Here is a 57671-nt window from a genome sequence, read left to right on the forward strand (position 1 = left end):
CATCCTAAATATAAAGTCTTGGTGGTAGATGGTACCGGTCTTGTACTGTGCACCAGCAGCACAAAATATTCAGTTGGCACCCGGGTATTTGTATCAAATCAGGAAATCAAGCGGACAGCACCTTCGGGTGCTGTTGTGCAAATAGAAGTTTAAGTAAAAACAAACCAATGGCACCCAATCAGGTGCTTTTTTATTGCCAAAAATTAGGGGAAACAGGTGGAACCAGTATCTAGCAGCTTGGCTGCATTTTTAAAATTTTATGGAATGGTGATTGTTACAACATTGGCAATTGCAATGGTTGCAACGGTTGTGCTGATGATGCGCATGCCAAGGTCAGGGCAAGAATGGGTAACTGGACTAATCTGCACTGTTGTTTCGAGCTTGGCTGGTGGTTCTTTCATCATCATTAAATGGGGCTTGCATGAGTGGGTGACAGATGTGTGGGGAATGATTGCCCTTGGGGGCTTTTTTTTCGTCTGTGGTTTACCGGGATGGGCTTTGGTTCGCTGGGTATTTAATTTCATTGAGCAGAGAGAAGGGAAGTCATTGCTCGATATCTTTCGTGAATTTAAAGAGGAATGGAAGAAATGAGTAAGAGACTTACTGAGGCACAAATAACAGCACAAGCTAAAGCATTGGGCATTGAAGTCGCAGCGCTCCGTGCGGTGATTGAAGTTGAATGCAAAGGCTCTGGCTTTAATGCAGACGGAACACCGGTCATTTTATTTGAGCGGCATGTCATGCGTCAGCGTTTGATAACAAACAAACGTGATATCGATCTGAGTCTAATCAGTGCTGAACGACCGGATCTATGTAGTAAATCTACCGGTGCTTATGGCCTGTATTCTGCTCAGCATGGGCGATTAAATGCCGCAGCTCAATATCATCGTGATTCTGCTTTAGAATCTGCATCATGGGGTATTGGCCAAGTCATGGGCTATCACTGGCATGCTTTAGGTTATCCATCATTGCAGGCCTTCATTAATGCCATGTACAAAGATGAGGCCTCACAGCTTGACGCAATGTGCCGGTACATCAAGGTAAATAACCTGGTTAATGCGCTAAAAAACAAAGACTGGAAATCCTTTGCACGTGGTTATAACGGTGCTGCTTATGCCAAAAACAGTTATGACGTGAAGCTTGGAAATGCTTATAAAAAGTGGAGTAAATAATGCCAATACTTTCAGTCTTATGGAAATTCAGGTACTGGATCGCAATTGCGGTCCTTTCTATTTTATGGCTGGGGCAAATTACTTATACCAATCATTTGGCTGGAAAGATTCAGGATGCTGAATCAAAGTGCCAAGCCAAAATTCAAGAGATTGAGCAAAAGCATCTCAAAGCTTTGGCTGAAAAACAAAACGCAATTAACCAGGTGAGCGCAGATTATGAAAAAGAAAAATCAGAACAGCGAGTACAAGTCGAAACCGTTACACGTGAAGTGCAAAAGATCATTGAGCGTCCTGTGTATCAGCAGCATTGTTTTGATGATGACGGGGTGTCAGCAATCAACTCACTTATCACCGGTGATTCCAGCGAACCTCCTTGAGCCATGTGCTGATTTGCAAAAACTTGAGTCAGGTCAGGGTAAAGTGGTGATGCTTTGGTCAGTTGACACAGTAGCGAAATATAATGATTGTAAGGCGCGTCATGGTGCAATTGTGAAGGCCCTCAAGTGAGGGCTGTTCAACCTATTTGATTTCAATAAAAGCTCATATCACTGTCTGTGCATGATATATGAGCCAAAAAATCTAAGTGGACTATACTGCATTGGTTAGGTGATTTGGTTTCAATAAGTCAATTAACTCATTAATTGACTTTAATGAATTCTCTTTCGCAGCCTCAATCATGTCTTCTGCATCAATATCTAAATCATCCCCTATGAAAAGTCCTTTTTTGTATTCCGTAGAAGGCTTACGCAGAACAAGAATTTCATTAATTAAATCTACAAATTGTAAATTCTTCTTATAAGTATCTAAGCTTATATCTGGATGGCTTTGAAATTTTTTCCTAAAAAATATAAAACTCTTATACAGAGTATCCATTCTCTCGATAATTAAATTAAGGTTTTGAATTTCATGCTTATAGGGTGAATAGTAGACCTTAAAACCAGACTCACCATTATTGTTAATGGTTTTTTGGTTGCCATACTTTTTTTCCTTAAAATATTCAATTTCTGTGCTTAAGGTGTGGTGAATATCAATAAGATTTTTTCTTAACTCAGATATTTGGGGTAGTAAGCTTAAGCTAGATTCTCTTCTGTGCAGCCAAAGCATTAAAAAAATAACCACTACAGCGTTGATAACTGTGGATATAGCACCTATAGCCGTGAATATGGCACCATATTTAGCATAAAAGTCCATCTCACCATCAGGCATTGCGGTGAAAAATACATACCCATATACCGTGATTGGCATAAGCAATAAGGCTAAAATAATAACTAAACTAACCTGCCTATTAGAATAAAAAAAATTAGAAATAACCCTTTTAAAGTAATTCATCATCACCACCCATCAACCATATCAGCCCAGTCCTGCATCATTTTTCTACGATCATTCAGCCATTTTGCATGATCATAGGTTGCTTTAACTTTATCGCCCTTCACATGTGCAAGCTGAAGCTCAATCCAGTTTGAATTATAGTTTGCTTCGTTTAGATCTGTTGAGGCAGTAGCCCTAAAGTCATGCATAGTGATATGACCCAAACCCATATTTCGAAATGCCTGATTCAAAGTTGTCGGCCCAATCATCGTGCCATTATTAACACCAGGGAAAATGTATGGGCTATCAGGGTAAGCAGCAAACTGCGCCTTTATGATTTCCATAACTTGATTTGAGAGTGGCACAATATGAATTCTATTTTTCTTCATGTTGCGCTTTCCAGCAAGGATGTCCGATTTAGATGCAATAGGAATTGTCCAGGTGCGAGCTTCAAAATCAATGTATTCTTTCAATCCTCTACGAATCTCAACCGTACGCAACATTGTATAAATAAGTGTTTTAAGCGCATTTTTGGTACTAATAGAGCCGGTATATTTCTCAATACTAGGCATAATTAGTTTTCGATCCTTGGAGTTGACTGGTTGGGCATTCTCGGTTTCCGGGCTATGAATATATCCACGTAATGCATATGTAGGGTCATTGATCAGTCTGTCAGAGATAATTGCGTACTGCATAACTTCAGCAATAATTTGACGGATTGATATAGCCTTATTTTCACCCGTACCTTTTCCTGATTTCAAAACCCGTTTAATGGAATTATCCATAATATTCTTAACATCTACGGAGCTAACATCTTTAATCGGCTTATCCCCAATCACTGGAAATATATCAACCTCGTATGCATGGTTCCTGACATATAGCCAGTTTGCTGACTTCGATTTCTTCTTATGGTCGCAATATTCCTGTGCAATAGCTCGAAAGGTTTCTGCCTGAGATTGAATAGCTTCTAAGCGTTCAGTTTTCTTAACAATCATTGGGTCAATATTTTTGGCAAGCTGCTCCCGGAACTCGTTTGTTTTTGTTCTGGCATATGACAGGCTTATTTCCGGGTACTGACCGATTGTCAACATCTGCGGTTTATTCAGAAAGCGATAGCGGTACCGCCAAAACTTTTTCCCGGTAGGGCGAACCTCAATGCATAATCCAGAATGATCAGCAACACGGTATACTTTTTCTTTAGGCTTTAGCTGCTTGATTTTTAAGTCATTTAACATGATGTGAGTAACGACCATTATGGTATAAAAAGAATTACTCACCATATTACTCACAAATAAAAGGCATGTCATGTAATGCTAGGTTATATGTGGTAATAACGCCAATATAATAAAATCAGCAAGTTATAGAATTAAGTAAGACAAGGTAAGTCAAAGTAAGATTAGTGTTTGATATGGACGCAATTGACCATCCCATGATGAAGGATTTTCACGAGCCAGGAAATATTAAACGCTCAGTGATTGTGATTCCTCACGAGCGTTTAGATGAATGGTTGAGTTGGAAATCTCCAGATATCCGTTCTTTTGTAAAAGGATTCCCTGTAGAAGAATTTGAGTGTTCGCATGTTGCAAAAATAAAAATCGAAAAAATCAGTCCCCAACTTAATTTTTTCGATTAAGCATAGGGGGTTATGACAAATTTTTAAAAATATGTTTAAGGCTTTCCATCATTTTTTCAATTTGTAAGGGGGTGAGACCCTCGTAAGACTGTTCCAGAACTAAATTGCTCAGATCTTTAATCTTTAGGGTCATTTGTTGTCCTTTATCGGTTAAGACAACTCGAGTAATACGGGCATCATCTTGACAAGAATAGGTTTCAACTAAACCTTCATCTTTTAAACGATAGACAACTTTGGTCGTGGTCGACATTTTACACACCACCATTTCTGATAGATCTGAGACACTGGCATGCGGCTTAGCACGTAAAGAGAGTAAAATACGGCGACGTGAATTGTCCAAACCATATTTTTTCAGAGCATGGTCTACATTTTTTACACACTGTGCATGCACTTGAGTAATCCAGTAGTAGGGAAAGTCTTCTAAATTAAAATCTTCACCGGATGGCAGTAAAAATTTACTATATTTCTTGGCCATAGTATTTTCCCCAATCAATTGTTTTACTTATAATTTATTGCACTAACATTTTTAGAAAATATAAAAAAATGCATGAATTGTGTATTATCTCAAAAGTCTAAAAGAAAAAAATCAGTATTAAACTGAAATTTTAAATTTAAACCTACATTACATTATCGTGATAAATTTTTAAAAATATGCTGAAGGCTTTCCATCATTTTTTCAATTTGTAAGGGAGTTAGCCCTTCGAATGATTGCTCTAGAACCACATTGCTCAAGTCGTTAATTTTTTGAGCCATTTGATTACCTTTCTCGGTTAAAACTACTCGGGTAATTCGTGCATCATCTTGACAAGAATAAGTTTCAACTAAACCTTCATCTTTTAAACGATAGACAATTTTAGTGGTCGTCGACATTTTGGATACCACCATTTCTGAAAGATCCGAAACACTGGCATGAGGCTTAGCTTTTAAAGCAAGTAGAATACGGCGACGCGAATTGTCTACGCCATATTTTTTCAATGCATGATCAACGTTTTGTACGTATTGAGCATGTACTTGAGTTACCCAGTAAAATGGAAAATTTTCCAAATTAAAATTTTCTGCTGAGGGCAAAAATTTACTATACTTTTTTGTCATCTCTGTTCTTTCCCCACTAATTTGTTGTAATTGTATTTTATTATTGTAACTTAATTTTAGTAGAATTAAAGTGAAAACGATATTTTTTATAATATTACAAAGTATAACTTAATAATAAGTTTGTTGTTTGCTTTACAATTCAGCCCAAATTAATGGGCTAAATTTTTAAAAATATATTTTAAACTGTCCATCATTTTTTCAATTTGTAGAGGGGTGAGACCTTCAAAAGATTGTTCCAAAACCACATTGGTCAAGTCATTAATCTTATTCGTCATTTGCTGCCCTTTATCGGTTAAGACAACTCGAGTAATACGGGCATCATCTTCACATGAATAGGTTTCAACCAATCCTTCATCTTTTAAACGATAGACGATTTTGGTCGTAGTCGACATTTTGGAAATGACCATTTCAGAGAGATCTGACACACTGGCATGCGGTTTGGATTTTAATGACATTAAAATACGGCGACGTGAATTGTCAAGTCCGTATTTTTTCAGAGCGTGATCTACATTTTGTACGTATTGGGCATGCACTTGGGTTACCCAATAATAAGGAAAGTTTTCTAAAGAGAAATTTTCTGCGATAGAAGGTAGAAATTTGCTGTACTTTTTAGTCATGGAGAAAAGCCTCCCTAAGTTTGTTGTAATTTTAATTTCTTGAAAAGTGTCTTATTTAGATCAAATTTTGCCAAACAAAACACATTTTTATTGTTATTAATATATATTAAGTTTTTTATAATGCAATAAGGAAACTGATATTAGTAAGTTTCCTTACAAAAAATCAAAATTAAACATGATCGTTGAGAAGGGACATTGTAGTAGGTGTAGTGGTTTTGAGTTGATGGAATCTCATAATACTTTGGGCAAAATTCAATACTTCTACTTGGACTTCAAGATTTTGAAAAGTTTCTGAAGATAATGTTGTCATAGGGATGCGATGTTATAAAACGGCAGGCAGGAGCATTTCAAACTTTTTATTATTTATGCGTGATCACGATCTTAACTTGATGCTGATTAAATGATGAATCTAAATGAAGATAGGTATCTTTATAACTTGTATGGCAATCGCTTTCGTCTTTTGCTGTTTTTTTTGAATAATCTATCAAGTGATCTAGTGACCGGTCGGACTTGTATTTTCTCCAGCTAAAATAGATGAGGAGATGAAGTAAAAGCGTAAAAAATAAGCTTAATTGCATACCAAACTCGGTTTAAAGCACTAAGAATACAAAAAATTAATTACAAATTTAATAGATTGTGCATAATTAATTTATCTATTGTTGAACAGGGCATATCTATGGATCCGTCGCCGTGCAGGTCTACGTTTATTTTTAACCAAATTCATGGAATCGGAGATATAAACTAATGGAGTTTTTATTAGATCCGGGAATTTGGGTTGGTTTACTTACTCTTATTGTTTTAGAAATTGTTTTAGGTATTGATAACCTAGTCTTTATTGCTATTTTGGCAGAAAAACTTCCACCAGAACAACGTGATAAAGCACGTGTAGTGGGGCTTTCCCTAGCTTTATTCATGCGCTTGGGCTTATTGTTTGCCATCTCTTGGTTAGTCACTTTGACCAAACCGCTTATTACAGTCTTTGATTTGATATTTTCAGGACGGGATCTCATTCTTTTATTCGGTGGTTTATTCTTGGTCTATAAAGCCGTGACTGAACTACATGAAAAGATTGAAGGTAAGCCTGAAGTTAAAGTTACCACCAACATTGTTTATGCAAGTTTTACTGCAGTTGTTGCACAAATTGTTGTGTTAGACGCTGTATTTTCCTTAGATTCGGTGATTACCGCAATTGGTATGGTTGACAACATCTATGTGATGATGGTGGCCATGATTGTTGCCATGGCTGTGATGTTGCTGGCATCTAAATCATTGACTGCTTTTGTAAACCGACATCCGACCGTTGTAATTCTGTGCTTAAGTTTCTTGTTGCTGATTGGTATCAGCCTGATTGCAGAAGGCTTTGGGTTCCATATTCCGAAAGGCTATATCTATTCAGGTATTGGTGTTGCCATTGTAATTGAAGCATTTAACCAGTTTGGTCAACGCAATGTAGCCAAACATGAATCTAAAATTCCATTACGTCACCGTACTGCGGATTCCATCTTGAAACTGATGGGTGGCAAAATGGAAACTGTTACTGACAGTGCTCAGCACTTTGAAGCTCAAGAAGCTTTTGCTGACGAAGAGCGTTACATGATTGGTGGGGTATTAACCCTCGCAGAAAGGTCAGTTGCTTCGATCATGACTCCTCGAAGCCAGATTTCATGGGTGAATCTGGATGATACTGCTGAACAGATTCGTGAACAGGTACTCGCTGTACCGCATAGCCTGTTTCCGGTTTGTCGTGGTAACCTGGATAAAGTGCTGAGTGTGGTTCGTGCCAAAGAACTCCTTGATGTATTGGAAGAGCCAGAACAGCTCAAGGCTTTAATCAAACGTCATCGTCCGATTTATATTTTTGAAAAAATGAAAGTGATTGATGCCATTAATACCTTGCGTAGCTCGAAAGGTTCATTGGTATTAGTCAGTGACGAGTTTGGCAATGTACAAGGCCTGATTTCTCCTTTGGATGTATTTGAGGCGATTGCTGGTGAGTTCCCGGATGCCGATGAGCAGCTCGATCTGGTGAAAATTGATGATCACACCTGGAAAGCCTCTGGCATGCTTGATGTGTATCAGCTTGAACTGGAACTGGGCATGCTGGACTTGGTTGAAGAAGAGGCGGGTTATATTAGTCTTGCGGGTCTGATTCTAGAGAAAACTCACGGCAAAGTCAGTCTGGGGGCTCAACTGGAATATCACGGTATTCACTTTGAAGTGACTGAAATGGATGATAACCGTATTAAGTCCGTGCTCATTAAACATTATTAAAGAGTATGATTAAGTTGACGTGTGATTGAGAGTATGAACTAGAGATTTATATCTTTTAATCCATTCATTTTTAATTATCGAAAAAGCCCAACAGACTCGATCTGTTGGGCTTTTTTATTGTGCTTTGCCGCATTTTTATACAAGAATTGTTCCCATAATACTGCAACAAGATGAAAAAAATGGATGAATTGAGTTTAAATCCCTATTTCTAGTGATATTTAAGTAGATTGGAATCAGGAATAATTGATATATCAAAAAATTGGATCAATTTGATGCGTATTACAGAAACGATTGTAGATTTTGCAAAACTTGCATCTGAAGAAAAACATCGTTTTTTTAAAATGATCTGTGAATTTGATCAGCAAATTTTTCCGTATTCTTGCGAAGAAGAAATTTATAATTTTGTCTATGATCAGGATGCTGTTTCTGTTCTAGTAGTTCATTATTACCATAAGGACACACTGGTTGGACAAAATATTATTCCTGTGCTTCAGCTTTCACTAGAGGGGCAGCCTATCTTTGTGGTGAGTTACCGGGCCAGTATTTTACCGGCTTATCGTAAAGGTAACAGGACACTTAAAACAGCAATCCGGGTTGCAATTAATTACCGGATTAAACATCCCGGCATTCCATTATGGTTTGTACCTACCGTTATACAGCCCAAAATTTATACTTACTTTGCATCTCGTGCACAAAATTTCTTTCCACGTAGAGACAAAGAAATTCCTCGGGAATATTTAAAAGTTCTACAGATGATTCAGCAGCGTAAATCTGAAGTGCATAAACGTCGCGAAGATATTTTTGTCTATCCCTATGTGATGCCCCATACTACACCTGAGCACATTCAACGTCTTAGAAATAAGGCAACACCACATATCAATTTTTTTATGCAGCATGTGCCGGACTATTTCGATGGCATGGGTTTGCTTTGTATCTGTAAACTGGATTTGCAAACAATTATGGAAGCGATCTTTAATTTATTTATAGACCGAAAAGTATATTGAATTTCAGTCCTAATTCGTCTTTGGATAGCGAAGCTGTCATGGATATAGCCCCAGACTGTGCTATTACAGCCTGGGTAAAGTAGACCTCAGTAACTTAAATGTAAAATAGACTTAGAGGGTAAGAATTTTAATATCCGCATATTGCTGGATTACTTCTGGATTTAAAATTTGAATTTGATCCATAAAGGCCACATTAAAACGTCCGACCGTTTGAGCTTGATCGAAGGCCAGTTTTCCTGCAATGGCAAAATGTGTATGGGCTGCAATCGTCGCGATAGCTGGTGTAGTGACAGCACAATAAGCTGCAATTAAGGCACCCAGTGCACAACCTGTCGCAGTGACTTTAGGTTGTAAATAAGAACCGCCATTCACCTGAATCACGGCATCTAGCTCTTTAGTCAGGATAAAATCAGACTCCCCTGAAATGGCGATACAATCAGCATGGGTTAACAGTACTTTTGCTTGGCTGTAGACATCGGCACTATCGAGAGTGCTATCCACACCTTTGGACTCTACCTGGTTGCCGGCAAGGGTACTGATTTCAGAAGCATTACCGCGAATGACCGTGGGATGATATTGCAGTAACTCATCCACCATGTCCGAGCGCCATTTGAGAATGGGACCGTAGCCGACAGGATCCAGCACCCATGGGGTATGGGTACGTTGCGCCGTTTGTGCAGAAATTTGCATGGCCTGCATCTGCTCATTGGTTGGGGTACCCAGATTAATACTCAGTGCAGCTGCAATCGTGGTAAAACTTTCCGCTTCAAATGGATTGTCAATCATGGCCGGAGAGGCACCGGCGGCCAGTAAAACATTGGCCGCATAATTTGCTGCAACACTGTTGGTAATACATTGCACCAAAGGCTGCCGGGTTTGCAGCTGTGTCCATGCTTCAACAATCTGTTCGACCAATGTTGAAGTTTGATCCATGGGATGATTCCTTAAATTGTACAGGGTAGAGTCGGAGAAGCTGGACATATCGATCACCATTGAGCGGGTGAAATGCTATTGGGTAAAATAGTGGTCTTGATGCTTACAGGTTCGACAGCAGAGCGTCACATAATTTTCAGCATCATAATCGACAGTAAGTTCATTAGAACCACAATACATACAGCGTTTTTGTGAATAAAAACTTAATCGCGGTTCAATTTTTTTCCATAACTTCCAGATGGGTTGGAAAAAAATACTTTCATCATAGCCAAGAAAGCGGAACAACAGGATTTCGCTCATCTTGCTGAAAGGAATGTTGTATGGACGAGGCAGGGTGGAGGTTTCCCATTTTTCAGTTACGGAACGCTCACGATATTGTTGTAAAGTTTTCTTTAACAGATTGGTATTAATGAAGTTTTCATTGCGCGGTTGTAGTGCTTTTTGCTGATGCAAATATTCTAAAGCAGTTTGTACCAGATAGTAGATTTGACCCACTGCCAGGGAGTCCATCAGCCGATAGCAGAAGGTCTGAAAGCTGTTATTACCGGCAATTTGAATGCCCCAAGTCCGGCAATAAAACTGGGCAAACTGAATAATTTCCTGATACAGCACCAGATAGAGTGTATTTTTGACTTCATCGGCATTTTTAAAGGGTACACCCAGAGTCAAATTTTCATAGAACCAGTTTCTCAGTTGCTGGGTAATACTAAACAAACTCGGTTCCGAATAGCCATCCAAACGGACATTGACATAGTACTGATTGGCTTCGGACGCAAAATCTTTGGCAATCAAAATCTGTTCTTTCACCAATTGTTTGATCAAATAATTCTGAAATAGATAATTTGGTGTAAGGGAATGATATTTAATATTTTCCCAGTCTATATATTCATGATGCGTGGTATGTTCCTGAACCAGGGTGTCCAGAATACTGAGTAAAAACAATTTATTTAAAAAGCTGAGTTGGTCCAGTCGATATTCAACAGCATCTTTCTCTTTGGACTTCAGTTGACGCTGTTCCTGAAGCCGTGTTTCAGCAAGCATTTTTTTACGCTTGGCCAGACAGGTATCACAGTGGCAGTTGCCGCGTCCATCTTGAAACAGGCGATGATGACAGTGACTGCATTCATGAAAATTCATCGCTTGATCATACTGTTCTGCTTCTATCCAGAACATGGATGCCTGACATAAAGGGCATGATGTACTTTCATCGAGCTGTTTTTGCAGAATTTGAAGAAGCATGGAATGAGTCGATCACAAGTCGGGTTAATCATTTTATCGATTATACACGTGTCTTTTGCCGGGACGTGATGGAATAGTGCTGAATGGAGAATAATTCGGTCAGTGTCGCTTACCAAAGATTCTGGCTTTGAAAAAATAGCCTAAGTATTCTAAAAGTGGGTTTAGATGGAGATGAAAATGAGGTCTTTCATCTCCATAGTAAAGGATAGATTAATAATAAAGTAAAATCGGGATGTATAAGTTTCCCCATTAATAAGAGGCAGGGCAAGGTAATGACTCATCCTCCTCGCCTAATTGCTTTGCATCAATTAAAGCCTGGACTTTTTTGGACGGAACTTTCTTGCTTCCTAGAGCATCGTAGTTGTTTAAAATTGCGCAAATATCCGCCGATTGCATCGGAATACCTTCACAGCTCAAAAACATGGCAATGACTTTGTGATCAATTCCGGCAGCATCAAGCGTTTGCATGGTTTTGATATTTTCGACACGAACAATATGGTCTTTTAAATACATCATACACCTCTTCTAGTTTTGCCTTAATTTTATAGTGCGCTTTACACAGATGAATACAAGCAAAAATCGTGCTCAAAATGTAGTCATCTTGAAAAAGAGTGTCAATTTGGGTTAAGTCATTTTATTTAATCTGAAAAAATTTAATTTTTTACAAGCATATATAAAAACAAAGCCATTTCCGCTTTACATGGTTATATGTCGGAAAGTGAAGTTCATATCAAGATTGACATAATTCATGCACTGCACTCATGCATCTTAAGTGGTCAATGAGGACATTAATTGTACCAATGTAAGCAACTTGAATTGAAAACTGGCAGCAACATGCCCATATATGACTTAAATCAATAGCACAGACAGATTGCGAAAGTTGTCGTATGATCGAAGCATTTCACAACAACAACGTCTTGGCTTAATAACGACAGGATTAGGACATTATATGAATATCGCGGCAAACCCGGTGGTTGAAGCAGACCAGACTGTTTATTTAAAAGACTATCAAAAACCTTCTTTTTTGGTGGATTCAATCAACTTGGATATTCAGGTATATAGCGATTATACCCAGGTCAATGCAGACCTGGTGATGAAACGCCAGACCGCCGGAGATTTGGTGCTGCTGGGGCGTGATCTGGAATTAAAATCCATTACTTTAAATGGTAAGCTGCTGACTGAGGCAGATTACACGCTTGATTCAGAACAACTGGTGATTGCCAATGCACCAGATCAGGTCATTCTGGAAACTGAAGTGGTCATCCATCCGGAAAGCAATACCCAGCTTGAAGGTTTGTATCAGGCCAGTGGTGATTTATTCGTAACGCAAAACGAGCCTGAAGGGTTCCGTAAAATCACCTTCTATCCAGACCGTCCGGATGTGCTGTCCGTCTTTACTACCCGTGTAGAAGCCGATAAAAAATTTCCGGTACTGTTAGCTAATGGTAACCTGATGGAAGCGGGTGAGGCTGGTGAAGGTCGCCACTATACCATCTGGCAAGATCCGACCAAAAAACCAAGCTATCTGTTTGCCTGTGTGATTGGTGATTTGGCGGTACTTAAAGATTCTTATGTGACCTCTGAAGGCCGTAATGTATCGCTTGAAATTTATGCCGAAGAAAAAGATATTCCAAAATGTCACATTGCCATGGAAGCATTGAAACATTCAATGCAATGGGATGAAGAACATTATGGTCGTCCGTATGACCTAGACAATTACATGATTGTGGCAACCAGTGCCTTTAATATGGGTGCCATGGAAAATAAAGGCCTCAATATCTTCAACACTTCTTGTGTGCTTGCCGATGAAGAATTCACCACTGATGCAGCGATCATGCGGGTACAGTCAGTGATTGCCCATGAATACTTCCATAACTGGACCGGTAACCGGATTACTTGCCGTGACTGGTTCCAGTTGTGCTTGAAAGAAGGCTTGACCGTTTTTCGTGATCAGTCTTTCTCGGAAGATTTACAATCCGCTGCGGTACAACGTATTGATGATGTGGCTGTACTCAAAGCCCATCAATTCCCTGAAGATTCAGGTCCATTATCGCATCCGCCACGTCCAGATCACTTTGTCGAAATTAATAACTTCTACACCGCAACTGTGTACGAAAAAGGTGCGGAAATTAACCGCATGATGTCGACCTTACTTGGTAAGGAAAAATTCCGTCAAGGTACAGACGAATATTTCCGCCGTCATGACGGTCAGGCAGTAACGGTTGAAGATTGGATTTCTGCATTGACTGCAGGTTCCGGTGTGGATTTATCGGCATTCCTGATTTGGTATAACCAGCCGGGTACACCAAAACTGGAAGCCAAAGGCGAATATGATGCGGCTAATCAAATTTATCGTCTAAGCTTTAAACAGTCGTTAAAAGATCATCATAAATATCCAAACTTAAAAGCCGTGCCTATTCCTGTGGCTTTGGCACTGTTTAATGCAGAAACAGGTGAGCAATATACGCTGCAATCTGGAGCACTGTTTGAAAATGCTGTAAAAGATGGCGTGTATTTATTTGATACAGATACTGCAACCATCGAATTTACAGGTGTAACCGCAAAACCAGTGGTTTCATTGCTGCGTAATTTCTCTGCACCGGTCAATCTTGAATTTAACTATTCAGATGAAGAACTGGCTTTCTTGATGCAATATGAAACCAACGGTTTCAACCAGTGGCAGGCCACTCAAACCTTGCTCGAACGTATTTTACTGGAAGGTCATGAAGCTGATATTTATATTCAAGCCATGAAAAATACCTTGCCTGAAGTGATTGAAAAAGATCCACTCTTGGCTTCACGCTTGTTTGATGTACCTACAGAAGGCTATTTGGGTAGTCGTATCGATACAGATTATCAACCTGCCAAAATCCAGGAACAGCGTAATGCCTTGCTAGATAGATTGGCACGTGAACTGGGTGCATTCTGCAAAGAGACTTACCTGGAGTTAGATCCGGATATGCAAAGTGAATTCTCTCAGGCGATGGGGGTTCGTGCACTCAGAAACATTATGCTTGGTATGATCGCGCGTCAGGGCGATGCCTATGCCTTCGACCTCGCTTATGAGCAGTATCACACCGGTAACATGTCTGAACGTTTGGGTGCGCTCAAAGTCCTGGTTTGGAATGATGCACCACAAGCCCAGGAAGTTTTGGCGGACTTCTATAGCCGCTTTGAAGATGAAGCCTTGTCTTTAGATCAATGGTTTATGGTTCAGGCAGCGCATCCAAAAGCAAATGCAGAAACCATCAAATACCTAACTTCACATCCTGACTATGATTTGGGTAACCCTAACCGTATTCGTTCGGTGAGTGGTGGTTTAAATGCCAATCCGGTCAATACCTGGAGTTTTGGTGTTCAGCACTATATTGATTTAGCGAAATATCTGGATGAGAAAAACCCGATTGTCGGTTCGCGCTTATTACAAGTGCTTTCTCGCTGGTATACCTTGGCAGAGCTACAACGTACAGAAGTAAAAACTGCACTGGAAGCCTTAAAGCCACAAGTGAAATCTAAAAATGTATCGGAAACTTTAAACAGTATGTTGAGCGTATAACTCGATCATCACTGAATAAGTGAAAAAACCTTTTCTTGGTGAAAGCTGAGAAAAGGTTTTTTTATTTACATTTCAAGCATTGTGCTGGCTGAAAATGCGGATTATGTTTAGCTTAACTTAATTACTTCTGCCATAGTAAGATAAAATATATGTTGAATAATCACATTAAAAGTGTCGAATTAATCACATTTTAAGGGTAGAATAAGTATAGTGAAGCTCATCTCAGGATGAGCTTTTATCATTTAACAGACTGTGATTGCATTAGCCTGTCATTTTGCTAAGTAGACTGGAGATTGGTTTTGTTAGTTAAAATTGAAGATGGTTTTTACCTAAATTCTCAGCATATCATTGCAATTCGGGTTTCAAAAAATGCCACTGATGGTAACTTTGTAGTGGTAATTGAATATACACCGAGTAATATTCAGGCAATGGGAAGTTATCAAAAAAACTTTAGCAGCAAACTTGAAGCAGAAATTTATCTGCAAACGTTACATCAGCATATTTCTAAAGCATAAATTTTGTTCTTGCTACCATTCAAGCTTGATTAAAGATAGCTTCTTTGGCAAATATGACTGGAAAAGTTCAGTTGCTTTGGATCAACTGTCTGGATGGTGCTACAAGCAGATGGTCAATATGTTGATAAAAAAAAGTCCCTATATTACAGGGACTTTTTTAATATTTAAACTTTCATAATCAATACTGGAATGGGTGATTGGGTCAATACTTCTTGAGCCACACTTCCCAATACTAATTTTTTAAATCCGGTACGACCATGTGAACCCATAATAATTAAATCGGCACCCACTTCATCGGCAACCTGCATAATACCTTCAGCAGGTGATACACCTCGAACAATTTTTGTATCGACTGCAATGCCATCACGAATGAAAGATTGCTTGATTTCTGCCAGATTCAACTGTGCATTTTTTTCAGCTTCGATAAAGTAATCGGTAATTGCTGGTGCGACTTTATAAAAATCGACACCAACAAAAGGATCAACGGCAATCACACTGGCAATGGTGACCTGGCAATTTAAAGGTTTGGCCAAAGTCAATGCTTGTTCAACAGCTGCATAAGAAATAGGGGATTCATCTACTGGAACCAAAATATGTTTATAAGTCATGAAATTTCCTTATGGAATATAGCTGAATAGATAAAAGTACGGATGATTTGTAGCCAGTTATGATGGCCATTTCATGAAAAGCAGGAATCGATAAAATGAGCCTTTTATTGATTAAAAGGCTCATTTTTGAAACTTATTCTTTGACTACTAAAACAGGAAGCTTGGTGGTTTTTAAAACATCCTGAGCAAAGCTGCCCATGAGGAATTTTTGGAAACCTTTACGCCCGTGAGAACCCATCACAATCAGGTCAGTTTTCAATTTTTCAGCAGTTTCAATAATACCTTCTTCTGAGATATTGCCTTTAATGATCTGAGGCGTTGCAATAACACCATTTTCAGCTGCAATCGCTTTGGCTTTTTCTAATGCTTTTTCAGCATTGGCATAAGCCTGAACAAAATATTCTTTCATGATTGGAGACGGATAATAGAAATCTGCTTCAGAAAATGGGTCTTCAGTCACCAGGCTGATCAGTGTTAATTGACTACCAAATGCTTTAGCAATTTGAGCTGCATTTTTAACCGCAGAGAAAGAAATATCAGAGCCGTCAACTGGGACTAAAATATTTTGATAAGACATAAGAATGATTCCTTGGAGTTTATTATGTAGCTATTATTTATACATAGCACATTGTGTCGAATTGATCAATTTAGACTGTGAAAATTGTTTTAAAATTCATTAAATTATATAAAAATCATAAATATAAGTGTGCTCTGATTTGCATAAAAAACTGAGTTATATACTCAACATTCGGGCAAGTATTTCTAAATGTTTAAACAGCCATTAAAATGTTCGAAAACATGATGATTCCTTTCAAATTTTGAGGGGACGTTGATAGGGCAAACTGTGTATTCCAAATCTTTTAGTCTAGGTTTATGTTTAATTGCTGCACTATCCAGTAGTGCTTGCCAGAATGTCCAAAGCAGTAGCAAGGTCATTGCCAGCGTATTTAATGCTTCGACCAATATTCAAAAAAAATTTATTGATCAGCATGCTCCCGAAGTATTAGCGCTGACAAATATTGGATATATGCAAAATCCGGCGCTGCACCTCGATCTTTACCAACCCAGCGATATTGCAGAATTGGGAAACCGCCCGACTGTGGTCTGGATTCATGGTGGTGGCTGGATTTCAGGCTCTAAAGAACATGCTCGAGGCTACTTTAAACGTCTGGCTGATCAAGGCTATAACGTAGTTTCAGTCGAATACCAATTTGCTCCGCAAACAATTTATCCTCAACAGCTGCTGCAAATTAATCAGGCATTAAAATTCATTAGCGATCATGCCGAGGCTTACCATATTAATGCCCAACACATGTATTTGGCGGGTGATTCGGCAGGTGCCAATTTAGCCAGTCATTATGCCGCTTTACTGAGTAATCCTGATTTTGCCCGGCAGTCTGATATTATGCCGTTAATTCTACCTGAACAGATTAAAGGTTTGATCCTGCATTGCGGGATTTATGACATGAATGCCTTTATCAATACTGCTCCGGATGAATTGAAACTCATCGAGTGGGGAGTATTTAATCTGGTTCAGGCTTATACGGGAAATAAAAAAGATGATGCAGATTTCTTAAAAAGCATTTCTCCCATTCAATATTTAACCGCGAATTATCCACCGGTATTCATTAGTGGGGGTAATAAAGACTTTTTGACCCAGACCCAGTCTGTACCTTTTGTAAATGCTTTGTTGAGTCAGAAGATACCGGTGACCGAAGTTTTTTACCCTGAATCTAAAGAGTTTTTAGTGCATGAATATCAATTCATGATGAGTAAAAAGGCCAGCCAGCAGACTTTTGCTAAAACTTTAGATTTTCTCAGCCGATACTCAGATTAAATTTAAAAAGGGCTAGAAACTAAAAATAGACTTGCAGAAAAAATGCTAAAAACATACCTACCGTTAGGTATGTTTATTGGTGTAAGAGATGAATTCGGTATTATTTGCTTATGGATTACTGGCATGTGCCATTATTTCAGAAGTGATTGGTTCAACGTTTCTGGTGAAGTCTGAAGGTTTTACCAAATTATTGCCTTCGTTAGTGGTGGTGGTTTTATTTTCATTGGCATTTTATTTATTGTCACAGGTGATTAAAGTCATTCCACTGGGTATTGCTTATGCAATCTGGGCCGGAGTGGGGATTGTGCTCACCGCTTTAATTGGCTACTTTATCTTTCGCCAAAGTTTAGATCTTCCAGCCATGCTTGGAATTGCCCTAATAGTTGCAGGTGTCGTGGTGATTAATCTTTTTTCAAATTCTACAGGACATTCGTGAATGCTTGACAATCCGCATCAGCGCAAGAAAGAACCCCAAGTCATCCTTCAGGCAATTCTGCAACATGCTATTGCTTTGGCAGCAGAAAAGGGCGTGAATGGGGTGTCATACAAGCTGTTGCAGATCTGGTTGGCGTGACCAAAGGAGGGGTATTTCATCATTTTCCAAGCAAGCAAAAATTACTAGAATCGATGGTGGTGTCGCTTTTGCAACAATTGGATGTGGTGATTGATCAGCGTATTGCTCAAGATGATCAACTCTATGGCAGTTTTACTCGTGCCTATATTGAAGTGACATTGGAAAAACAGGTCTTAGGTTTGGAGCATTCTTGGTCTGCCATTTCTATGACTATGCTCACAGATAAAACTTTCAATGAATACTGGATTCAATGGCTGAATGAACGTCTCATTAAGCATCATCAGACTGACTCGGATATTGAACTGAAAATTTTACGTTACGCGGCAGATGGCATTTGGCTGACGGCATTCACTGAAGTGGAAGATGAAGCTGAAACGGAGCGGTTTAAAGCAGAGTTAATCGCCCGAAGTTATCAGGCGAAGCAGGATTAAGATTTATTTTTAAACTTGAAAATAAAGTGAACAACAAGTCCAAATAATAGCCCCCAGAATGCTGAACCAATCCCTAGAAACTGAATCCCAGATGCACTGAATAAAAAGGTCAGCAAGGCTGCTTCTCGTTCAGCAATTGAATGGAAAGCGAGTGCAATGTTATGGCCAATGGTGCCTAATAGTGCAATACCGGCCAAGGCAGTAATAAATACGGCAGGGAAAGACATTAAAATACTGGTGAGTGTCGCTGCAAATAAGCCCATCAAGATATAAAAAAATCCACAGCTCATGCCGGCAATATAACGTTTTTTGCTATCAGGGTGAGCCTGATCATCCAGACTGATGGCCGCACTGATGGCTGCAATATTCACCGAAAAACATCCAAAAGGGGAGAAAATGGTTTGGGCTGTACCTGTCCAACCAATCAGTTGATTCACATGAGGTTCATAGCCATAGCTTTTGATCATAGCCAGACCGGGCAAATATTGCGATGCCATATTGATGACAAATAAGGGCAGGGCTAAACCAAAAATCGCCGACCAGCTAAACTCGGGTTTCATCCATACCGGTTGAGCCAAATTCAATTGTATATTGGTGGCATGAAACTGTAAAAACAGCGGACAAAGCGCGATCCCGGCGATCACCGTAATCACGATGCTATAACGTGGCGATAACCGTTTAGAAAGCACATACACTGCCAATAATGACAGAATAAAGCCCCAGTCATTTTGCATGCTGGCAAACAGAGCAATACCAAATTTAAGTAATACACCGGCGAGCATGGCACTGGTTAAACTTTGCGGGATATAAGTTAAAACTTTCTGAAAAATACCTAAAAAGCCTAAAATCGCCGTTAGCAAACCACAGACTAAAAATGCACCAATGGCTTCATAGAGGCTATAACCACTGGCTGTAGCCAGAATTAAAGCAAGCCCTGCGGTTGACCATGACGTAGCGACAGGATATTTAAACTTCCAGGACAGGATTAAACCGCTTAAACCAATGCCTAAACCGAGTGCCCAAAACCACGAGGTAATTTGCTCGGTAGACGCACCTAATAGTTGCGCAGACTGAATCACCAGTACAGATGAAACACTGATACCAACCAGGAAAGTAATAAAACCTGCAAATACTGCAGGGACAGAAAAGTCATGGAGAAATTTTTGCATACATCCTTTGCGTGCTTGATTTATTAATGTTTGAAAAGTGTACCAATCATACGCCTTTCGCCCCTAAGCGGAAAGACATCATTGCCTTAGTTTATAGGCTATTGATAGGTTTAATTTGCTTCCATACGCCTTAAAACTATAAGGTTGAGGTCGCAAGTTTAATGCCAAAACCACAAAATAACAGTCCCACAGCCGCTACACATGAGGCCGTCACTTTATAACGGGAAGTAAAATAAGATGCGAGTTTTACACCGGAAAAAATTAGAATGGTTAAATAACTCATGCTAATGATCTGCAAGATGATTGCAAGTGCAGTAAAGGTAATTGCCGGGTAGGGATAGGCCGGATCGACAAACTGCACAAAAAAGGACAAATAAAATAAAATGGCTTTGGGGTTTAAAATACTGATCGTCAATGCCGTTTTAAACGGATGCAGTTGTTCTATATTCTTTTCGACTGTTGATATTTGCGTTGTTGAATGCAGGACATTCCAGGTGTGATAGGCAGCAATCAGTAATTTTATGCCTAAATAACTTAAGTAAATTGCACCAATAATTTTCAGTAAGGTAAATAGCCAGGGAAAAGCGTGCAGTAACGATGCTGCCCCCAACGCCGTCAGTATAATTAATATGAGATCGCCGGTATATACACCGAAAGCACTTTTATAACCTGCTTTTATACCGAAACGTGAAGCGATAGACATCACATATAGTGAATTTGGACCAGGTAGTAATACGATTAAGGTTGTACCAATAATATAGGTGCTAAGATCGGTTATGCCGAACAAAATATACTCTCAAATCATTAAAAAAGCCGACTTGTTAACTATAACAAAATCGGCTTTTTTATGGGGGAATATGAGTAAATTAAGCTTTAATTTCAGCATCCAAGCCAAAAGATTGGCGCAGTAATGTATTTAACTGTTCACGTGCTTTAATAAATCCATCAATCCCACTTTGTAAAAGTTGTGAAGACATTAAGTCGTGTTCAATTTGTTGCCTAAAGGTTTCTTGGGTCAAAGGCTCAACCATACGTTGACAATGCGCTTGGGCATGATTGTTTGAAAGTTGCACTACCACTTCACGCTGATCTTGTTCCAGTTCTGCCAAAAGGTGTGGAGAAACGGTAAGCAGGTCACAACCAGCCAGTCCAAGTACCTGATCGATACTGCGGAAACTGGCGCCCATCACTTCTGTTTTGATGCAGTTCTGTTTGTAGAAATGGAAAATTTGCTTCACTGAAAGTACACCCGGGTCTTTATCAATTGGATAATGATCGACGTTTTCCGCCTTTTTGTACCAGTCCAGAATACGGCCAACAAAAGGGGAAATCAGGGTTACATTGGCATCTGCACAGGCTTGAGCCTGATGCAAACCGAATAACAACGTCAAGTTACAATGAATCCCTTCAGCTTCCAATGCTTTGGCTGCCTGAATGCCTTCCCAGGTTGAAGCAATTTTAATCAGGATTCGGTTTTGATCGATACCATAGATTTTATATAGTTCCAGAAGCTCTTTGGCTTTGGCGATAGTCGCTTCAGTATCGTAAGAAAGCGCTGCATCGACTTCGGTAGAAACACGTCCTTGAATCAGTTTTAAAATTTCCACACCAAACTTGACCGTGAGTATATCGATAGTGCGTTCAACCAAAAGATCACCGCTATAACCTTCAGATTTAGCCTGTTCATAGGCAGCTTCAATCAGTTCCTTATTTTCGGGCTGATTCGCTGCAGCAGTAATCAGTGAAGGATTGGTTGTTGCATCAAGAGGGCGAAATTTTTCGATCGCGGAAAAATCGCTACTGTCGGCAACAATGGTGGTGAGGTTTTTTAATTGATTTAAGGCTGATTGAGTCATTGTCGTCTAGTTCTTAAAGTTATTTCCCGTTTATTTGTTATATCACAATCTACTGTTATCTAAAGTAAAAAGCGCGTATAAGACCTGTCTATTTTATGTTTTTTCTTGAATTTCTAATGTGATTAATCAAAAAATGAGCAGCTGCACCGAGTTGACTTTCACGACTCCAGACCAGATCGACAAAATATTCAAATTTAGGGGTGAAATCCAGAAAGTTAAGAATCTTAAGCTGCTGTTGAATATGCGGATTTTGATTTAACATTTCTAAAGGTAAAACACCCCATCCCAGGCCTTGCTGGATCATGGCACAGGCAGATAAATGGTTATCTGTACGCCAGTATTTTTTTGAAAATAACAATTCAGGCTTGATGCTGCGGTCACGACTTGCTACCACAATTTGCCGGCTTTGTAAAATCTGCTCATAACTCACCTGTTCAAATGTAGCTAATGGAGAATCAATAGCTGTAACAGGCACCAAGGCCTCGCGCTTGAGTTCGACAAACTGTTCACGCGTTTCTAGCTGCTCACGTTCAAACATTAAGGCCAATTGCGCAGTCTGGTTGAGTAGCATTTTTAGTGCATCTTCTTGTGGAGCTGAAAAAATATTGATTTGCAGTTCCGGGTACTGTTTTTCCAACAATGAAATATAGTCAATCCATTGTGTGTGCAACAGTTCAGAGACCACTACAATATTTAAAGCAGATTCCAGACCTTGACTCAGGGCAAAAGCCTGCTGTTTCCATTGATTGATTTCAATTAAGAGTTGTTCGGTTTTTTCATATAAGGTCAGCGCTTGTGGGGTCGGAACAGGCTCACGGCCAGCACGGGTGAAGAGAGATAAATTGAGATCGATTTCCAGATTGGCAATTGACATGCTGACCGCCGAAGGCACTTTGCCGAGCTTTCTGGCAGCCGCAGAAAATGAGCCGCTTTCAATCACGGTTTTAAATATGATCAGTTGTTCTTGATTAATATTCATCTATCAAAACTTTTGAAAGAATCTAATTCGATTAATCAATATTATCAAAATAGAATGCCTTCATCCAAATGAAAGAGTTTTTAAAATGTTGATTTCCAAAAGAAGGATAATCCATGCGCTCAGCTATGAAATCATCCTGTTGGTGATCATTGCACTGGCTTTGAGTTTTATTTTCCAAATGCCTCTAGAGGTGACAGGTGGTCTAGGCATTGCGATGGCCGTGACTTCCGTGATTTGGAATATGACTTTCAATCATTTTTTTGAAAACTTTGAAGCCAAACGTCAACTGAAAAGAACAGTCAGTGTACGTATTTTACATGCAATTGGTTTTGAAGGTGGTTTGATGATGGCGACCATTCCAATGGTGGCTTATGCTTTGGAAATGACTTTATGGCAGGCGATTTTGACTGACTTGAGTATGACCCTGTGTATTTTGGTATATACCTTTATTTTCCAATGGGGTTATGACCATGTAGAGGCGAAATTAAACATTAGTCATTACGTAAAATCTCCGACATAATTGATACTGTGTGAAAAACCATGCTTCGGCAGGGTTCTTTAGCTTGGTCTATATTTTCGAGTATTCAGTATGTTGATTAACATTAATGCTAAGAACACGATGAGGACATATTGAAAACTGATGGCAAAAGCAGAAATATAAGGATGTGCGAAACTACGTAAATAGGTGACTGTATCGCCCTTACGCCATTCTTTATATGATGGAAGCGGTTCATCATCAATTAAAAACCAAGTGAGGTTGATGAAGCCTAAAATAAAGAAGAAAAATACTACACTTAGCCCACCAAATATGGCTCGTTGTTGCGGCTTTAATGTGGCGTAATGCTGACGTATTTGCCTAATATGTGTGGTACGTAACGGGTATCTAAAATAATTAACCAAGATAAGCCCAATCACAAAAAAATTACACAGTGCAAAAAAAGTCATTCAGAAATTTATGCTGGCTTGAAAGCGAGGATGCAATTGTCGTTGTAAAGAGACCTTGAAATGAAAAATCAAAACTGACAATGACGAGTGCAATCGCAACTGGAACAAGATAAAAATAATAAAAGGGTGCAGTGACATCTAAATAGTATAAAAGTGCAGAATTTTTAATGAATTATTTAAATTTTATGTTAATTCAATTATATATGAAAATCTTATTGCAGGATATAGTGGATTGATAAATTAAAATAGGACAATAAAAAAGCACCTCAAGTGAGATGCTTTTTTATTTGCAAAGTATAGCCGTGAATTATTTTTCAATAATCGCAGTTACACCTTGACCACCCGCAGCACAAATCGAGACTAAAACACGGCCTGAACCTTTCTGGTTAATCAGTTTTGCTGCAGTAGCAATAAGACGGCCACCAGTTGCTGCAAATGGGTGACCCGCTGCTAAAGATGAACCTTTAACGTTCAATTTGCTACGGTCAATAGAACCCAGTGGAGCATCCAGGCCTAAACGTTCTTTACAGAATTTAGGATCTTCCCAAGCTTTCAATGTAGAAAGAACCTGAGAAGCAAATGCTTCGTGAATTTCATAGTAGTCGAAATCTTGCAGGGTAACACCAGCACGCTCAAGCATACGAGGAACAGCATAAGCAGGAGCCATCAACAAGCCTTCTTTTTTCTCTACGAAATCTACCGCAGCAGTTTCCTGGAAAGTTAAGTAAGCAAGCACTTCGTGACCATTCGCTTTAGCCCATTCTTCGGAAGCTAACAATACACAAGATGCACCATCAGTCAGCGGAGTTGAGTTACCCGCAGTCATGGTACGCGCATCGCCTTTACCAAATGCTGGTTTAAGTTTTGCAAGTTTTTCTACAGATGAGTCAGCACGTAAGTTGTTGTCACGTTCCAAGCCTAGGAACGGAGTGATCAAGTCATCGAAGAAACCCTCTTCGTATGCAGCCGCCATTTTTTGGTGAGATGACGCTGCAAGTTCGTCCTGTGCTTCACGAGAAATACCCCATTCAAGTGCGGTAATCGCTTGATGGTCACCCATAGAAAGACCGGTACGTGGCTCACCGTTTTTAGGGGCGTCCATCAAGTCTTTAATATTAATTTTGGTTAATGCTTTTAAACGGTCTTTCGCGGTTTTCGCAATGTTCAGTTCAAGCAATGCCTTACGTAAGCCATCACCGAAAGAGATTGGTGCATCAGAAGTCGTATCTACACCACCAGCAATACCCACTTCAATTTGACCGAGTGCAATTTTGTTTGCAATCTGGAATGCCGCTTGCAAGCCTGTACCACAGGCTTGCTGAATATCGTAAGCGGGTGTTTCAGGAGCAAGTTCAGTATTTAGCACACACTCACGCGTCATGTTAAAGTCACGGCTGTGTTTTAAAACTGCGCCAGCAACAACTTCGCCTAAACGTTGACCTTGTAAGTTGAAACGTTCAATCAGACCATTTAATGCTGCAGTAAACATGTCGCTGTTAGAGGCAGTAAAGTAAGCACCGTTTGAACGGGCGAAAGGAATACGGTTACCACCGATAATAGCAACGCGGCGAACTGTGTTTTGGCTCATGGTTTTATCCTGTTGAACAGACGTTTGAGTTGTAGATTCAGGTTTTTGTGTAGTTGAAGCAGTTGTTTTACTTCGTGTTGACGTGGAACGAGTGCGGGTCGTTTTAGTCGTATTGTTTGCTGGCTTGGCTGCTGTGCCAGAAGTTTTAGTTGTACGAGTCGTACTTTTTGATGGTTTTGACACAGTTTCCTTAGCAGAATTTTCGACTGCCGGATTTTCTTGAGTTGTTTTGCTCATCAGGCTTTTCCAAGCATTTTACAGTATTCTTGGCGTGTACATTAACACAATCTAAAAACAGCTGAATTGACTAAAATGACATTAGGCAAAGCATTCGGGTCAAGACATCCATTGTTTAACTCAAGTATGATTCTCTGGAAACTGATGGATGTATTGAAATATAAGCGCCTGACATCATATTGAAGTTAAAAGGATATGTTCAAAACCATCAAAAATTAATTTGTAAGAGAGATAATAAACATGACTGATCAATACCAAACATTCGCAAAATCTCCTATTGGTAAATTTGTCATCAAAAATTTAGGTTTACCATCGCCAACTTTTTTAGAGCGTTTTGAGTCTGCAACACCTGTAGTGAAAGGCGCGGTGTTATTTGGTGCTGCATCATCAAGTCAATTATCTGGTGCAATTGCACAAGTGTTGGCCAATATTCATGCCAATGGCTATGCAGGTAACAATTCAGAACTGCAACAAGCTGCAGCAAAAGCAGGGTTAAACCTGAGCGCATTTAATGAAGGTGACAAAGAGTCTAAATTCAAGGCAGTCATTTTTGATGCGTCAGGTATTCAAAATTCTGAACAGTTGAAAGAACTTTATAACTTCTTTAACCCGATTGCGCGTCAAATCCAGGCTTCAGGCCGTGTTGTGGTGGTGGGTATTACCCCTGAAACGGCAAAGACGGTAAAACAGGCGATTGCTCAACGTGCGCTTGAAGGCTTTGTAAAATCTGTAGGTAAAGAATTCAAAAAAGGTATTGCCGCACAACTGGTTTATGTAGATGAAGGTGCAGAAGCTAATCTTGAATCTACATTGCGTTTTGCATTGTCACCGCGTTCTGCTTATGTGTCTGGTCAAGTCATTCGCGTTTCTAAGGCAGATGTTGTCGATGTAGACTGGGCTAAACCACTTGCTGGCAAAACTGCCGTAGTCACTGGTGCAAGCCGTGGTATTGGGGAGGCGATTGCTCATGTACTTTCGCGTGATGGTGCACATGTCATTTGCCTGGATGTTCCACAACAACAAGCAGATCTTGACCGTGTTGCCGGTGAGATTGGTGGTTCGACTTTAGCAATCGACATTACTGCTGCGGATGCGGGTGAAAAAATCAAGGCTGCTGCAGCTGCTCAAGGCGGTCTGGATATCATTGTGCATAATGCAGGAATTACCCGTGACAAAACTTTGGCAAACATGAAGCCTGAGCTTTGGGACTTGGTCATCAACATTAACTTGTCTGCTATTGAGCGTGTAAATGATTACCTTCTTGAAAATGATGGCTTCAATGCAAATGGTCGTATTGTGTGCGTATCTTCTATTTCAGGTATTGCTGGTAACTTAGGTCAAACGAACTATGCCGCTTCTAAAGCAGGTGTGATTGGTGTGGTGAAATTCACAGCGCCAATTTTGAAAAATGGTGTAACGATCAACGCCGTTGCACCTGGATTCATTGAAACGCAAATGACAGCTGCAATTCCATTTGCAATTCGTGAAGCAGGTCGCCGTATGAACTCGATGAGTCAAGGCGGTTTACCTGTTGATGTTGCTGAAACAATTGCATTATTTGCATCTTCGGCATCTACAGGTTTAAATGGCAATGTGGTTCGTGTGTGTGGTCAAAGCTTGTTAGGGGCTTAATTTAATCCCTCCCGACCTCCCTTTGTAAAAGGGAGGAGAAAAGTCTCCCTTTACCAAAGGGGGATTTAGGGGGATTAAAACAACCAAAGGGAAAGTTTAAACCTCTCCCTAACCTTCTCCTACGAAGAGAGGGAACTTCATAAAGATAAAACTTCTCAAAGGTTCAGTATGAATACTCGCCATTTTAGTCAACTTCCAAAACCTTATTTAGCCTATCCTAAAGTGATTCAAGGCTTGATTTTTAAAAAGCCTAAAGGTGAAAAAGTGCTGCCGCAAGTTGAATATGTGGTGGATTCATTCAAGGTTGATCAGAAGCATCTTAAGGCTTATAACGAAGTGTGCGGCTTCAAGAATAATGGTTATATTCCAGCCATTTATTTAGCAGTGTTGTCGCAAAGCTTGCAGATGCACATGATGACGACGGAAGCTTTTCCGTTTGCAATTTTAGGCTTGGTGCACATTCGCAACAAGATTAAACAGAGCCGCAAAGTAGGAACCAATGAACAATTAACCTTGTCTTGCAAATTTGGTGAATTGCAACCGCATGATAAGGGTGTTCAATTTGACTTTATTACCACGGCGAAAGTTGGCAATGAAGTGGTGATGGAAGGGATCACCACCTATTTGGCCCGTCAAAAAACCGATGTTAAAGCTGCGCCTAAACTGGTGGACAATAAAATACCTGCTTATGAATTGAATGCGGAATGGAATGTGTCTGAGAATACCGGGCGCCGTTATGCTTTAACTTCAGGTGACTTTAACCTGATACATATTCATGCAGTTACAGCAAAAGCTTTCGGCTTTAAACAGGCGATTGCACATGGTATGTGGAGTAAAGCGAAAGCACTTGCCAGCTTAAGTTTGCCGGATGCCTATGAAGTTGATGTCTGGTTTAAACTGCCACTGTATCTCCCTTCACAAGTCGAGTTCTTAACCGTTCAGGAAGGCAAAGATACTGAATTCGTCATTCGAAACAGTAAAAACAAAAAACCGCATGTCACGGGAAGTGTGAAAGCACTTTAAGACTAAAGCCTAAGTCACTGTAGATTTAGGCTTTTTATTTTAAGCTTAGGATAAATATCACTGGTCTACGGAAAGCACAGTTGAATGAAAAGAATCAAAGAATACATCTTAGCCAATACAGCAAATTATCAAGGTCATGTAGATGAGCGATTTATAGACCTTGCCACACAATTTAGCCGGATGCAGGATGTGCGGACAGATTTAGGTGGCGCTGCTTTGGTGGTGTATTTTCAGGGGCTGAAAGTTGTTGATATCTGGACAGGGAAAAAGTCTGAAACTGAAAACTGGCAAGCTGATACCCTGGCTGTCTGTTATTCTACGGGCAAAGGGGTGCTTTCAACCTTGGCACATATTTTGGTCAGTGAAGGCTTGCTGGATTACGATACACCTGTTGCCGAGTATTGGCCTGAATTTGGGCAAAACGGTAAAGATAAAATCACCTTAAGGCATATGCTGAGTCATCAAAGTGGTTTATATGACATCCGCAATAACATTGCAGCTGCAACAGAGATGGCAGACTGGTCACATATGTTAGATGTCGTTGCCAAAGCACAACCACGGTTTGCTGTGGGAGATGGAGCGGCGTATCAACCTTTGATGTTCGGCTGGCAGGTGGGCGGAGCGCTTGAAAAAGCGACAAATCATTCTTTAGCAGAATTGATGCAAAAGTATCTGATCATTCCCTTGGAACTTGATGGGGCTTATTTTGGCGTGCCAGATACTGAACTGAATCGCGTTGCAAGACTGTTTCCCCAAAACAAAGCACGTCCTGCAAAGCCAGCACAGCAAAGCAAGTCATCTAAAACACCACGTAAAGCATCGATCTTCGAGAAGCTCCTTGAACTCAGTGGACAGAATCCACAAGACTTTCAGGATGCCATGATTCCTAAAGGCATGAAGCATTTTTCTTTTTTTAGTGATCAGGGGTTGCAAGCAGTCATACCTGCAGCGAATGGAGTATTCACGGCAAATAGTCTGGCAAAAATCTATGCCATGCTCGCCAATAATGGCCGATGGAATGGTCAGCAACTGATTCGCCCATCGGTTATGCGTGAGCTGAGTACTGTGCAATACACCAAACGTGACCGTATTATGCCTTTACCGATGGATTGGCGATTGGGTTATCATCGTATACTGACTTTGGGCAAATCCTCCCAAGGCTTTGGTCATATGGGCTTTAATGGTTCAGGGGCGTGGTGTGATCCAGAACGTGGATTAAGTTTTGCTTACATTCATAATTTCCCTGTGGCATCCATAACCGGAGATTACCGTTTATGGGGCTTAAGTCAGGAAGCACTGCGCTGTGCTGATCAGGTTTTACGTGGTCGTAAAGGCTGGTTTTAATTTGCAACATTTTGCTTGGAAATATGGCAATTAATTATGCTATTTTTCCTGCAAATTTATTTGTTGTAGATGCTGTATGAAAAAAGTGGTGTTGATTCCTTTGGTGACGAGTGCTGCATTATTCGGTTGTCAGGATAGTAATCAATCTGATACTCAAGGCAAGGCATCGATAGAGTCGCAAAAGCAACTGGCAGCATGGGTTGGAAAATATGAAGGCACAACGCCGTGTATGGGCTGTCTTTCACGTTGTGAAGACTGTCCGGGAATGGCTGTTGCACTACAACTGCACGAAGACAAAACTTATACCTTAACTCGTGAAAGTTTGAGTGGTCATAATGAAGTTGAAACCTTAAGAGGACAGCTCCGTTTTGATGCTAAAGATGAGCACAAAGTCGAGTTGGTGAATGTGAAAACTCGAAATTTACTCTATGTGGATCTTGAGGAGAAAGTCCTAGAAATTCGGGAAGATCAGTCGGGTAAACGCTATCAGATGCAAAGTGATTTTCTCTTGGACAAGTCAGCTTAAGCCTTTTTTCAGGCAATTTTAAATCCTGTATTTAGATGAGATAAATACAGGATTTTTATTGTGCAAACGCTGGCATTTATTTCACTATTTTATAAAAAAACAGTATGCTTAGACCTGTAAAAAGGAGCATACATGTATCAAGTACTTGCACGAAAATACCGTCCCCGTAATTTCAATGAATTGGTGGGGCAAAACCATGTATCACGCGCACTGACGAGTGCCTTGGAACGTGGTCGGTTGCATCATGCGTACTTGTTTACCGGAACTCGTGGCGTGGGTAAAACTACCATTGCGCGTATTTTGGCGAAATGCTTAAACTGTGAAACAGGGGTGACATCTACGCCTTGCGAAGTGTGTGCAACCTGTAAGGCAGTGAATGAAGGTCGTTTTATCGATTTAATCGAAATTGATGCGGCATCACGTACTAAAGTAGAAGATACACGTGAACTGCTAGATAACGTTCCCTATGCACCGACTCAAGGCCGCTTCAAAGTCTATCTGATTGATGAAGTGCATATGCTCTCGACGCATTCATTCAATGCGCTACTGAAAACACTTGAAGAGCCACCCGAGCATGTGAAGTTCCTTTTTGCGACCACTGATCCACAAAAATTACCGATTACCGTTATTTCACGTTGTCTGCAATTTACCTTACGTCCGCTTGCAGTCGATGAAATTACCGAACATCTCACCAATATTTTAAATAAAGAAGAAATAAAAGCCGATCAAGATGCCATTTGGCAAATTGCCGAATCCGCCCAGGGTTCACTACGTGACGCTTTATCATTGACCGATCAGGCGATTGCATATGGTCAGGGTGCAATCCAGCATCAGGATGTTAAAGATATGCTGGGCTTGATTGACCGCACCATCATTTATGATCTGATTTTAGCTATTCACCAAAACCAGAAAGCCCGTGTCAGTGAATTGTTGATGCAATTCAGGCAACAGGCTTTGGATGTATCGCTGGTTTTAGATCAGTTGATTTCGACTTTGCATGAACTGGCATTGTTGCAATATCTGCCTGAACTGAGCTTGAAATATAGCGCTGAAATCAATCAAAAGATTATGCAGTTGTCCCAACTGATTTCTGCACAAGATCTACAGCTCTATTATCAGGTGGCTTGCAAAGGCCGTGCTGACCTGCAACTGGCGGTCACTCAAGAGCAGGGCTTTGAGATGTGCGTGTTACGCTTATTGGCGTTCCGTCCATTACAGCCCAATGAAGTTCCGGTATCGCAAGTACAACAAGTTGTTACACCGAGCGTTCAGCCTGTAGTACAACAGTCGATTCAACCTGAAGTTCAGCAGCAAGCATCGCAACATGCAGTTGTAGAACCGGCCATACCTATTGAATCAGCCGTTGTATATGATGATTTTGATGATGGTCAGTATGATGATGACCCATTTAATGAAGTTTCAACTCAATCTGTTTCTGTAGATGAACCAAGTTCGGATGATTTCCTGGAACCAGAAACAGTAGAAGCTGAAGCGCTATTTACACCATCAAATACACAAATCAATCCGGCTCAAACACAGTCGGAAAAAATTATCTTCGATCCATCGAGTGATGATGCTTTATTTGGCCTTGATGATGAGCCTGAGGTGCCAAGCAATACGGCTGATGAACCAAGCAGTGATGATTTCCTTTTTGATGAAATAGCGCCTTTAGCAATTGATGAAACAACACCGGTCGAAGCTCAAGTGGAAGTTCAGGCACAGGCTCAGCTCCCTGTAGAACAGACAGCTCAAGATTCATTATTTGATTTGGCACCCGAGCCGGCTGTTCCAGCACCCCAAGATGTACAAAGCAATTATACTGATGTTTCTTCGAAACTGATGCCACAAGATATTCTAAAATTAAAGCCTCAAGTTCTTGAAGGTGAATGGACGGTGGATAAGTGGGAGTATTGGTTCCGAAATAGTGAATTGTCACCTGCAGTTCAAGAGTTGGCTCAACAGGGCGTGATGACGGGTCAAATCAATGGTGAATCGATTTTCCACATTCCAAAACAATATGAAGCTTTGTTGACTCAGTTGCAGCATGCCCTGGAGCAGGCCTTAAAAACGGAATGGTCGAGCACCCATTTTCAGGTTCATTATGCAAATGTAGAAACTACAACACCGTATAGCATGCAAAGTGAGCGTAAGGAAAAAGCCTATGCACGTGCGGCAGAGTTACTGCATGCCGAACCTGCAGTCAAAGAGCTTCTGCAAAACTTTGAAGGTGAAATACAGAATATTCAGCTCAAATAAGCTTATTCATTAACACTATACTGATACAAAGCATCCCGTATTTTAATTGGAATCGGGGTGCTTTTTCGTGTCTGGCGGTCTACAAATACATGTACGAAATGACCTTGTGCAGAAGCGACCTCATGACCCTGTTTAAAAATGGCTAAATCATATTGTACGGATGAATTTCCCAGTTTCGAAATAGCCACACCGACATCAATGATTTCAGGATAAGACAGTTCCTGGAAAAAGCTGCAGGCAGAATCGACCACTAAGCCAATCACAGGCGAATAGCGAATATCAAAGTCGGCCTTTTCAATCAGTAAGGCATTGGCAGCAGTGTCAAAATAACTGTAATAAGTCACATTGTTGACGTGTCCATAAATATCATTATCGGACCAGCGTGTTTGAATGGGTAAAAAGTATGAAAAATCAGCACGGTGTTTTGGTATTTGTTTCATGTTGAATAATAGTTCGATGTTTTCATTTGTTTTTACTGTGAAGTCAATCAAAATACAAGTTAAAAAAAAGGTCATCTAAATACCTGCAGATGACCCATTGGGGAGTTAAACCAAAAAATAGAGTGGGGAGTGAGTTAGGATCAGAAATATGGCATGGTGCAAAATAATGTGAGTGGAACAAGAACTTTAATGGTGAGTTGCATTGTCGTATTCCATGTTATTTTTAAGATTTCCAATTCCTGAAAATCGAATTAAAATAATAGTAAAATAAAAACAATCAATATCATGTGAATATTAAATAAAAATTACATAAATTTTGGCTAATTTATCGCATCTGTAATCCATAGTTTTTAATTAAAACAAGCACAAGGAAGTGTGTGGAATTTTGAATTTATTTTAATATTATAATTTTCATGAAAATTATAAAAAGTTTATTTAATCGCTAAATAAACTTTTAGGGAAAGAAAGTGTGATGTCTACCACAATCACAGTTTGAGTCAAATTACAAATCATACATAAATAGCTTGGTAAATTTGCTGGGCATCTTGTAGCGTCATTTCACGCGGATTATTTTGCAACAGTCGGGTTTGTAGCATTGCATCATGCGCTAATTCTTGCAGCATATGTTCAGGAATATTTAAATCTTTCAGCCTTAAAATCAGGCCGCTTTTATCCAGGTGGTTCTGCATATGATCAATAAACAAATCACATAAACCATCGGTACTGCCGGTACTTTTAGGGTCTAGCCAGCACATCAGCTCTGCATAAAGTTGTTTGGCATTCGGTGCATTAAATTTTAATACTTCGGTCAAAATCAGGGCATTGCTATGTCCGTGAGAAATATGGAAATGTCCACCCAAAGGATAGGCTAGTGCATGGACAGCAGCAACTGGAGCATTGGCAAAAGCTTGTCCTGCAAGCATGGAACCGACCAGCATGTTTTGACGTGCTTCTAGATTTTGCCCATCGACTAAGACTAAACTGAGATTTTTATTGAGTAATTTTAAAGCCTGTCTGGCTAACATGTCGGCATATGGATTCTTTTTTATTTTTGAAGTGTAGGCTTCAATAGCATGCACCATGGCATCTATGCCGGTTGCAGCGGTAATGTGAGCCGGAAGATTTTGGGTAAATGTCGCATCTAAAATGGCTACATCGGCAAATAAAACTGGCGCCACAATACCGGTTTTGGTGGTTTCACCGGTGGTGACAATCGAAATCGGGGTAACTTCAGAACCCGTACCTGCTGTGGTGGGAACTAAAAATAGCGGCAATCTGGGGTATCTGGCATTATTTATCCCGTATAAGTCTTGCAAGCTTTGCTGTTGTTCGGGATGTGCCAAAATCGCGATAACTTTCGCGACATCCAGGGAACTTCCACCACCGAAACCTAAAACGATGTCTGCCTTTTCATTTTTGGCGAATTGTATGGCGTCCAAGACAATGTGTTCAGGAGGATCAGCCTGAACGTTGGAATAGATCACATAGGGCAGTCGAATAGTTTCTAAAATTTCAATAATCGGCACATGTAGTTGCTGCTGAATCATGCCGGCATCGGTGACCAGCAGCAGTTTTTGATAAGCTTGTTGTTGCAATAATGGCTTTAACTCATAGATCGAGCCGAGTCCTGAAATCATATTCGAGACGGTTTGAAATTGAAAATGGCTCATCTATAGCTTCCTTTTTGATATCAAAATCAAGATTATTGTTTTAGTGTTCTATAGGATTCATCCTGTAAATAACTTAACATAAGACACCTGAAAATAAAGCAGTAATTGAGGTTGTTATGTCATCCAAAACGCCCTATAAGGTGTTATGTGTATGTTTAGGAAATATTTGTCGTTCTCCCACGGCAGAAGTTGTTCTTAGACATTTTTGTGATAAACAACAGTTGAATATGCTGATCGACTCCGCTGGAACCAGTAATTATCATCCTGGAAAAGCGCCGGATGAGCGTAGCCAGAAACATGCTCTAAAACGGGGTTATGATTTATCATCGTTACGGGCACGCCAATTAAAAGCACAAGATTTTCTTGAATTTGACCTGATTCTGGCGATGGATCATGAAAATTTATTTAATATTCAAGTGCTTTTAAAACAGGCTCAAACTGCCTATGCTGCCAGTCAAATTCGGGCAAAAATTGCATTGATGAGTGAATACGATCAGAATTATCCCAAACAGGCTTTGCCAGATCCTTATTATGGCGGGGCAGATGGCTTTGAACGTGTACTTGATCAGTGCGAGTCTAGCAGTCTGGCCTGGGTCGGCATTTTTAAACAGCAGTTTTTAAACAACAGTTCAAACAACAGATCGATGTGAAATAAAGGTTTAAGCACATGAATATTCAAACTCAAATTCAACTTAAGCCTTTTAATACCTTAAGTCTTGATGCAACCGCATCGCATTATTGCAAAGTTCAATCTACAGCTGAACTGGTCGATGCTTTAAATTATGCCAAGCAACAGCAGTTAAATGTTTTGATTCTATCGGGTGGCAGCAACATGCTTTTGCCTGAAAAAATCAATGCGCTGGTGGTTCATATAGATATTCAGGGCATTGAAGATATTGCCGAAGATGAGCACAGCAAAACCATTCGTGTGGGTGCGGGACAAGTCTGGCATGACTTTGTGTTATGGACTACAGAACAACATCTGTATGGCCTGCAAAATCTGGCGCTCATTCCGGGGCTGGTCGGTGCATCTCCGGTACAGAATATTGGTGCCTATGGAGTGGAAGCGGGAGAGTTCATCGAGTCGGTTCAAGTTTATGACCGCCAACTGGAGCGATATAGCACTATTTTTGCTGCAGATTGTGATTTTTCATATCGACATAGTATTTTTAAAGATGATCCGAATCGTTTTGTGATTACTCATGTGACTTTTAAGTTGCTTAAGCAAGCCCATTTAATGTTGAATTATGGGGATCTTAAACAAGCTGTGGGTGAGGAACAGACTGCTGAAAACCTGCAAAAACAAGTTATTCAGATTCGTCAAAGCAAATTGCCAGATCCAAAAGAATATCCTAATGTGGGAAGTTTCTTCAAAAATCCGATTATTTCAGAACAGCTTTTTGACCATTTAGTACAGACATTTCCGAATTTGCCCCATTATCCTCAAGCCAAAGGTGGCGTTAAAATTGCAGCGGGTTGGTTGATTGATCAATCGGGTTGGAAGGGTAAAAGACTGGGTGTGGTGGGTATGTTCCATAAGCAAGCTTTGGTGCTGGTTAATTATGATCAGGCCAATCTGGCGGATGTTCAGACCACGTACCATGCTGTACAACACGATGTGCAGCAAAAATTTGATATTTTGTTAGAACCGGAACCGGTCTTGTTTGATGAAACCGGTTTAATTCGTTCACATATGGAATAAGAGAAAGATGGCGAAATCGCATTGGATGGTTCGACTGGTACAAATCGCTTCAGTGCTATTTGTATTGTTCGGCTGTTTCATGGTTTTGCTTTATTCACCCTTTTATTCTGGTTGGGTGGTGAGCGCACTAAACAGTTTTGTGCCGGTAGAAGTGAATCAGGTCGCGGCAAAAAGCCAGCAAATGGCAGCTTTAAGTGAACATGAAGATCTGGAACCAGGTTCTAAAGTCTGGATCGCCCGTCAGGCCTATCTGAAATTGATGGAAGAGGCGATACAAAGCCATAATTCACAGGATCTGGTATTGATTCAAGCGCGTTATAAAGCCTTGCAACAAACGATTGAAGATGCACAACTCCAGGAAAAAGAACAACAGGACAAACCGCAAATTCCGCTGCTGGCAAATCCGGTCGAAGCTGCCTCTGAAGCAGAAGATCCAACTCAAACCGTTAAAGACTTGTTGGATTTGAACAGTACTGAAAATAAAGCCTTAATGGAAAAATATCTGGATTTTCTGAGGACGCATGAAATAGAACCGGAAAAGGTCGCTGAAGAACCGGTAGACGAAAGCATTTATCAGGATATTGCCCTGATTCACGAGCAAAATGAACAAGCACAGCCACAGAGTTCTAAACCTTATGCGATTGTGGTATTGGGTGGTGGGCTGACACTGGATAAAAATGGCAAGGATATTGTGGTAAACAAATATACCCGTCTGCGCTTGGAAAAAACCTTAGCCATAGAACAACAGTACCGTTTACCGATTGTGTTGAGTGGTGTTGAAGCACCGTATATGCAGCGCTGGTTAAAAGCATATAATGTCGATGCGAAACTGCTGGAAGATCGCAGCATGAATACCTGTGAAAATTCGCGTTTTAGCTCATTGCTATTGCAGAAAAAAGGTGGAGCACCACGGGTGATTTTGATTACCGACCGTTATCATATGCCGCGTACCCGTCGTTTATTTGCCTTGAACGGTATTGAAACGATTCCTGTTGAGGCACCTATGCCTACTCAATTGACCCACTGGCGTCCAAGTGAACAGAATTATGATCATAGTCGCCGTGCCAATTATGAAATGTTAGCCACTATTCGTGATATCTGGTTTGGTTCCAGTGATTGCCGAGAGGTACCTTAATGCCTGATATTCCATTTTTAAATCCTGCTATTTTAAAACAGCTGGATTTACCTGTTCCAAGTCGTGAAACCACACCTCAATTACTTGAAGCATTGAATCTGAATAAACCGTATCAACCTTCAGTTGAAATTCAGGCCTATCGTAAGTTATATGGTTTGCATTTACTGGATTGTGAGCATTGGCAAGGCTATGTGCAAATGCCTTTGTTTAAATTGCATGTACAGGTATTTCAACCGAATCTGGAAAAAATTGCCATGCCGAAAATACGTGGCACGGTATTTTTACTGCACGGCTATCTGGAACATAGCGGGATTTATCAGCCGATCATTCGTGAATTGCTGGAACAGGGTTTTAGTGTCATTACCTATGATTTGCCCGGTCATGGCTTAAGTGACGGTTCACCAGCAAATATCAAGAATTTTGATCATTATCAGCAGGTACTCCATGCGGTTTATCATTACATTAAAAATGCCGAACAATTACCCAAACCCTGGTTAGGAATTGGGCAGAGCACCGGTGGTGCCATTTGGATGCATCATTTGCTGGAATTTGCCCAGCGTCGTGAAAATCCTTATGTAGACCGTGTATTATTGCTTTCACCGCTGCTTCGACCTGCCAAGTCGGCATGGTGGCATAATTCGGTCGGTCTGGGCATTATCCGACGGATTAAGCGTCAGGTACCACGGCATTTTAGGCGTAATAATCATAATCCTGAGTTTCTGCGTTTTGTCCGTTTAAAAGATCCTTTACAGCCACGTATGATGGGTATGGACTGGATTCTGGCTATGTCGAAATGGATGCAGGAAATGGAAGAACGGCCGGCTTGCCGTATTCCAGTCTGGTTGGCCCAGGGCGCACAGGACCAGACTGTGGACTGGCGCTATAATATTGAGTTCATTCGTCGCAAATTCCGCTTGCAGACTTTATTGATGCTGGAAGAGGGTTCACACCAGTTGATCAATGAACGTGCTGATATCCGTGCAGCCTTAACCGGTTTGATTCCTGCTTTTTTACATGCCCAAAGCTCGTCTGGTTATTATTGATTTTCGATTGCATCAATATCTAAAAGAGGCCAGATGGGCCTCTTTATTTTTTTAAATAAGTTTCATTGAATTTGTGTCCCGATTAAAATCGTTCTGCATGGGCTAAATTCCAGATCCGATAATAAAAGTTTTCATGATTTCCAGGTTTGCAGTTGAGTAACTCACCTTCTTTTAACCAGAAGTGTAACTGGGCATAATTCTTGATTTCCCGGTCATTAATGCGCTGGGCTAAATGATGGGCCTTGATATCCGCTGGATGTTTTAAACCCGCGGCTGCAATCATTTCGGATAAGGCACGCAGGGTATTTTTTTGAAAATTCAAAACACGAACGGCCTTGCTGGGAACATGCAGGGCCTGTTGCCGTTCCTGATCCTGAGTAGCTACACCGACAGGACATTGGTTAGTATGACAACTTTGTGCCTGAATACAGCCAACGGCAAACATAAAACCACGTGCTGAATTGACCCAGTCCGCACCTATGGCCATGGTGCTGGCAATATCAAACGCGCTAATAATTTTACCGCTGGCACCGACTTTGATGTGCTGACGCAAGCCTGCTCCCACCAGGGTATTATGGACAAACAGTAGACCTTCACGTAAAGGTGTGCCCACATGGTCAATCAGTTCAATCGGCGCTGCTCCGGAACCGCCTTCAGAACCATCCACGACTATAAAGTCCGGGATAATCTGAGTTTTCAGCATGGCTTTGACAATACTCATGAATTGCCAGGGCTGGCCAATACAGAGTTTAAATCCCACCGGTTTTCCACCCGATAAATCACGTAGTTGCTGGATAAAATGCATCATTTCTATTGGGGTGCTAAATGCAGAATGCTGCGCTGGAGAGACACAATCATGCTCCCGGCTAACTCCACGGATCTGGGCAATTTCTTCTGAGATTTTACTTTTAGGTAAAATTCCGCCATGACCGGGTTTTGCCCCTTGAGAAAGCTTGATTTCAATCATTTTGATTTGAGCTAACCGGGCTTGCCGGGCAAATTTTTCCGGATCAAACTGACCCTCCAGAGTGCGGCAGCCGAAGTAGGCACTGCCCAGTTCCCAGACGATATCCCCGCCATTCTCCAGATGATAAGGACTGATACTGCCTTCTCCCGTATCATGGTAAAAATTGCCCATTTTAGCCCCCAGATTCAACGCTCGAATGGCATTGGCACTGAGGCTGCCAAAACTCAGCGCAGAAATATTCATAATGGAAGCACTATACGGCTCCTGACATTGATGATTACCGATTTGAATACGGAAACTTTCAGGATCGGCAGGTTTGCAAGGTGTAATGGAATGGGTGATAAAACGGTAATCTTGCTGATACACATTAATCAGGGAGCCGAAAGGTTTATCTGCATTTTTATTTTTTGCTCTTTGGTAGACCAGATTGCGTTGCATCCGTGAAAATGGCAGGGCATCCTGATCGGCTTCAATAAAATATTGCCGGATTTCCGGACGAAAATCTTCAAAAATAAAGCGGAAATGTCCCATGATGGGATAATTTTTCAAAATGGAATGCCGATTTTGCAAGATATCATATACGCCAACAAGGGTCAGGATTCCTGAGATCAGCCATAAAGAATTCAGAAAGGGATCGGAAAGAAAATAATGAATAGATTGAGGCTCATAGATAATTCGAAACCAGCTAATCGTTAAGGTAATAAAAATACAGCTAAACCAGACCGAGTATCGTGAGAAAAAAGTGTTTAGTAGTCGATGTCTGACGAATTGAGCGGGAACAGGCATTTCCATATTTTCCATCAAATGATTCACAATTTGAATCTGCCTATTTTATATACACTGTACAAGTTCTGATTTGTAAAACCGCTTAGGGCAATAAGCGTAAATTTCAGGTATTCAGGTGAAGTACGGGCATTCTCTAATTTAATGAAAGTTGCACTGAACATTAGAGGTGAGCGGTATATAAACACATGGAAATAGAAATTCAGAATAAATGCTTAATAAATAATCAGCTTAAAACTTCTGATCTTATGCTTTCACAAAGCGGAGATTTTGGATTACATTGATTTTACCTAAGCTACAGAGGGAATTTATATGACCATGAAATCCATTCGATATAATAGCGGAGAACTGGCGTGCTAAAGCACGATATGTTTTTCTCTATGTGTAAAATCAGTCGCCATCAAGCTTTGTATCGGGGTGAGAAAATAAAGCTTGATGTTCTAGAAGCCCACAACACAATATTCAAAACAGATCCAAGCAGAAATATTCTATAGTCCCAAAGATTGGGACTTTTTTTATGGTCTATTTCATTAACCTATTCATCAGGAATTTGACGAACCGCATTGGAAACTTCAATTGGCTCGATGTGCTGAATCTTGTTACCAAAACTTCTTAACCACCATGCCAGTTGTGAAGTGAAAGGCACGGTTGCGGTGACTTGGGCCAAACCATTTTCCAGCTTTTCAATTACCTGGTCTGTACTGAGTTGGCTTTCATCAAAATAATGTGCATCTTCTTCTGTCATGATCAGTTTTAATGCCACATTTTGGGTCGGTTTATTGTAGTCGACCCTAAAGCCTAAAGCACCGGATTCAATATAGGCATCAATATCAAAGTTAACTGGGTGCATCGCGCGCGAATTTAGCACCACAGCCGATTTAAAACGATGCAGGGCAAAGGTCTGAATATCGGTTTTATCATGACGGGTACAAATCAAATAAATAATTGCACCTTTTTGTACCAACGCTAAGGGATTCAAAATATAGGTTTTTTCTTCTCCAGAATGACTACGACCCTGATAAACACATTCAAGCTGTTTGTCTTGTAGCAAGCCTTCATAAATGGACTGTTGCGCCAGTTTATCGACTACAGGGGGAATCAGCGGTTGAGTCGCCGGGACAATACGCACGCGGTTAATCCATTGGCGTACATTGTTTTGGGTCGACAAGCTGCGACGCGCCAGATCAAACCAGGGATTCATCTCTTCAATCAGGCTAGGCGGCAACAGGTGTTTTAAATGTTCTTCAACCATCATAAAGGTGACTGCTTGCGAGCTGGTCATATGCGGCAAACTTTGAATAGGCGCATCTGAACGCCAGCGCCAGCCTTGTGGCACGGTTTTACTGCTTTCAATAGGAAAACGTAACGAGATCTGATTTAAATCACGCTGAATGGTACGCAGGCTGATATCAATCCCTTCACGTTGCAAAATTTCCTGCAATTCACGGGTACCCATCCATTTTCCGGTAGAAAGACGAGATAAAATTTGCCACTGACGATACAGGCTATTCGATGTTTCTTTTTCTTGTGAAGACATAACTAAAATTAAAGATCGGGTAGAGTGTTTATATATCCATTAAAAGATGAACACAATAAAAAAACTGAATTATTTTCGCAAGCATGGGCGCCTGAAACGCTGCATATTTTGATCAAGATTAATGCAAAAAATACCTTTGAACGTCTAAAACGATAATAGATCAATAACTTAAAGAATGATTGGCATGCTTGTTGCTAGAGTCTACTCACAATCGATAAAAATTACGAGGTTTGTATGCTTAAAGAGAATCAAGATACAAATTCGATTTCTTCATTAGAAAATTTTGCTCAAAGTGATATAGGGACTAATAGCAGCGTGACTACGGTAAATCAAGTAAAGCCACAAAATAAGGTAAATGCATTATTTCAACAGTTTAAGTCACATTTTTTTAATGAACTGGTTGATGATCGAACCATGTCAGGTGAAACCTGCCAAAAGATAGAACACTGGTTGTCACAGCATACGCTGGAAGAACTGAAGCAGCTTAATCAGGCAGCCAAAGAGCATTTTTTATATGACGGTATTACTTTTACCGTCTATGGCGAATCGGAAGGAATAGAAAGAACCATTCCCTATGATCTGATTCCGCGTGTGATTGAAAAAAAACAATGGAACAAGGTGGCCCTGGGCTGTGCGCAAAGGGTGCGCGCACTGAATTTATTTTTACACGATATCTATCATCAACAGGACATTTTAAAAGCCAATATTGTGCCCGAGTTGCAGGTGTTGGCGCATGAAGCTTATCAGCCGCATATGTATGCACATGACCTAAAAGGAAAAATTTACAGCCAAATTAGTGGGATCGATATTATACGTGACCGTCATGGCGAATTTTATGTGCTAGAGGACAATTTAAGAACACCGTCCGGTGTGTCTTATATGCTGGAAAGCCGAAAAATTAGCCAAAAATTAATGCCACAGCTATTCCAGCAAAATAACGTTTTGGGTATTGAGCAATATCCTCAGTTACTCAAAGAAATTCTTGCTGAAAATGCCTATGTAGACAATCCTTTTATCGTTGTCCTTACTCCAGGACGCTATAACAGCGCATATTATGAACATTCTTTCCTGGCAAGGGAAATGGATGTGCCTTTAGTGACATCACGTGATCTTTTTGTAGAGAACGATAAGGTTTATGTCAAAACCATCCGTGGCAGGCAGAAGGTTGATGTAATTTATCGACGAGTTGATGACGCATATCTCGATCCTTTGTGCTTTAACCCGCAGAGTACTTTAGGAGTGGCAGGTTTAATGTCGGCCTATTTAAATCACAATGTTGTGATTGCCAATGCACCGGGTACCGGCGTGGCCGATGATAAATCGATTTATCCCTATGTCGATAAAATGATTCATTTTTATCTGGGTGAGCAGGCCATCTTAAAAAATGTGCCGACTTATTTATGCCGGGAAAGTGAAGATCTGGAATATGTCTTAGCCAATTTGGAACAACTGGTGGTGAAAGAAGCGCAGGGTTCAGGCGGTTATGGCATGTTGATTGGTCCGCATGCCTCGAACAGCCAGCTTGAATCTTTTAGAGACAAAATTATTGCGGCACCACATTTGTATATTGCGCAGCCGACGCTAGATTTATCGGTTTGCCCAACCTTGACAGATTTTGGCGTGGCAGAGCGTCATATCGATTTGCGACCATTTGTCCTTAGCTCACCATACCGCACAGAGATTGTACCGGGTGGTTTGACACGGGTGGCCATGCAGGCAGGGTCGCTGGTAGTGAATTCTTCACAAGGTGGTGGCGTTAAAGACACATGGGTTGTCGATAACCTGCATTCATAAACATCTAACCATGGGAAGGAAATTATGATTTTATTAAATAGTAATGCTCAGCATATTTTTTGGTTAGGTCGGTATTTAACACGAATTCAATACACCTGTGGCCAGTTTCCATTTGTGGAAAATCAGGATGCACTGCAATACGCTCATGCTTTTTGCTTGCCCGCTTTTGATGCAAGTTCACTAAACTCATTATTGCTGGATGCTGAACAGCCCTCATCATTTAGTCAACAATTTCAATATGCTAAAGATAACATACAGGACTTGCGTGGGGTACTTTCGGCAAAATCCTATGCGGAGCTGAATCAGCTGATTAAAAATGCCAATGCAAATGCGACCTATATTTGTGACGTAGCGGCAGATTGCCACGATGTGATAGAGGCGGAATCTGAAGATGTATTTCTGTTTTTTAGTCTAGGACAAAATATTGAGCAGTTAGATAGACAAATTCGTCTAAAACAGGACCAGAGCATGACTTTGGACAATATTGATAAAATTGTTGATCTGTTGGCCCAGATTGGCTGGGATAAGCTAGAGGATGTATGGCAGCAACTTAAATTAAACCCGGATAGCATGAATTTTTATCACTTTAGTGACCATATTCAACACCTGTTTGAGGTAGATGTATGAAGTTGATGATCAATCACCAAACGCATTATCAATATAGTGATCAGGCCTGTAACAGCATTCAGTATATTAAAATGACACCGACCAGCAATGCGCATCAGCAGGTGCATTGTTGGGATGTGAGTGTGCCCGGGCTAAAAGAAACAAAAAGTGATGCCTTTAATAATATATGGATTACCAGTTCGCAGCGACAGCCTTATCAACAAATGACCATCATGGCACAGGGCATTGTCGAAATTAATCCTGCTACGCAATTCGGGATTGATACAGACATCAATCCGCAATTATTTTTGCAGCCTACTACAAGTACGCTGTGCAATGCCGACATGAAAAGTTTTGCAGAATGTTATGTTCCTCGCATTAATCGGGCTAACTTGATGGTGCTGTCTGAGGCTATCTTGAATTACATTCCTTATACGCCTGACCGTACTTCAGTTCAGACCTCCGCAATGGATGCCTTTCAAAGCCGACAGGGGGTATGTCAGGATCATAGCCATGTCTTTATTGCCATGTGTAAATATTTAGGCTTGCCGGCACGCTATGTGTCTGGTTATTTATTTGTACCCCATACCTCGCATCTTGCCAGTCACGCTTGGGCAGAGGTTTTTTTTGAAAATACGTGGTATTGTTTTGATACCAGCAACCAGTTATTTACGCCTAATGCACATATTTATGTTGCCATAGGGCGTGATTACTGGGATGTTGCGCCAGTGCGAGGCATACGAGAGCGCGGTGGTATTGAATCCATGAATTCTATCGTTCAAGTGCTCGCTTGCTGAAATTTAAAAGTCATAAGGAGTTCTCATGACTTATTGTTGCGCGCTACGGTTAGAAGACGGCCTGGTCTTTGTTAGCGATACCCGTACCAATGCCGGGGTTGATCACATCTCGGTATTTCGTAAGCTCTATATCTTTGGGGTAGAAGGTGAACGATTTCTTACGATCCAGACCTCAGGAAATTTAGCCACAACCCAAGCAGTCATTGGTCATTTAAACAATCATCTGGAACTTAGACAAGAACCGAACTTGTATAGTGTAAACACCATGTTTGAAATGGCAGAACTGGTGGGGCATACCCTGAAAAAGGTCATCGCTGATGTCACAGAAGACTCACATTCGCATGAACAAAGTAATTATTACTGTAGTATTTTGCTGGGTGGGCAGATTCAGGGGGCAGATATGCAACTGTATAATATTTACCCGCAAGGCAATTTTATTTGTGCAACAGAAGATACGCCTTATTTTCAGATTGGCGAAAGTAAATATGGCAAGCCGATACTTGACCGGGCCTTAATTTATGAAATGCCTTTAGATGAAGCACTGCGCTGTTGTTTAATTTCTTTTGATTCTACTTTACGTTCCAATGTTTCTGTAGGTATGCCACTCGACACGGTGGTGTATAAGAAAGATTCTTTGCATATTCCGAACGGCAAGCGAATTTACGAAGAAGATCCCTATTTTTGGAAGCTCAGTAAACAGTGGTCCGATACCTTGCGCCGTGGCTTGCAGGAATTGCCAATCCCGACTGATGATTATTTAGATTGATAAACGCTTATCAGATTGAAAAAACCCAAGCACAAGCTTGGGTTTTTTATTGGATTTAAAACATTATTTTCTTTTAGGACGCGCACTTAAACGACAGAGTAGTTCATAACCAATGGTGCCATTGGCTTCGGCAACATCATCTACCAGACGGTTTTTACCCCAAAGTTCGACTTCAGTTCCAAGTGGAGCATCTATACCGGTTACATCAATGGCAATCATGTCCATGGCAACACGACCAATCACACGAGTCGCTTGACCATGAATTGCCACATGGTTTTGTTTAGGAAAGGCACGAGGGTAGCCATCTCCATAACCAATAGAAACAATGGCGAGGTCCATTGCTTTGTCAGCTGTAAAAGTTGAACCATAACCTACATGTTCACCCGCTTGAATATGGTTTAGGGCAATAATTTCAGCACTAAAGGTCATGACTGGTTTTAGGTCTAAATCATGGACTGATTTATCTGCAAATGGCGATGCACCGTAGAGCATGATTCCAGGACGAACAAAATCAAAATTCAGTTCCGGCCATTTATAAATGGCAGCTGAATTACAGCAAGAGCCCATCACTGGTGCACAAGCTTCTTTCACTTGCAGGAATTGAGCTTTTTGCTGTTCATTAAGTGGATGGTCACCATCGGCATTGGCAAAGTGCATGGCAAGTACACAGCTAAAACCTTCAGCTTTAAGTGAATTAATCACTTCAATGATTTCAGGTACTTTAAAGCCAAGACGGTTCATACCGCTATTGAGCTTGACCCAAACTTTTAATTTTTTGCCAATATAAGCCGCTTTGTGTGCACGTAACCAGTCCAATTGTTGCTGATGATGTACCACACATTCAATATTGTTCTCTACCGCGACCTGCATTTCATCTTCAGAAAAAATGCCTTCGATCAGGGTAATTGGTTGTTGATAGCCAAGTTCACGAATTTCTAAAGCTTCTTCCAGGCAGGCGACCCCAAAGGCATCCGTTTCACCTAAGGCTGCTAAACAGTCTTTGACTCCATGTCCATAAGCATTGGCTTTAACCATACTTATAATTTGAGCAGTTGGTGCAAGTTGTTTGACACGGTTTAAATTATATTGAAGGGCTTCTCTATCAATATAAACTGTTGCTTGGCGCACCCTGGTTACTCCTTGGGGTTACAATGAAACATTACAGCAATTTGTTGTATCAAATCACTTATAAGCTACGTAAGAATATTATAGATATGCTATTCCTCAGTATTGAAAATGAGGAGCTTAAGCAAAATGCAGAGTAATATTGTAGTCCTCTGATTGAAAATAAACACTAAGTTAAAGTGTATTTTTCACCGAATATTAAACAGAAAAATTTTATGCAATATGGAATAATGATGAATTAAAGCAATAGAACAAGAAAAATAAACTTTAAAAACGAGGTGGGTACAGAGGCAAAAAGTAAAAAACGAGGTCATCACCTCGTTTTTTATGTCATTCTTCATCATCATACTGAGCATAGAACTCAGGTGATAAATTACTAAAGCGGGTGTATTGACCTTCAAAAGCCAGACGTACCGTACCGATTGGCCCGTTACGCTGTTTACCGATAATAATTTCGGCAGTACCGGCTTCTTTGGATTCCTTGTTATATACTTCATCACGGTAAATGAACATGATCAAGTCGGCATCCTGCTCGATCGCACCGGATTCACGCAAATCGGACATCACCGGGCGCTTGTTTGGACGGTTTTCCAGCGAGCGGTTAAGCTGAGACAAGGCAATGACAGGACATTGCATTTCTTTGGCCAATGCCTTTAAGCTTCGGGAAATTTCCGAAATCTCGCCAACACGGTTATCGCCCATACCAGGTACTTTCATCAACTGTAAATAGTCGACCATGATGCAGCCAATTTTTCCGCCATGCTGTTTGGCAATACGACGGGCACGGGCACGTAATTCCGTAGGAGGCAGGGCAGAAGAATCATCGATGTACAGATGTTTTTCCTGTAGCTGTAAAATGGTACCTGTGACTTTAGACCATTCATCGCCATCCAGTTTACCGGCACGCAGATGACCCTGATGGACTTTACCGTAAGCAGAAATCAGACGCATGGCAATTGAATCTGCGGGCATCTCCATAGAGAAAACCAGGGCAGGCAAGTCACAGTTAAACAGCACACTTTCCACCAGGTTCATGGCGAAAGTGGTTTTACCCATAGATGGACGTGCAGCCACAATAATCAAATCACCAGCCTGCATACCTGAAGTTTTATTATCCAGTTCCACGAAACCTGATGTTAAACCGGTAATGTTGCCTTCCATTTGGGAAAGTTCATTCAACTTGTCAAAAACATCGGCGACTACCGCATTAATTGGTTTTGGGCCTTGGGCCTTGGCATTGTTATTATGCTGTTCAGCAATGGAAAAGATATTGGTTTCAGCTAGATCCAGAATTTCACTGACCGTACGACCTTTGGTGTCATAGGCATTCTGTAGAATTTCAGAGCTGACTTTAATCATGCTGCGTAAGGTTGAAAATTCTTTAATTTTATTGCCATAGGTTTCCAAGTTATAAAAACTGGAAGGAGAATCTGCCATCAACTGCATTAAATATTCTTCGCCACCCACAGCCTCAAGCAGATTCTGTTTGATCAGCCAGTCATTGACCAAGACTGCATCATAAGGCGAGTTTTCCTGGGCTAATTTTTCAATGGCACGGAAAATATATTTATGGCGTGTTGCATAGAAATCATTTTCACTTAATACATCACCGACTTGCTCAAAAGATTCGGCAACCGTCATCAGCGCGGCGAGTACAGCTTGCTCAATCGCCAAGTTATGCGGAGGAGTACGAAACTCTTTAAGTTGGCCTGACTCACTTGCTTTATTATCTACTTTAGCTGAGTTAAGCATAGCGCTGGCATTCGCCTGTGACATATAAAACCCTAATTTTGAATGCAATAAATGAGTAATTTGAAAAAAGTGACGAAGAACAAAGAAAGGTATTATCTTCGTATAAGCAGATGATACGCGCTCTTAAAAAAAATGCGAATCGAAAATTTCATTTATTTAAATATTTAAAAACAGTCAAAATAAATGAAGTGAACAAGGTTTATACCAGCTGATTCAACTATTTTGACTATTTTCAGAGATAAAAAAAGAGCATGCAAAAGCATGCTCTTTTTCTTGCAGGAAATTACTCAGATACGATAGTAACGAGAACTTCAGCAACAACATCATGATGCAATTGGATTGCGATGTTGAATTCACCAGTGTGACGAAGCGCACCGTTTGGTAAACGAACTTCTGCACGGTCAACTTCTAGACCAGCATTAGTTAGAGCGTCAGCGATGTCACGAGTACCGATAGAACCGAATAGTTTACCTTCGTCACCAGCTTTAGCAGTGATTACGATGTTAACTTCGTTCAATTGGTCAGCACGTGCTTGAGCAGCAGCTAAAACGTCAGCTTCAGCTTTCTCAAGTTCAGCACGACGAGCTTCAAAAGCAGCAGTGTTAGCTTCAGTAGCTGCAACTGCTTTACCTTGAGGGATAAGGAAGTTACGGCCGTAACCAGCTTTAACTGATACTTTATCGCCTAATTTACCAAGGTTTTTAATGCGTTGTAATAAGATAATATCCACAGCTCAACCTCACTTATGATTGTCAGTGTAAGGGATCAACGCTAAGTAGCGAGCTTGTTTGATAGCAAGCGCTAATTGACGTTGGTAACGAGCTTTAGTACCTGTAATACGGCTAGGAACAATCTTGCCGTTTTCAGTGATGTACTGTTTCAAAGTATCGATATCTTTGTAGTCGATGTACGTAACGTTCTCAGCTGTAAAGCGGCAGAACTTGCGACGACGGTAAAAACGTGCCATGTAATGTTCTCCTTATGCTTCAGCAGAGTCTTGAGCTTGTTGTGCTTCTTCACGTTGAGCTTTACGCGCACGTTTTTCTTCAGCACTCTTAGCAAGTAAAGACTCTTCAGTGATAGCGTGTTCACGACGAATAATAACATTACGAAGGATTGCATCGTTATAACGGAACAATTCTTCTAATTCATTAAGCGTAGCTTGACCACATTCAACGTTCATTAAAATGTAGTGAGCTTTGTGAATTTTGTTAATTGGGTAAGCCAATTGACGACGGCCCCAATCTTCTAAACGGTGAATTTGACCTTCAGCTTCTTTGATGTGAGTTAGGTAACGTTCTACCATACCCACAACTTGATCGCTTTGGTCTGGATGTACCAAAAGTACGATTTCGTAGTGACGCATTGTCAGCTCCTTACGGTTTATACAGCCTCTGCAAATACAAGCAGAGGCAAGGAGTCACAACTAAAGTTGTGTCGCATAAATTGCGAAGCGTGAATTTTAGAGCCTTTGTAGGCTAAATACAAGGATTAGGCAGAGGAAAAAGCGAAAATACTGAAAATAGCGCTGAGTCAAATTCAGCTAATAATGAAGAATTTGCTTACTAAAAGTTTGTTAATATAAATAGGAGGGTAAGAAAATAATAAGAAAGAAGAGGGTGGTGCGAGATATCTAATTAAAAGATAGAGCGGGACTCTATCTTTTAAAAAAATACGATTGGGTTTTGCGGGGCAGTCGAAGTGAAACTAAACAACAGGCTGATGACCGTGATTAATTTGACAGAGAACATAAAATATTGCTTTGCCCATAACTGATCATTTTCAGCTTTAAAGCCTTGAATACTCAAATATACCCAGTACAGACACAACAGATTCAGTACCACCACATAAATCCAATTTGTATAACCATAAATAAATAATCCATTCATGGTGATACAGAACAATACAACGTAGATGAGTGACTCAATCTTGGTACGATGAATTGAACGAGCTACAGGTAAAATTGGAATCCCTGCATTTTTGTAATCTTCAAAACGGTAAACTGCAATTCCCCAAGAATGAGGCATTTGCCAAAGTGCATAACCAATAAAAATAAGTAAAGCACCCATGTCAAACTGATTTGCAACAGCGGTATAACCAATGACCGGCGGAGCCGCACCAGAAATACTACCCACAATAGTTTGATGGATGGTGGTTCGTTTTGTCCATAAGCTGTAAAAGCCAACATATACAACAAAACCAATTAAAGCGAATAAAAAAGCGTACTCATTTACCCAGAACCATAAAATACTAAACCCCGTTAATCCGAGTACCAAGGAATAAACCAAAGCAACAGGAACGGAAATTGATTTTTTAACCATCGCACGATTTTGCGTACGTTGCATCTTTTGGTCGATGTCCTGGTCAATGATGTTATTGACCACACAACCTGATGCCACAACCAGAGTGGTACCGAGAAGGGTAATGAGAAGAAGAAGGAAATCTACAGAACCTTGGGCAGCTACAAAGTAGCCACCCAAAGTGGTAACGAAGTTACCAAAGAGAATTCCTGGTTTAGTCAGGAATAAATACTTTTTCAGCATGACAACCAGTTTAGATCATCATGTTGTAGTGAAGGTAGTTCATGATCCATACAGAACCAACCAGAAGGATGGCAATGGTCAGAATCGTATAAACGAATGCAATAACGTTCCAGCGTTGCTCTGAAGAAGAGTTCATGTGCAGGAAATAAATTAACTGTACAAGAATCTGAGCAACTGCAGTAATTGCAATCACAGTAATCAGGATACCGCGGCCAAAACCACCAGCCATCACCATTCCGAAAGGAATGATAGTTAGGATGATAGATAAGATAAAGCCAACAGTATATTGTTTAACGTTACCGTGTGCTGCACCAGCTGAATTGTGATCGTGACTCATTTAGAGAACTCCCATCAAGTAAACTACGCTGAATACACAGATCCAAACGATGTCAAGGAAGTGCCAGAACAAGCTTAAGCATGCAAGACGACGAGTGTTTGGAAGAGTCAAACCATATTTCTTGATTTGAATCATTAACACGATCATCCATACCAAACCAGAAGTTACGTGAATACCGTGTGTACCTACCAGCGTAAAGAATGCAGATAAGAATGCACTTGTGCTAGGACCATGACCTGCGTGAACTAAATGATTGAACTCATATAATTCCATGCCGATGAAGGCAGCACCAAATACCCAAGTAATTGCAAGCCAAGTCAGAACTTTAGATACGTCTTTCTTGTAGGCAGCAAGAACAGCAAAGCCGAACGTTACAGATGAAATCAAGAGCGCGAATGTTTCAGTTAATACGAAACTGAGAGATTCACCAAAAAGATCTCGTGCACTTGGAGTACCAACTGGAACGTGACTGCTTAATACAGCGAACGCAATGAAGAGTGTACCGAATAGGATCAAGTCACTCATCAAGTAAGACCAGAAACCAAAGACCGTGATGTCAGTATCATCATGATGATGATGTTCATCGTGTCCGTGGTTATCGTGATGAAGTACTTCAGCCATAGTCTTAGTCCTTCTTCAAGTGTTTTTCAAGTTGTGCATAACGTTCGTTTTCGATGCGTTCAACTTCAGCAGCTGGAACATAGTAATCCACTTTCTTGGTGAAAGAAGACACGATGAAGCTAATGATCGCAGAAACGAATGTGATCGCTACTAACCACCAGATGTGCCAGATTAAAGCAAAGCCCATGACAGTAATGAACATCGCAATAACAAAACCAGCCGCACGGTTGGTTGGCATATGAATGTCTTCATACTTGGTTGGTTTAGCGTATGCAATACCGTTTTCTTTGTCAGTCCAGAAAGTATCAATACCATTGATCTTTGGAATGTAAGCAAAGTTATAGAACGGAGCAGGAGATGAAGTTGACCATTCAAGTGTACGGCCATCCCAGATATCGCCAGTAACGTCCATGTTTTTCTCGCGTTGCAAGAAACCCACCACGATTTGCATAACGAAACATGCAATACCAAGTGCAATAAGAACCGCACCAAACAATGCAATATTTACATATGGATCCCATTCAGGGTTGTCAAATGTATTCAAACGACGAGTCATACCCATGAAACCAAGGATATAAAGTGGCATGAATGCAAAATAGAAACCGATGAACCAGAACCAGAATGCAGCTTTACCCCAAGTTTCATTTAACTTCCAACCAAACATTTTTGGCCAGTAGAAAATGATACCTGCGAACATCGCGAATACTACACCACCGATAATTACGTTATGGAAGTGAGCAATTAGGAATAAAGAGTTGTGTACAAGGAAGTCCGCTGGTGGAACTGCCATTAATACACCTGTTAAACCACCGATACCGAAAGTCACAAGGAAGCCAAGTGTCCACAGCATTGGAGTTGTGTAAGTAATGCGGCCCTTGTACATGGTGAATAACCAAGAGAAGATTTTCACACCAGTAGGGATCGCAATAATCATGGTCATGATACCGAAGAACGCGTTAACGTTGGCACCTGCACCCATGGTGAAGAAGTGGTGAACCCATACAACAAGTGATAACACACCAATTGCAACAGTTGCGTACACCATTGATTTGTAACCGAACAAAGCTTTGCGTGAGAACACTGCAGTAACTTCAGAGTAAATACCAAAAGCAGGTAATACCAGAATGTATACTTCAGGATGACCCCATGTCCAAATCAAGTTTACATACAACATTGGGCTACCACCCAAGTCATTTGTAAAGAAGTGGAAGTCAAAGTAACGGTCAAGTGACAACATTGCAATTGTCGCAGTTAATACTGGGAATGTCGCAATGATAAGTACAACAGTTACTAAAGATGTCCAAGTGAAAATAGGCATATCCATAAGGGTCATGCCAGGTGCACGCATTTTAATGATGGTAACGAAGAAGTTAACACCAGTTAAGAGAGTACCCAAGCCTGAAATCTGCAGTGCCCAAATGTAGTAATCTACACCTACGCCAGGAGAATATTCGATACCTGAAAGAGGAGGATAAGCCATCCAACCTGTTGCAGCGAATTCACCTAAAGCAAGAGAAGCCATTACCAGACCGGCAGCACCAGCGAATAGCCAGAAGCTTAAAGAGTTTAATAATGGGAATGCAACGTCACGTGCACCAATTTGAAGTGGTACAGAGATGTTCATTAAACCAACGACAAGACCCATCGCTACGAAGAAGATCATGATTACGCCATGCGCAGTAAAGATCTGATCGTAATGTTCTGGGTGCAAGTAACCTTCACCACCACCTTTTGCAAGGAACTGTTGAAGACGCATCATGATCGCATCGGCAAAACCACGCAAAAGCATGACAATCGACACGATGATATACATGATACCAATTTTTTTATGGTCTACAGATGTGAACCATTCGTTCCACAAATAGCCCCATTTTTTGAAATAGGTGATACCTGCAACCAGTGCAAGACCGCCTAGGACCATCATGGCAACTGTCACCAGCACGATTGGATCGTGTGGAATTGCATCCGGACCTAACTTACCTAAGAAGCTCATGTCTTATTCCTCTACAGAAGCAGTCGCATGTTCAACATTTGCATGAGCTTCAGAAGCAGCAGCTTCATGACCAGCAGCGGCTGAGTGATCAGCACCGTGGTAATTACTCATGTATTTGTTAATCACAGATTCGAACAGTTTAGGTTCTACTGAAGAATAATAAGTCACTGGGTGTGGCTTAGTCGGATAAGGCTTCAACGCTTCAGCAGCAGCCTTCTCTTCAGGAGTTTGCGCTTTCGCAACGATTGCTTCGATTTGGTGCTTAGAGCGGTTACCGTCACGTAAGGTTGCAAATTCAGCTTGATCTAAAACTGTTTTTTGAACAGCTTGAGGATTAATGGTATTACCATTACCCGCTTTAACTGCAGCAACCCATTCAGCAAACTGAGCATCAGTCACAGAGTGTGCACGGAAACGCATTTGCGAGAAACCATAACCTGAATAGTTAGAAGAGAAACCGCGGAAGCCTTCGGCAGGACTGGTTTCATTTGCCAAGAAGTTCAGGTGAGTTTGCATACCCGCCATAGCATAAATCTGACCAGACAATGCAGGGATGAAGAACGAGTTCATTGTGAAGTTAGAAGTTAAACGCAGGCTAACCGGAGTTTTTTCTGGGAAACGAATTTCGTTAACAGTCGCAATGTTTTGTTCTGGGTAGATGAAAATCCATTTAAATTGTTCAGCAATAACCTGAACATTTAAAGGTGCTTTATCTGATTCTAGCGGACGGTATGGGTCATACTTGTGGGAACCCCACCAAGTTAACCAAGCTAAAATACCAATAATAATGACAGGAATACCCCATACTACAATTTCAATTGCAGTAGAGTGTGCCCATGTAGGTTTATAGTCTGCATCTTTATTCGACGCGCGATATTTCCATCCGAACCATAATGCCATAATCGCTGATGGAATAACCACCAATAGCATTAAGTAAATCGCAGTCAACATGAGGTTTGATTGACCTTCAGCAACTGGACCTTTAGAGTTCAGAAGTACTAAATCACCGCCACACCCAGTCAAGAGTGCAGCCATCGCAGATAAAGACAATACAGCTAAAATTGTTTGTCTCATTTTACAACCTCGGTGAAGAGTCCCATTCCCTAATTTAATATGGGATAGCGATTAAAGTGTCGCATGATTGGAAATGTTTATTTTCACTTAGAAAACCTAATCATAGTAAAGCCTTCCCAATCATGAGACACCGCTACGTTGTAGGGCATTATGCCTGATATCGACAAACTAAGCTATATGTAAAGTGGCTTTAAATACCTGTTATAAAAACTGATTTTTTTACTCGGAATTAAACTGCTAATAATTGGATTTTATTTTAATATCAATATTATGGAGAAAAAACAGGGATATAAAAATAATCCCTGTTTAATTAAATGATTATTGTTTAACCACTTTGGTTTTAGCCAGTTTATCATGTAAGGTCTGGCGCTTTTCACCCAGTGCAAAGATATGATCAATAATTGTAATAAATGGCATAAATAACAAATTTAACACGATAAAAATAAAGCTGCGTAAAGTGAAAGCACGCATCAGACTGACTTTTTCGCCACTGTCGGCATCTACAATCTTAATTTTAGTCAGTTTTTTACCGATGCTTTGTCCTGATTTTGCCAACATAAAGGCCTGTATACCTAGCATGATGATGAGGTAAACAAACATGGTCTGCCAGGCTTCAGGGGGGATAAGGATAAATAATTCCTGTTGCAATTGCATGGCTTGAGTTGAACTCTCGGCCGTTTGCATTTTTTGCTGGATCTCGGATAATTGGTTAAACTGTTCTGGTTTTAGAAAAAATGAAGGAATTGCGGCTGCAGGTAACCAGAGCAGCAAGTCAATGATTTTCGCTAAAATTCGGGTTGTAATCGAAGCAAGTTCTTTTTGGGCCGTTGCTTTCTTTTCAACCTGAATTTTACGAATACCCGAATTCTGTAAAGAACTTGGTTCTGGAAAAGACGTAGGTGCGGTATAGCCTTCAGGTGCATATACAAGTTTACCTTGGGTTAATTCACCTAAAGCCTTCCATTCGGTCATACCTTGATGCCAAGCCAAATCTGTAAGCAGAACTTGCTGACTAGCGAGCATTTGATTCAACTGCTCTAAGGTGTATGGACCAGCTTGTTGATTATTACGAGCCAAGTAAATTTGCATAAATATTAAATCTCAAAACGTAAATTAGGTTTGTATAGCAAACCTTTAAATTATAGATGAAAAAAAAGACCCACATGTGGGTCTTTTTTTAACATAGTTTATTAAGCTTGTTGAGCTTTTTCTTCTGCAAGGAAGAACCAAGTGTCTAAAACTGAGTCTGGGTTCAGAGATACTGACTCAATACCTTGTTCCATCAACCATTTAGCCAGGTCAGGGTGATCAGAAGGACCTTGACCACAAATACCTACATATTTGCCTGCTTTACGACATGCATGGATAGCCATAGAAAGAAGGGCTTTAACAGCTGGGTCGCGTTCATCAAACAAGTGAGAAACAATACCAGAGTCACGGTCTAGACCAAGAGTTAACTGAGTCAAGTCGTTAGAACCGATAGAGAAACCATCGAAGTGTTCAAGGAATTGTTCAGCTAACAATGCGTTGGTTGGCAATTCGCACATCATGATCACTTTAAGACCATTTTCACCACGTTTAAGACCGTTCAATGCCAGCAATTCAATCACACGTTTTGCTTCAGCAACGGTACGTACGAATGGAATCATGATCTGTACATTGGTTAAGCCCATTTCGTCACGAACTTTTTTCAACGCACGGCATTCAAGTTCGAAACAGTCACGGAAGTTGTCAGAAACGTAGCGGCTTGCACCACGGAAACCAAGCATTGGGTTTTCTTCTTCTGGTTCGTATAGCTTACCACCGATCAAGTTTGCATATTCGTTTGACTTAAAGTCAGACATACGCACGATCACTGGTTTGTCAGCGAATGCAGCAGCAAGGGTAGAAATACCTTCAACCAATTTTTCTACATAGAATTCGATAGGAGAAGCGTAACCTGCAGTACGTGCCATTACAGCAGCGCGAGTTTCGCGTGGAAGGCTGTCAATGTTGAGCAATGCTTTAGGATGCACACCAATCATACGGTTAATGATGAATTCAAGACGTGCCAGACCAATACCTGCGTTTGGAATTTGCGCAAAGTCAAATGCACGGTCAGGGTTACCCACGTTCATCATGACTTTAAATGGAAGCGCAGGCATAGATTCGATAGAGTTACGTTGAACTTCGAAATCCAAAGCACCTTCATAGATAAAGCCTGTGTCACCTTCGGCACAAGAAACAGTTACTTCTTGACCATCAGTGAGTACTTCAGTTGCATTACCACAACCTACAATTGCTGGAACACCAAGTTCACGTGCAATGATGGCAGCGTGACAAGTACGACCACCACGGTTAGTGACAATGGCAGCAGCACGTTTCATCACTGGTTCCCAATCCGGGTCAGTCATGTCTGATACAAGTACGTCACCGTCTTGTACTTTGTCCATTTCTTTAATAGAAGTTACGATGCGGACTTTACCAGAACCGATACGTTGACCGATTGAACGACCTTCACAAACGACAGTACCTTTTTGTTTCAGCAGGTAACGTTCCATAGTGCCGACATTTTCACGGCTTTTCACAGTTTCAGGACGTGCTTGAACGATATAGATTTGACCGTCATCACCATCTTTCGCCCATTCAATATCCATAGGCG

55 protein-coding genes and 2 pseudogenes (1 of these 57 running past the window's edge) are annotated in these 57671 nt (G+C 40.7%); 25 read left to right on the forward strand and 32 right to left on the reverse strand.

Going from position 1 to position 57671, the window contains the following annotated elements; genetic code table 11:
* Positions 1-216: 216 nt before the first annotated feature.
* Genes ACE01R_RS13655 through ACE01R_RS13665 form a run of 3 tightly spaced genes read left to right on the forward strand, consistent with a single transcriptional unit; the run spans position 217 to position 1549 of the window.
* Positions 217-591, forward strand: a complete 375-nt coding sequence (locus tag ACE01R_RS13655; RefSeq protein ID WP_395551854.1) for a hypothetical protein — start codon at positions 217-219, stop codon at positions 589-591.
* Positions 588-1172: an N-acetylmuramidase family protein gene (locus tag ACE01R_RS13660; protein ID WP_395551855.1), complete on the forward strand. Its 585-nt coding sequence runs from the start codon at positions 588-590 to the stop codon at positions 1170-1172. The genes ACE01R_RS13655 and ACE01R_RS13660 overlap by 4 nt, the downstream gene beginning before the upstream one ends.
* Positions 1172-1549, forward strand: a complete 378-nt coding sequence (locus tag ACE01R_RS13665) for a hypothetical protein (protein WP_395551856.1) — start codon at positions 1172-1174, stop codon at positions 1547-1549. The genes ACE01R_RS13660 and ACE01R_RS13665 overlap by 1 nt, the downstream gene beginning before the upstream one ends.
* A gap of 211 nt (positions 1550-1760) precedes the next feature.
* On the opposite strand, the gene ACE01R_RS13670 is transcribed toward ACE01R_RS13665, so the two are convergent.
* Positions 1761-2504 (reverse strand): hypothetical protein, encoded by a 744-nt coding sequence (locus tag ACE01R_RS13670; protein WP_395551857.1) that lies wholly within the window; start codon positions 2502-2504, stop codon positions 1761-1763.
* Positions 2504-3715: a tyrosine-type recombinase/integrase gene (locus ACE01R_RS13675; RefSeq protein ID WP_395551914.1), complete on the reverse strand. Its 1212-nt coding sequence runs from the start codon at positions 3713-3715 to the stop codon at positions 2504-2506. The genes ACE01R_RS13670 and ACE01R_RS13675 overlap by 1 nt, the downstream gene beginning before the upstream one ends.
* 170 nt (positions 3716-3885) lie before the next feature.
* On the opposite strand from ACE01R_RS13675, the pseudogene ACE01R_RS13680 reads away from it, so the two are divergent.
* Positions 3886-4113, forward strand: a pseudogene (locus ACE01R_RS13680) (DUF159 family protein); the annotation flags it as partial.
* Between the two features lie 10 nt (positions 4114-4123).
* Here the strand turns inward: ACE01R_RS13680 and ACE01R_RS13685 are convergent.
* The 3 genes from ACE01R_RS13685 to ACE01R_RS13695 all read right to left on the reverse strand — a co-directional run bounded on the left by ACE01R_RS13685 (position 4124) and on the right by ACE01R_RS13695 (position 5822).
* Positions 4124-4588 carry a MarR family winged helix-turn-helix transcriptional regulator gene (locus tag ACE01R_RS13685; protein WP_395551858.1) on the reverse strand — a complete coding sequence of 155 codons (465 nt, stop codon included), beginning with the start codon at positions 4586-4588 and terminating at the stop codon, positions 4124-4126.
* Positions 4589-4740: 152 nt separating this feature from the next.
* Positions 4741-5205 (reverse strand): MarR family winged helix-turn-helix transcriptional regulator, encoded by a 465-nt coding sequence (locus ACE01R_RS13690; RefSeq protein WP_395551859.1) that lies wholly within the window; start codon positions 5203-5205, stop codon positions 4741-4743.
* Positions 5206-5354: 149 nt separating this feature from the next.
* Entirely contained in the window at positions 5355-5822 is a 468-nt protein-coding gene (locus ACE01R_RS13695; protein ID WP_395551860.1) for a MarR family winged helix-turn-helix transcriptional regulator, read from the reverse strand.
* A 744-nt stretch (positions 5823-6566) separates the two neighbouring features.
* Here ACE01R_RS13695 and ACE01R_RS13700 point away from each other — a divergent pair.
* Together ACE01R_RS13700 and ACE01R_RS13705 are read left to right on the forward strand one after the other, a co-directional pair.
* Positions 6567-8093, forward strand: a complete 1527-nt coding sequence (locus tag ACE01R_RS13700) for a transporter associated domain-containing protein (RefSeq protein ID WP_395551861.1) — start codon at positions 6567-6569, stop codon at positions 8091-8093.
* 272 nt (positions 8094-8365) lie between these two features.
* Entirely contained in the window at positions 8366-9097 is a 732-nt protein-coding gene (locus ACE01R_RS13705; protein WP_395551862.1) for a hypothetical protein, read from the forward strand.
* 111 nt (positions 9098-9208) lie between these two features.
* Here the strand turns inward: ACE01R_RS13705 and thiM are convergent, their stop codons facing one another.
* The 3 genes from thiM to ACE01R_RS13720 form a co-directional block, all read right to left on the reverse strand.
* Positions 9209-10030: a hydroxyethylthiazole kinase gene (gene thiM, locus ACE01R_RS13710; RefSeq protein ID WP_395551863.1), complete on the reverse strand. Its 822-nt coding sequence runs from the start codon at positions 10028-10030 to the stop codon at positions 9209-9211.
* A gap of 75 nt (positions 10031-10105) precedes the next feature.
* Positions 10106-11269, reverse strand: coding sequence for a hypothetical protein (locus tag ACE01R_RS13715; RefSeq protein ID WP_395551864.1), 1164 nt, complete (start codon positions 11267-11269; stop codon positions 10106-10108).
* A gap of 249 nt (positions 11270-11518) precedes the next feature.
* A complete protein-coding gene (locus tag ACE01R_RS13720) occupies positions 11519-11782 on the reverse strand; it encodes a hypothetical protein (RefSeq protein ID WP_395551915.1) in 264 nt (87 codons plus the stop codon).
* A 436-nt stretch (positions 11783-12218) separates the two neighbouring features.
* Here ACE01R_RS13720 and pepN point away from each other — a divergent pair, with 436 nt between their 5' ends.
* A complete protein-coding gene (pepN, locus tag ACE01R_RS13725; protein ID WP_395551865.1) occupies positions 12219-14825 on the forward strand; it encodes an aminopeptidase N in 2607 nt (868 codons plus the stop codon).
* A 299-nt stretch (positions 14826-15124) separates the two neighbouring features.
* Positions 15125-15340 carry a hypothetical protein gene (locus ACE01R_RS13730; RefSeq protein ID WP_395551866.1) on the forward strand — a complete coding sequence of 72 codons (216 nt, stop codon included), beginning with the start codon at positions 15125-15127 and terminating at the stop codon, positions 15338-15340.
* Between the two features lie 164 nt (positions 15341-15504).
* Here the strand turns inward: ACE01R_RS13730 and ACE01R_RS13735 are convergent, their stop codons facing one another.
* Positions 15505-15948, reverse strand: a complete 444-nt coding sequence (locus ACE01R_RS13735) for a universal stress protein (protein WP_395551867.1) — start codon at positions 15946-15948, stop codon at positions 15505-15507.
* A 133-nt stretch (positions 15949-16081) separates the two neighbouring features.
* Positions 16082-16525 (reverse strand): universal stress protein, encoded by a 444-nt coding sequence (locus tag ACE01R_RS13740; protein ID WP_395551868.1) that lies wholly within the window; start codon positions 16523-16525, stop codon positions 16082-16084.
* A 267-nt stretch (positions 16526-16792) separates the two neighbouring features.
* Here ACE01R_RS13740 and ACE01R_RS13745 point away from each other — a divergent pair, with 267 nt between their 5' ends.
* The 3 genes and pseudogenes from ACE01R_RS13745 to ACE01R_RS13755 all read left to right on the forward strand — a co-directional run bounded on the left by ACE01R_RS13745 (position 16793) and on the right by ACE01R_RS13755 (position 18790).
* A complete protein-coding gene (locus ACE01R_RS13745) occupies positions 16793-17785 on the forward strand; it encodes an alpha/beta hydrolase (RefSeq protein WP_395551869.1) in 993 nt (330 codons plus the stop codon).
* Between the two features lie 88 nt (positions 17786-17873).
* A complete protein-coding gene (locus ACE01R_RS13750; protein WP_395551870.1) occupies positions 17874-18221 on the forward strand; it encodes a DMT family transporter in 348 nt (115 codons plus the stop codon).
* Positions 18222-18790: pseudogene (locus tag ACE01R_RS13755) on the forward strand (TetR/AcrR family transcriptional regulator).
* Here the strand turns inward: ACE01R_RS13755 and ACE01R_RS13760 are convergent.
* The 4 genes from ACE01R_RS13760 to ACE01R_RS13775 form a co-directional block, all read right to left on the reverse strand.
* Entirely contained in the window at positions 18787-19959 is a 1173-nt protein-coding gene (locus ACE01R_RS13760; RefSeq protein WP_395551871.1) for a benzoate/H(+) symporter BenE family transporter, read from the reverse strand. The pseudogene ACE01R_RS13755 and the gene ACE01R_RS13760 overlap by 4 nt on opposite strands.
* 136 nt (positions 19960-20095) lie before the next feature.
* Positions 20096-20746: a leucine efflux protein LeuE gene (gene leuE / locus ACE01R_RS13765; protein WP_395551872.1), complete on the reverse strand. Its 651-nt coding sequence runs from the start codon at positions 20744-20746 to the stop codon at positions 20096-20098.
* Between the two features lie 79 nt (positions 20747-20825).
* A complete protein-coding gene (gene tal / locus ACE01R_RS13770) occupies positions 20826-21815 on the reverse strand; it encodes a transaldolase (RefSeq protein ID WP_395551873.1) in 990 nt (329 codons plus the stop codon).
* 88 nt (positions 21816-21903) lie between these two features.
* On the reverse strand, positions 21904-22794 hold the full coding sequence (locus ACE01R_RS13775) for a LysR family transcriptional regulator (protein ID WP_395551874.1): 891 nt from the start codon (positions 22792-22794) through the stop codon (positions 21904-21906).
* A gap of 85 nt (positions 22795-22879) precedes the next feature.
* Here ACE01R_RS13775 and aceI point away from each other — a divergent pair, with 85 nt between their 5' ends.
* A complete protein-coding gene (gene aceI / locus ACE01R_RS13780; protein ID WP_395551875.1) occupies positions 22880-23314 on the forward strand; it encodes a chlorhexidine efflux PACE transporter AceI in 435 nt (144 codons plus the stop codon).
* A gap of 38 nt (positions 23315-23352) precedes the next feature.
* On the opposite strand, the gene ACE01R_RS13785 is transcribed toward aceI, so the two are convergent.
* Complete coding sequence (locus ACE01R_RS13785; RefSeq protein WP_395551876.1) at positions 23353-23739, reverse strand: hypothetical protein; 387 nt, start codon at positions 23737-23739, stop codon at positions 23353-23355.
* A 307-nt stretch (positions 23740-24046) separates the two neighbouring features.
* The gene (locus tag ACE01R_RS13790) at positions 24047-25564 is read right to left on the reverse strand and encodes an acetyl-CoA C-acetyltransferase (RefSeq protein ID WP_395551877.1); all 1518 of its coding nucleotides are present in this window, start codon (positions 25562-25564) and stop codon (positions 24047-24049) included.
* A gap of 240 nt (positions 25565-25804) precedes the next feature.
* Between ACE01R_RS13790 and ACE01R_RS13795 the strand changes: the two genes are divergently transcribed.
* The 5 genes from ACE01R_RS13795 (at position 25805) to dnaX (ending at position 32345) form a co-directional block, all read left to right on the forward strand.
* Complete coding sequence (locus tag ACE01R_RS13795; protein WP_395551878.1) at positions 25805-27196, forward strand: 3-oxoacyl-ACP reductase; 1392 nt, start codon at positions 25805-25807, stop codon at positions 27194-27196.
* Positions 27197-27364: 168 nt separating this feature from the next.
* On the forward strand, positions 27365-28219 hold the full coding sequence (locus tag ACE01R_RS13800; RefSeq protein ID WP_395551879.1) for a MaoC family dehydratase: 855 nt from the start codon (positions 27365-27367) through the stop codon (positions 28217-28219).
* Between the two features lie 84 nt (positions 28220-28303).
* On the forward strand, positions 28304-29563 hold the full coding sequence (locus tag ACE01R_RS13805) for a serine hydrolase domain-containing protein (RefSeq protein ID WP_395551880.1): 1260 nt from the start codon (positions 28304-28306) through the stop codon (positions 29561-29563).
* Positions 29564-29639: 76 nt separating this feature from the next.
* Positions 29640-30089: a copper resistance protein NlpE N-terminal domain-containing protein gene (locus ACE01R_RS13810; RefSeq protein WP_395551881.1), complete on the forward strand. Its 450-nt coding sequence runs from the start codon at positions 29640-29642 to the stop codon at positions 30087-30089.
* A gap of 132 nt (positions 30090-30221) precedes the next feature.
* Positions 30222-32345 carry a DNA polymerase III subunit gamma/tau gene (dnaX, locus tag ACE01R_RS13815; RefSeq protein ID WP_395551882.1) on the forward strand — a complete coding sequence of 708 codons (2124 nt, stop codon included), beginning with the start codon at positions 30222-30224 and terminating at the stop codon, positions 32343-32345.
* Positions 32346-32347: 2 nt separating this feature from the next.
* Here the strand turns inward: dnaX and ACE01R_RS13820 are convergent, their stop codons facing one another.
* A complete protein-coding gene (locus ACE01R_RS13820) occupies positions 32348-32785 on the reverse strand; it encodes a thioesterase family protein (RefSeq protein WP_092818315.1) in 438 nt (145 codons plus the stop codon).
* A gap of 509 nt (positions 32786-33294) precedes the next feature.
* Positions 33295-34455 (reverse strand): iron-containing alcohol dehydrogenase, encoded by a 1161-nt coding sequence (locus ACE01R_RS13825; protein ID WP_395551883.1) that lies wholly within the window; start codon positions 34453-34455, stop codon positions 33295-33297.
* A 116-nt stretch (positions 34456-34571) separates the two neighbouring features.
* Here ACE01R_RS13825 and ACE01R_RS13830 point away from each other — a divergent pair, with 116 nt between their 5' ends.
* From ACE01R_RS13830 to ACE01R_RS13845, 4 genes are read left to right on the forward strand one after another with little or no spacing between them, the layout of a single operon-like run.
* Entirely contained in the window at positions 34572-35105 is a 534-nt protein-coding gene (locus ACE01R_RS13830; protein ID WP_395551884.1) for a low molecular weight protein-tyrosine-phosphatase, read from the forward strand.
* Positions 35106-35122: 17 nt separating this feature from the next.
* On the forward strand, positions 35123-36157 hold the full coding sequence (murB, locus tag ACE01R_RS13835) for a UDP-N-acetylmuramate dehydrogenase (protein ID WP_395551885.1): 1035 nt from the start codon (positions 35123-35125) through the stop codon (positions 36155-36157).
* A 7-nt stretch (positions 36158-36164) separates the two neighbouring features.
* A complete protein-coding gene (locus ACE01R_RS13840; protein WP_395551886.1) occupies positions 36165-37292 on the forward strand; it encodes an ElyC/SanA/YdcF family protein in 1128 nt (375 codons plus the stop codon).
* Positions 37292-38335 (forward strand): alpha/beta hydrolase, encoded by a 1044-nt coding sequence (locus ACE01R_RS13845; RefSeq protein WP_395551887.1) that lies wholly within the window; start codon positions 37292-37294, stop codon positions 38333-38335. The genes ACE01R_RS13840 and ACE01R_RS13845 overlap by 1 nt, the downstream gene beginning before the upstream one ends.
* A gap of 82 nt (positions 38336-38417) precedes the next feature.
* Here ACE01R_RS13845 and ACE01R_RS13850 read toward each other — a convergent pair whose 3' ends face one another.
* Positions 38418-40088, reverse strand: a complete 1671-nt coding sequence (locus ACE01R_RS13850) for an FMN-binding glutamate synthase family protein (RefSeq protein ID WP_395551916.1) — start codon at positions 40086-40088, stop codon at positions 38418-38420.
* Positions 40089-40620: 532 nt separating this feature from the next.
* Positions 40621-41622, reverse strand: coding sequence for a helix-turn-helix transcriptional regulator (locus tag ACE01R_RS13855; RefSeq protein WP_395551888.1), 1002 nt, complete (start codon positions 41620-41622; stop codon positions 40621-40623).
* Between the two features lie 234 nt (positions 41623-41856).
* Between ACE01R_RS13855 and ACE01R_RS13860 the strand changes: the two genes are divergently transcribed.
* From ACE01R_RS13860 to ACE01R_RS13875, 4 genes are read left to right on the forward strand one after another with little or no spacing between them, the layout of a single operon-like run.
* On the forward strand, positions 41857-43416 hold the full coding sequence (locus ACE01R_RS13860) for a circularly permuted type 2 ATP-grasp protein (protein ID WP_395551889.1): 1560 nt from the start codon (positions 41857-41859) through the stop codon (positions 43414-43416).
* 24 nt (positions 43417-43440) lie between these two features.
* Positions 43441-44043 (forward strand): alpha-E domain-containing protein, encoded by a 603-nt coding sequence (locus tag ACE01R_RS13865; RefSeq protein ID WP_395551890.1) that lies wholly within the window; start codon positions 43441-43443, stop codon positions 44041-44043.
* A complete protein-coding gene (locus tag ACE01R_RS13870; RefSeq protein WP_395551891.1) occupies positions 44040-44819 on the forward strand; it encodes a transglutaminase domain-containing protein in 780 nt (259 codons plus the stop codon). The genes ACE01R_RS13865 and ACE01R_RS13870 overlap by 4 nt, the downstream gene beginning before the upstream one ends.
* A 25-nt stretch (positions 44820-44844) precedes the next feature.
* Complete coding sequence (locus ACE01R_RS13875) at positions 44845-45585, forward strand: peptidase (RefSeq protein WP_395551892.1); 741 nt, start codon at positions 44845-44847, stop codon at positions 45583-45585.
* A 63-nt stretch (positions 45586-45648) separates the two neighbouring features.
* Here the strand turns inward: ACE01R_RS13875 and alr are convergent, their stop codons facing one another.
* The 12 genes from alr to ppsA form a co-directional block, all read right to left on the reverse strand.
* On the reverse strand, positions 45649-46713 hold the full coding sequence (alr, locus tag ACE01R_RS13880; RefSeq protein WP_395551893.1) for an alanine racemase: 1065 nt from the start codon (positions 46711-46713) through the stop codon (positions 45649-45651).
* Between the two features lie 327 nt (positions 46714-47040).
* A complete protein-coding gene (dnaB, locus tag ACE01R_RS13885) occupies positions 47041-48486 on the reverse strand; it encodes a replicative DNA helicase (protein ID WP_395551894.1) in 1446 nt (481 codons plus the stop codon).
* A 259-nt stretch (positions 48487-48745) separates the two neighbouring features.
* Complete coding sequence (gene rplI / locus ACE01R_RS13890; RefSeq protein ID WP_291354832.1) at positions 48746-49192, reverse strand: 50S ribosomal protein L9; 447 nt, start codon at positions 49190-49192, stop codon at positions 48746-48748.
* Positions 49193-49201: 9 nt separating this feature from the next.
* The gene (rpsR, locus tag ACE01R_RS13895; protein WP_004719336.1) at positions 49202-49429 is read right to left on the reverse strand and encodes a 30S ribosomal protein S18; all 228 of its coding nucleotides are present in this window, start codon (positions 49427-49429) and stop codon (positions 49202-49204) included.
* A 12-nt stretch (positions 49430-49441) separates the two neighbouring features.
* The gene (gene rpsF / locus ACE01R_RS13900; protein WP_086197267.1) at positions 49442-49828 is read right to left on the reverse strand and encodes a 30S ribosomal protein S6; all 387 of its coding nucleotides are present in this window, start codon (positions 49826-49828) and stop codon (positions 49442-49444) included.
* Positions 49829-50126: 298 nt separating this feature from the next.
* Positions 50127-51005, reverse strand: a complete 879-nt coding sequence (cyoE, locus tag ACE01R_RS13905) for a heme o synthase (RefSeq protein WP_395551895.1) — start codon at positions 51003-51005, stop codon at positions 50127-50129.
* 10 nt (positions 51006-51015) lie between these two features.
* Complete coding sequence (locus ACE01R_RS13910; RefSeq protein WP_086197269.1) at positions 51016-51342, reverse strand: cytochrome o ubiquinol oxidase subunit IV; 327 nt, start codon at positions 51340-51342, stop codon at positions 51016-51018.
* On the reverse strand, positions 51343-51963 hold the full coding sequence (gene cyoC / locus ACE01R_RS13915) for a cytochrome o ubiquinol oxidase subunit III (protein ID WP_395551896.1): 621 nt from the start codon (positions 51961-51963) through the stop codon (positions 51343-51345).
* A gap of 4 nt (positions 51964-51967) precedes the next feature.
* Positions 51968-53956, reverse strand: coding sequence for a cytochrome o ubiquinol oxidase subunit I (gene cyoB, locus ACE01R_RS13920; protein ID WP_395551897.1), 1989 nt, complete (start codon positions 53954-53956; stop codon positions 51968-51970).
* A gap of 3 nt (positions 53957-53959) precedes the next feature.
* Positions 53960-55030 carry a ubiquinol oxidase subunit II gene (gene cyoA / locus ACE01R_RS13925; RefSeq protein ID WP_395551898.1) on the reverse strand — a complete coding sequence of 357 codons (1071 nt, stop codon included), beginning with the start codon at positions 55028-55030 and terminating at the stop codon, positions 53960-53962.
* Between the two features lie 318 nt (positions 55031-55348).
* The gene (locus tag ACE01R_RS13930) at positions 55349-56119 is read right to left on the reverse strand and encodes an RDD family protein (RefSeq protein ID WP_395551899.1); all 771 of its coding nucleotides are present in this window, start codon (positions 56117-56119) and stop codon (positions 55349-55351) included.
* Positions 56120-56220: 101 nt separating this feature from the next.
* Positions 56221-57671, reverse strand: partial view of a phosphoenolpyruvate synthase gene (gene ppsA, locus ACE01R_RS13935; RefSeq protein ID WP_395551900.1) — the 3' portion only. It continues 928 nt past the right edge of the window; the window shows 1451 of its 2379 coding nt (coding positions 929-2379); the start codon falls outside the window, past its right edge — the gene reads right to left on this strand; it ends in the stop codon at positions 56221-56223.

The sequence above is a fragment of the Acinetobacter sp. BSP-28 genome (assembly GCF_044130285.1).
Taxonomy (GTDB): Bacteria; Pseudomonadota; Gammaproteobacteria; order Pseudomonadales; family Moraxellaceae; genus Acinetobacter.

Coding starts and splice junctions, on each gene's coding strand:
- ACE01R_RS13775 (WP_395551874.1), bottom strand. CDS start 22,794: ATGAATATTAATCAAGAACAACTGATCATATTTAAAACCGTGATTGAA.
- cyoA (WP_395551898.1), bottom strand. CDS start 55,030: ATGAGACAAACAATTTTAGCTGTATTGTCTTTATCTGCGATGGCTGCA.
- ACE01R_RS13670 (WP_395551857.1), bottom strand. CDS start 2,504: ATGATGAATTACTTTAAAAGGGTTATTTCTAATTTTTTTTATTCTAAT.
- ACE01R_RS13865 (WP_395551890.1), top strand. CDS start 43,441: ATGATTTTATTAAATAGTAATGCTCAGCATATTTTTTGGTTAGGTCGG.
- cyoE (WP_395551895.1), bottom strand. CDS start 51,005: ATGCTGAAAAAGTATTTATTCCTGACTAAACCAGGAATTCTCTTTGGT.
- ACE01R_RS13850 (WP_395551916.1), bottom strand. CDS start 40,088: ATGCCTGTTCCCGCTCAATTCGTCAGACATCGACTACTAAACACTTTT.
- pepN (WP_395551865.1), top strand. CDS start 12,219: ATGAATATCGCGGCAAACCCGGTGGTTGAAGCAGACCAGACTGTTTAT.
- ACE01R_RS13840 (WP_395551886.1), top strand. CDS start 36,165: ATGGCGAAATCGCATTGGATGGTTCGACTGGTACAAATCGCTTCAGTG.
- thiM (WP_395551863.1), bottom strand. CDS start 10,030: ATGGATCAAACTTCAACATTGGTCGAACAGATTGTTGAAGCATGGACA.
- ACE01R_RS13665 (WP_395551856.1), top strand. CDS start 1,172: ATGCCAATACTTTCAGTCTTATGGAAATTCAGGTACTGGATCGCAATT.
- dnaX (WP_395551882.1), top strand. CDS start 30,222: ATGTATCAAGTACTTGCACGAAAATACCGTCCCCGTAATTTCAATGAA.
- ACE01R_RS13785 (WP_395551876.1), bottom strand. CDS start 23,739: ATGACTTTTTTTGCACTGTGTAATTTTTTTGTGATTGGGCTTATCTTG.
- ACE01R_RS13805 (WP_395551880.1), top strand. CDS start 28,304: ATGAAAAGAATCAAAGAATACATCTTAGCCAATACAGCAAATTATCAA.
- ACE01R_RS13705 (WP_395551862.1), top strand. CDS start 8,366: ATGCGTATTACAGAAACGATTGTAGATTTTGCAAAACTTGCATCTGAA.
- ACE01R_RS13695 (WP_395551860.1), bottom strand. CDS start 5,822: ATGACTAAAAAGTACAGCAAATTTCTACCTTCTATCGCAGAAAATTTC.
- rpsF (WP_086197267.1), bottom strand. CDS start 49,828: ATGCGTCACTACGAAATCGTACTTTTGGTACATCCAGACCAAAGCGAT.
- tal (WP_395551873.1), bottom strand. CDS start 21,815: ATGACTCAATCAGCCTTAAATCAATTAAAAAACCTCACCACCATTGTT.
- ACE01R_RS13855 (WP_395551888.1), bottom strand. CDS start 41,622: ATGTCTTCACAAGAAAAAGAAACATCGAATAGCCTGTATCGTCAGTGG.
- ACE01R_RS13790 (WP_395551877.1), bottom strand. CDS start 25,564: ATGAGCAAAACAACTCAAGAAAATCCGGCAGTCGAAAATTCTGCTAAG.
- ACE01R_RS13660 (WP_395551855.1), top strand. CDS start 588: ATGAGTAAGAGACTTACTGAGGCACAAATAACAGCACAAGCTAAAGCA.
- ACE01R_RS13875 (WP_395551892.1), top strand. CDS start 44,845: ATGACTTATTGTTGCGCGCTACGGTTAGAAGACGGCCTGGTCTTTGTT.
- ACE01R_RS13795 (WP_395551878.1), top strand. CDS start 25,805: ATGACTGATCAATACCAAACATTCGCAAAATCTCCTATTGGTAAATTT.
- rpsR (WP_004719336.1), bottom strand. CDS start 49,429: ATGGCACGTTTTTACCGTCGTCGCAAGTTCTGCCGCTTTACAGCTGAG.
- ACE01R_RS13740 (WP_395551868.1), bottom strand. CDS start 16,525: ATGTCTTATCAAAATATTTTAGTCCCAGTTGACGGCTCTGATATTTCT.
- ACE01R_RS13910 (WP_086197269.1), bottom strand. CDS start 51,342: ATGAGTCACGATCACAATTCAGCTGGTGCAGCACACGGTAACGTTAAA.
- ACE01R_RS13760 (WP_395551871.1), bottom strand. CDS start 19,959: ATGCAAAAATTTCTCCATGACTTTTCTGTCCCTGCAGTATTTGCAGGT.
- ACE01R_RS13720 (WP_395551915.1), bottom strand. CDS start 11,782: ATGTATTTAAAAGACCATATTGTTCGTGTCGAAAATATCAAAACCATG.
- cyoB (WP_395551897.1), bottom strand. CDS start 53,956: ATGAGCTTCTTAGGTAAGTTAGGTCCGGATGCAATTCCACACGATCCA.
- ACE01R_RS13685 (WP_395551858.1), bottom strand. CDS start 4,588: ATGGCCAAGAAATATAGTAAATTTTTACTGCCATCCGGTGAAGATTTT.
- ACE01R_RS13870 (WP_395551891.1), top strand. CDS start 44,040: ATGAAGTTGATGATCAATCACCAAACGCATTATCAATATAGTGATCAG.
- ACE01R_RS13750 (WP_395551870.1), top strand. CDS start 17,874: ATGAATTCGGTATTATTTGCTTATGGATTACTGGCATGTGCCATTATT.
- ACE01R_RS13690 (WP_395551859.1), bottom strand. CDS start 5,205: ATGACAAAAAAGTATAGTAAATTTTTGCCCTCAGCAGAAAATTTTAAT.
- ACE01R_RS13700 (WP_395551861.1), top strand. CDS start 6,567: ATGGAGTTTTTATTAGATCCGGGAATTTGGGTTGGTTTACTTACTCTT.
- aceI (WP_395551875.1), top strand. CDS start 22,880: ATGTTGATTTCCAAAAGAAGGATAATCCATGCGCTCAGCTATGAAATC.
- murB (WP_395551885.1), top strand. CDS start 35,123: ATGAATATTCAAACTCAAATTCAACTTAAGCCTTTTAATACCTTAAGT.
- ACE01R_RS13820 (WP_092818315.1), bottom strand. CDS start 32,785: ATGAAACAAATACCAAAACACCGTGCTGATTTTTCATACTTTTTACCC.
- ACE01R_RS13735 (WP_395551867.1), bottom strand. CDS start 15,948: ATGACTTATAAACATATTTTGGTTCCAGTAGATGAATCCCCTATTTCT.
- ACE01R_RS13930 (WP_395551899.1), bottom strand. CDS start 56,119: ATGCAAATTTACTTGGCTCGTAATAATCAACAAGCTGGTCCATACACC.
- ACE01R_RS13860 (WP_395551889.1), top strand. CDS start 41,857: ATGCTTAAAGAGAATCAAGATACAAATTCGATTTCTTCATTAGAAAAT.
- ACE01R_RS13845 (WP_395551887.1), top strand. CDS start 37,292: ATGCCTGATATTCCATTTTTAAATCCTGCTATTTTAAAACAGCTGGAT.
- ACE01R_RS13825 (WP_395551883.1), bottom strand. CDS start 34,455: ATGAGCCATTTTCAATTTCAAACCGTCTCGAATATGATTTCAGGACTC.
- cyoC (WP_395551896.1), bottom strand. CDS start 51,963: ATGGCTGAAGTACTTCATCACGATAACCACGGACACGATGAACATCAT.
- ACE01R_RS13715 (WP_395551864.1), bottom strand. CDS start 11,269: ATGCTTCTTCAAATTCTGCAAAAACAGCTCGATGAAAGTACATCATGC.
- dnaB (WP_395551894.1), bottom strand. CDS start 48,486: ATGTCACAGGCGAATGCCAGCGCTATGCTTAACTCAGCTAAAGTAGAT.
- ACE01R_RS13800 (WP_395551879.1), top strand. CDS start 27,365: ATGAATACTCGCCATTTTAGTCAACTTCCAAAACCTTATTTAGCCTAT.
- ACE01R_RS13675 (WP_395551914.1), bottom strand. CDS start 3,715: ATGTTAAATGACTTAAAAATCAAGCAGCTAAAGCCTAAAGAAAAAGTA.
- ACE01R_RS13810 (WP_395551881.1), top strand. CDS start 29,640: ATGAAAAAAGTGGTGTTGATTCCTTTGGTGACGAGTGCTGCATTATTC.
- ACE01R_RS13830 (WP_395551884.1), top strand. CDS start 34,572: ATGTCATCCAAAACGCCCTATAAGGTGTTATGTGTATGTTTAGGAAAT.